The organism is Hymenobacter sp. YC55, from assembly GCF_029433095.1.
Classification (GTDB): Bacteria; Bacteroidota; Bacteroidia; order Cytophagales; family Hymenobacteraceae; genus Hymenobacter.
Genome location: NZ_JARNTX010000001.1, coordinates 2,535,330 through 2,592,588, shown reverse-complemented (window position 1 = coordinate 2,592,588; position 57,259 = coordinate 2,535,330). Strand labels below are relative to the sequence as shown.

Below are 57,259 nucleotides of genomic sequence, written 5' to 3'. Positions count from 1 at the left end.
TACGAGCACTCCCAAAGAGCGGGCCCGCTCGTGCAACGCTTTGTCGAAGCGGCCGCCCCCGCGCCGCGGCCGAATCTGCCAGAGCTGGTTGAGCGAGTGCTGAATCACGACGAAGAGCGTGGTAGCAATAAAGATTAGAAAGATAAAGCCGAGCCAGGTGACGAGGCGGCTGCGCTGCACGTTGGTTACGTTCTGCAGAATCTGGTCCACGAGCTCGGCGGCAGAAGAGCCGAGCAAGTTGGAGAGCTTGGAAAGCAGCATTGCCCGCACCGCCGAAGTGGAATAGACCGAGCCTAGTACCTGTACCAGAATAAGTACGATGGGCGGCAGAGCGAACGTGGTGAAAAAGGCCGTGGCAGCACCCAGGCGTAACGGGTCATTTGCAACTAGCTCGCGGGCAGCACGCCGGAGCAAAATTAGGATAGTTGTAAGATTCTGGCCCCGGGTAGGGTGCGGCCCGTGTACTTTTGTCATCAGCCTTGCGTACTAGTTGCGGCGTAACGGCCGACAGCGCAATGTGCGAAGATAACGCCGTTGCTCTGTTTCCTTCGCATCTTAGTTTTCTGCTTGTCTGTGTCTTCTTCCACTCCGCCCGTTTCGTTGCCCCCGCGGCCGCCTGCTCAGCCTAGCTGGTGGCGTCGGCGCGTGGTCGAGCCCGTACTTAACATTCTCAAGCAGGGTCTTACACCCAAGCAGTTGTCGCTGACGGTGGCGCTTGGCGTTGTTTTTGGGTTAGTGCCCGTGATGGGTATCACGACTCTCATGTGCACTGCAACTGCCGTGCGTCTCCGCCTGAACGTAGCGGCGCTGCTACTGGTCAGCCACTTGCTCAGTCCAGTGCAACTGCTGCTGATCATCCCCCTGATGCGCCTCGGTGCTCAGTTACTCGGCGACAGTACGAGCCCTGATTTAAGTTTAACGCAGTTAGAGCACCTGATTGCCAACAACTGGCGCGAGGCGGTGCACTTGCTCTGGCATGCGTGCGCCGGTGCCATGATTATCTGGGCGGTGGCCGCCGTACCGGTTGGGCTCTTATTGAATTTTGGCCTGAGGCCACTGTTTCGGTGGCTGCTAGCGAGGCAGGCCAAAAAGACGGAAGCTGTGGAGCTGTAAGCTATTTCACTAAAAGCAAGTTGTGCAGTCCACCCACAGTTTGAAAAGCAACCAGCCCTTGACGCACGTGCGTCAAGGGCTGGTTGCTTTCAGTGGGTTGAGCGCCGGGTACCTACGCACCAACAATGCGTTGCCTTACTACGCCACTTTATCTTTGATAGAAGGGCTCTTGCTGATTGAAGTACTGGTTGAGGGGCTCGTCGGCAGCTGGGTTCAGCACCATCATGTCCACAAACTGATAGCCTTCGATGCGGCCTTCCATCACGGGGCCTAGTTCCTGCAAGAAATCAGCTTGCTGGTCGTCGGTGAGGAAGGCAAGCAGGACGCGGGGTGGCTCCTCGCTATTTTCAATGCGGAGTTCGGCTAGGTAGGCTTGCTCGATGAATGGGCGCGTAGCGCAGTACTCACGCAGGGCATCGAGTAGGGCGGTTGGCGGCTCAGCGGGTGGACCTATCTGCACGGGTACCTGACCCGGACCATCGGCAGGCGGCGCCATCAAGTCGCTGGCGAGTAGGTCTTGCATTTCCTGAGTGGTAAGCAGCTTGCCAGACGCCGAGAATGGGTTTAGCACGCAGTCGGTGGCCTGTACCATCTGGAGTAGGTCTTGGCCCCGTACCCGGATGTAGGAGATGCCCTCGGGAGCTAGACCGCCTTCAAATATGCGCTCCACCGACGTGAACAGCGGAATCTTACCGTCATTTAGTACTTGCAGCTGAATTTCCATGCCGGGCGTGAGGGGCACCTCGCCACCCGCATCGCCTTCTTTGGGCAGGGTCACGGCCAGCACATCTTCGTGGAGCAGCGCCTGATAGAAGGCCGGGCGAATGTTGGGCTCGTTGGCGGCGCGCATCAACAGTTCCTCAAGCACGTTGGTTGGCGGGTAGGGGAAATTGGGTTGGGGCGGCTGCCCGTAAGCCGGCTCCGGAATGAGCGGCATAGGGGGTATAGGTGGGGCCTGCTGCTCGGGGGTAGGTAGCGTATAGTTGGCTCCCTTATAGCGAGGACCGGTAGGAGCGGGGGCAGGAGTAGTAGCATCAGGAGCCGCGGCCGGGGGAGTAGTTGGCGTTTCAGGCTTCTTTTTCAGGAAATCAAACAGACCCATATAAATTCGAAAAGTGAAGGTGCAAGCTACTTAAGATTGTGGGAAGATGCATAGCCGCAGCAGGCCCAAAGTGTGCTGAAAACAAGATGGAGTAGTAAACTTCTGACTACCAATCGGCTGCTGCCGAACCAGAACGCACACACCAACCAGCGAAATTGCCGCCCCATCACCTAGTAACGAGCGGCGGCAGTTCACGTTATGGATAAGCTTACCTCTTTGACTAGCAGTTTTTTAGAGGGTTAGTTGCTAGCGGATAATGCTGCCATGGCAGGGGCCCAACAGTTCCGTTACTTCCCGGATGGTATAGGGTTCGTTTTCATTGCCCCAGCTCTGCTGCACGAAGTTGAGCAGGTTGGTGATTTCCGCGTCGGTCAGGTCATTTTTGTGGCCCGGCATCACTTGGTTGTATTCGATGCCATTGACTACCACCGGCCCCCGCATGCCGTTGCGAAGCAGGCAGGGCAGGTAGGAGCGGTAGTTGGCTACGTAGTCGGAGGCGGCTACGGGCGGGATGAGCCGGCGCAGGCCCTGGCCTTGCTCGCCGTGGCAGCTAGAGCAGTGTGTTTGGTAGAGCTGAGCGCCCTCGTTTTGCTTGTTGGAAAAGCAGCCCGTGGTGCCCACCGCAAACAGTAGTCCGGTTGCCAGCACGGCACTCAGACGAAGCAACAAGGGCAATGGCTTGCTCATTTGGCCGCCGTTTGCCGGTTTTCGGCTTCTTCCTTCAGTAGGATCGGCAAGTCGTGGATGAGCTGATCAACCTGCGTTTTTTCCATGCCGTCGTACACGCCACGCACCCGGCGCTTGGAATCGACCAGGGCAAACGTGCCGCTGTGCGCATAGCCACCGGCTACGCCTTTATCTACTTCCGCCCCGGTCATGTAGGCGCGGGCCAGCGCAAAAATGGTGTCGTGCGCCGCGGTGGCGAAGTGCCAGCGCGAGGCGTCCTTGATGCCTAGGCGCTCGGCATAGTCGCGCAGCACTGGAATCGAGTCGTGGGCAGGGTCGATGGTGTGGCTCAGGAACAGCACGTTGGGGTTGTTCTTGTTGGCCTCGTATACGCGCAGCAACTCACTTTGCATCTTGGGGCAGATGCTCGGGCAAGTGGCAAAGAAGAAGTCGGTGATGTAGACCTTGCCGGCAAAGGTTTGGTTGGTAATCGTTTGCCCCTCTTGGTTGGTGAGCGTGAAATTGGGCACCAGATCGGGCAGCGTATCGGAGGGGCTGGTAGGAGCGGAGTGCTTGATGCCCAGCACGGGCAGGCGCTCCTCGTTGGCTGTGGTAGGGGTGTTGGAGCAGCTAAACAAGCCAAGGCTAAAAGCCGTCAGCAGAGTTAGTAAGGCAGCCTGCGTGCGCGAAAAAGAAAACAGCATTGCGTTATTGAGCGGAAGATGTGGGGGTTCCCGCGGTCTGTACTAATAACCGCGCCGAGTCGATACTAGTGCGAAACAGGCCCGCCACCGAATCGATTTTTTTCTGTTGGGATGCAAAGTAATCGAGGCGCCGAGTTAGGGCTACGGTGTCGGCGGGTTTGCGGTAGCGGTGCATCCAGTCCATCATGGCAGCATCGGCGGCGAGGAGGGCGCGGCGCTGGCGGCCGGCGGCTACTGTATCGGGGCCGGGCGTTTTTTGGAGTTGCTGCCGCAGGATGGTCAACTGGTCCATTTGGGCCATTAACTCGTCGTGCTTGGCCAGCATGGCTTTTTCGGCAGCCTCGGCTTTTTGCTCGTCGCTCTGCAACGAAAGGCAGGCGGGCAATCCGGCAAGCAACGGCAATAGGAGTAACAAACAAAGCTTTTTCACGCCGCAAAGGTAGCGCGTAGTTGCTTTACCCTCTGCCTGCTAGTCAAGCCTCTTCGCTTCGTCACGACAGGCCACATGTACGCTCTATCGACGGGCACAGTGTTGGCGGCCTAGTTAGTAAAGCAAACAGGCCTGCTAGTTTGGAAACTTGCTATAGAATGCAGGGCAAAAAGAAATCAATTTCGTTACACGTTTCAATTAACCCCAAAAGCTGAAACCGCGTTATGCCCACGATAAGCTTGGTTGCCTAGCAGTTATGAAACAGAACGAAATAGAACCTCGCCAGAACCGGGTTATGTATGTGCTAATGGCAGTTGTAGCTGGCGTTGGGTTAATTGTGGCACTCTGGTACCATGCCCATCAATAAGTAACATGCTATAGTTGAACTGCTTGCGTAGTTGCAGCTTGCACGGTACAATGCTATGTAGTTGCAGCGCTTGCTTTTCTAGCAAGCTGCGCTGTTACGTGTTCCACGAAGAAAGGTTGACTTTTTATGTGGTAATTATTTGATATAAAATTAGATAATAAGTATCTTCATTTAAAGATATTCTCCTGTGCACTCAAGCGCAACTGTAGCTGCGGTGCCTGCACTATTCCTGCCAACCACTAGCAGCGCATCTCTAGAGAATGCGCCGGGAAAGTGCGCGAAAAAGCTGTTGCTGGCTGTGATGATGGTTTTCTGCATACCTAATCGAGGATCTTATGGGTCTACTTTTCCTCTCTCCCTTATTTATTACGGGTGTTTTGTTCAGTAATACCTTGGCGTATTCGTTGAGGGCTCAGCACCGCACTACCTCTGTTACGCCCCGCTTACCGCTTCAGCAAGTAGCTGGCTACAAGACAACCAGCAATTCTGTAACTGCCAAGGGTACCGTGGAAGCCATTGCAACCTCGCCTTTGGTGGCGCCGGGGCACGGCTGGGTGAGGGAAGTGTTCTTTGCCGACGGCGACTACGTGCGGGGCAGGCAAATTCTGCTGAAATTCCTGGAAAGCAACTCGTATTCCACTGAGTTCAACCGCAATTACCTATTGGCTCCTCACGCCGGGTTCTTGGTAAAAAGAAACGTGGCGGTTGGCAATCGGGTGCGGGCAGGCATGCACGTGGCCATGCTGCAGGACGTGTCGCACGTGAAAGTACCCCTGGTGGTGTCGTCGCAGGTCGGGCGTTCCATCAAGGTCTGCGACCCGGTAGTGGTTCGCGTGGCGGAAATGCCCGGGCGCACCTTCACCGGCCTAGTGGAGCGCATCGACCGGCAGCTGCATCCGCAACCGAAAACGGTGGTGATAGTCACCGTGCGAAACGCTGTTGCTCCCTTAATCAGGCCCCTGATGCACGCCAGCGTTTCGTGGAGTGCCCGCCACCTGCCGGCGTCCGTGGCCAAACGGTGAAGCGGCGACCACTACGCTAGCTATTTTATGTAGCGAATCTGCTAGAGAGAATCATGCTTCCATTGTAAACCCTGCAACTGATGCGGACACTTTTACTTATCACTGTTCTCGGCGTTGAAACCATCTTCGCTGCCCACGCCCAAACTCCCGCCAGCTCTTCTCCCATTGCCACCACTGCCTTACCGGCGCCAGCTGCCAAGCCGAGCCCGCCGCCGTTCAAAGAGCAGGGGAGCGTGATGGTAAAAGCCAGTCAGCAGTATCAGGCGGGTAAGTTTAAAACCATGCTCCTGGGCCGCAATTATCGGCAGGAGTGGCAGAAGCAAGTTCGGGTGCCAGTGCTCAACCTTAGCACTTCGCAGGGAGGATTGCAGCCGCTCAAGCAGGGGGGAGGCAAGCAAACCAAGTCGTTGCGCATGCGGGCGGCAAATGGCCGCGAGTACGTGTTGCGCTCTATCGAGAAAAACACCGAGCAGGTATTAAGCGAAGAGCTTCGCAATACGCTGGCGGCCAAAGTGGTGCAGGACCAAGTGTCAGCGGCGCACCCCTATGCGGCGCTTACCATCCCCACCTTAGCCGAAGCTGCCGGAGTTGGACACACCAACCCCGAACTAGTGTATGTGCCCGATGACGAACGACTGGGCGAGTTTCGCTCCATATTCGCCAATACGCTGGCCATCTTAGAGGAGCGCGACCCGCAGGTGCCTGCCTCGTTTACGGGGAGTGCGCTGGAAAAAAACTACAGCACCGACAAAGTGCTGGAACTCCTGCGCACCGACTCGAAAAATCAAGTTGATCAGCGCGAACTGGTACGGGCCCGGCTATTCGATGTGATGGTGGCTGATTTCGACCGGCACGAAGACCAGTGGCGGTGGCTGGCCTACGCGCAGCCTACCGGCGGCATGCTGTTGCGCGCCGTGCCCCGCGACCGGGACCAGGCCTTCTTTGTCAACCAGGGTTTGCTGCCCAACCTTGCAAGCCGGGATTGGGCCGTGCCCGCGGTGCAAGGCTTCGATGGGACCATGCGCAACGTGAACACCTTCATGTTCAGCGCCCGGTATTTCGACCGTTCCTTCCTAACCAAAGCCACGCGAGAAGAGTGGGTAGCCGTAGCGCAGGAGCTGCAAACCCGCCTGACCGATGACGTGATTGAAAAAGCTCTCCGCCAGCTACCCGATTCCATCTACCAGCTATCCGGCCCGACTATCGTGGCCAACTTGAAAACCAATCGGGATGCCTTGCCGAACTACGCCGAGAAATACTACCGCTTTCTGGCTCGCGAGGTGGATGTGGCTGGCAGCAACCAACCCGAATACTTTCAAGTCGAGCGGCTAGACAACGAGCATACGCGCGTCAAGATCTATGCCCTGGCAAACGGGGGCGCACCAACGGGCGAGCCGGTGTATGAGCGTACTTTTCTGACCGACGAAACTCAAGAAATCCGGTTGTATGGATACGGCGGCCGCGACAAAATGGAAGTAAGCGGGGAGGTAGACAAAAGCCCTCTCATCCGCTTGGTGGGGGGCGAAGGCGAAGACGTGCTCATCGACCATTCCCGCGTTTCCGGCCTTGGCCGGCGCACCGTGTTGTACGACACGCCCACCGGCAACGACTTGCAGCTTGGCGCCGAAAGCCGCAACAGAACGTCCCCGGATTCGCTGGTCAACCACTACAACCGCGAAGCCTTCCGCTACAAGTACGTGGGGCCGCTTTTGCCATGGGCTTACAACCCCGACGACGGCCTATTTCTCGGCGCCGGGGTGGAAATACGCCAGCCGGGCTTCCGCAAAGCGCCGTGGGCGATGATACACCGCCTGCAAGCCAACGTGGCGCTCGGTACGGGTGCCTACAGTTTCCGCTACGCCGGCGACTTCAACCACATAACCGGAAAGCTCGATTTGTTGGTGCGGGCCGATTTGCAGGCCCCAAACTACGTGCGCAACTTCTTCGGCTTCGGCAACGAAACCAGCTTCAACAAGGGCGCTGGCATCCGCTACTACCGGGTGCGCTATAACAATGTGGCGTTGCAGGCCTTGTTGCGCCGTCGGGTAGGGCCGCAGCAGTTCTATGCCGGCCCAATTTATCAGCGGGTGCGGGTGGAGCGGACGCCGGGGCGGTTTATTGAACAAATGGCCGAGGCCAACGGGCTCCTGAACACTATGTTCGAGGCCAAGCACTACGCTGGCTTGAAGGCCGGCTACATTGTAGATACGCGCAACAACGATTGGCGCCCCACCAAAGGCTTGTTGTGGAGCACCGACTACACCAGCATGCGGGGCATGAACAGCCAAGCGCCCAACGTGTCGCAGCTCACGTCGGAGGCATCTGGGTTCTGGACGCCCTCCATTACGCCTGGCATCACCTTGGCAGCTCGCGTGGGCGGCACCCTCAACTTCAGCGACTACGAGTTCTACCAAGCCGCCACGCTCGGTGGTCTTTCCAACCTGCGCGGCTACCGCCGTACGCGTTTTGCCGGCGAGAACAGCTTCTACAACAACGTGGAATTCAGGGCCTACTTAGGGACACTGAACACGATACTGGTAACGGCCAAAATTGGCGTGCTCGGCTTCCACGACGTAGGCCGCGTGTGGATCGACAACGAGAATTCCGACACCTGGCACAACGGTTATGGTGGGGGTTTGTGGGTCGAGCCATTCCGCCGGGTTGTATTGGTGGGCACGTATGGCGTCTCGCGCAACGAGAACATGACCGTAGTTCGCCTAGGATTCCAGTTTTAAGGTGTGTAACTGCCTGTCAGGTAGTCGGCTATCTTCACGGCTAGGCGGCTTCCTGGCAGGCAGAGCTGATGGCACCAATTATCACCCCTCCCTTACAAAGAAGTTGCCTATTCTGTTGGCTTGTGGTAAGTTGGTTGACTTCCATAAGCGCGCACCACGGAAGGGTGCCGCGCCTGTTCTCAGCTACAGCCCCACCGACCGACTATGGATTACTTACAGCTAGAGCCCGCTGCTTGGCGCCTTCGTTTTCCTAAAGAAGTCGAAAAAGAGTATGCCAAATACTACTACGTCGCCAACCTAAATACCATCAAGATATCCTTGACGGCCGGCTTGTTTCTGTATGCCTCGTTTGGGCTGCTCGATAGGATTGCAATTCCTAGCGCCACTCATACGGCGTGGTTTTATCGGTTTTTGCTAGGCTGTCCTGCCATCCTGGCGGCCCTTATATCCTCGTATTCCGTTAAGCTGAAGGCGTATTTGCAACTGGTAATAAGCTGTGCCTGCATTATAGTGGCCGCTACCGTTATTCGGGTTATTCATAAGAGCCAGCCTACCGAGCTTGCCTACAATCATTACTATGTCGGCCTGATCATCATTATGATGTTTACGGGGTCGTGGGCAAGGCTTCGGTTTTGGTACGGCCTAACGGCCAATACCATGATCTTTCTGGTGCACCTTGTAGTGGCGCTGTTCGACCAGGATATGGTGCAAGACAGGCTCTTGATACTCAACAACCACGTATTTCTGTTGTCGGCGCACTTTGTGGCTTCCGCCACCTGCTATTTCTTTGAGGTGAACAGCCGGATTGATTTTCTGCAGCGCAAAACCATTGAAGCCGAGAAAAATACCTCGAACACGCAACGGGAGGTGCTTGAACAGCAAGCCGAGCAATTAGCACAAGTGATAAGCTCTCTGGAAACAACCCAGGCGCAACTCGTGCAACGAGAAAAGATGGCCTCCCTGGGAGAATTGACGGCGGGCATTGCGCACGAAATTCAAAACCCGTTGAATTTCGTGAACAACTTTGCGGAAGTAAGCGCCGAGCTAGCCACCGAACTGCAAGCGGAAGTGAACCGGCCGGAACCAGACCGGGCCCTTCTGCTCAGCACCGCCGACGACTTGCGCCAAAACCAAGAGCGGATCAAGCAGCACGGCCGGCGGGCCGCTACCATTGTGCGGGATATGCTTGCCCATGCCCGTACCAGCAAGGAGGAACCCACCCCCACCGATTTGAATGCGCTAGCCGAGGAAAGTCTTCGATTGGCGTACCACAGTCTGCGGGCCAAAGACCCGAACTTCAACGCCACAATGTCGGCGCAACTAGACCCCGCGTTGGGGTTGGTGGAGGTTGTACCTCAGGACATAGACCGGGTGTTCCTCAACTTGTTGACCAACGCCTTTTACGCCGTGCGGAAGAAAGCCGCCACCCAAGGCCCCGACTACAGACCTGATGTGCAAGTGAGTACGCGCCGCTGCAAAAAGCAGGTGGAAGTGCGGGTGCGCGACAACGGGATGGGCATTCCGGCCGCAATTCAAGAGAAAATATTTCAACCCTTCTTCACCACGAAACCCACTGGGGAGGGCACCGGCTTGGGGCTGTCGTTGAGCTACGACATCGTGACCAAAGGCCACCGCGGCTCTCTAGCCGTTCTCTCGCAAGAAGGGCAATTCACCGAGTTTATTGTTACCCTTCCGCAAGTACAAAAGCCTTTGGTAGGAGTACAGGAAATCAGCACTGTGCCGCCATATTCAAGCCCCAAAGCAAACCAATAGAAGCGCTTAAAACAGGTGCTGTGCTTGGTGGTACAGCCATGTAACTAACTCAACGCCACCCCATACGACGCCGCCTGCCAACAGCAGAAACACGATAGCCACCACCGCAAACAGCCCTTTGCCGCTGCCCTGGTACTTGCCCTCGGCATAGTGGGCACGTAGCAGGCGCACATTTTTGTCGTTGGCTTTATAGGCGAAATCGAAGATGTTGCCGATGATGGGAATGGCGCCGAAGATGGTGTCGAGCAGCACGTTGAGGGCCATGCGCACCACCAAGTTGCCGCTGGCGCCGTGGCGCATCATGGTCAGAATCAGAACGCCTGAGACGGCCAAGGAAGGAATGCCGCCCACCACGGGTATCAAACTCATGATGGGGTCGAGGCCGAAACGCCAGGTAGTGCCGGGCACCCGAAATTGGCTGTCGAGGAGGCGGGAAATGCTTTCCACCCAGCGCAGGCGGGCATCGGTATCGAAAGAAGTGGGCTTGGGCGTTGACATGGTGCGGGAGTGGGTTTCGGGTAGCATACGGTGGCTTCCTATGGCTTCACGCACAGAAACGTAGCGCTGGCGTGGAGGTTCGCGGTGCATGTTCTATAACTATAAACGTAACCGGAGCGCTAGCCAACCTCTGCGCCGGCGCTACGTTTCTGAACGGGAAACTCTAACTCATGTAACCAATGCAAACCCGCACGCTTGGCCGTTCTGGCCTTACGGTTTCTGCCCTCGGCCTCGGCTGTATGGGTATGTCGGACTTCTACGGGCAGCCCGACGACACAGAAAGCATCCGCACCCTGCACCGGGCCACCGACTTAGGCGTTACCTTCTTCGACACGGCCGATATGTACGGTCCCTTCAAAAACGAGGAACTAGTAGGCAAAGCCTTCCGTGACCGGCGCAACCAAGTAATTATTGCCACCAAATTCGGCATCGTTCGCGACCCAGCTAACCCGTCGGTACGCGGCATCAACGGCACGCCCGCCTACGTGCGGCAGGCCTGCGAGGCGAGCCTCAAGCGCCTCGGCACCGACCACATCGACCTGTACTACCAGCACCGTGTCGACCCCAATACGCCCATCGAGGAAACGGTAGGGGCTATGGCGGAGTTAGTGAAGGAAGGCAAAGTGCGGTATCTGGGCCTCTCCGAAGCAGCCGCGGGCACATTGCGTCGCGCTGCTGCCGTGCATCCTATTGCCGCCTTGCAAAGCGAGTATTCGCTTTGGAGCCGTGACCCCGAAGATGGCGTGCTGCAAACTTGCCGCGAACTAGGTATTGGCTTTGTGCCGTATTCGCCGCTAGGTCGTGGCTTTCTTACCGGGCAGATCCAGCGATTCGAAGACCTAGCCCCCGACGACTACCGCCGCCACACGCCCCGCTTCCAGGGTGAAAACTTCCAAAAGAACCTTGACCTCGTGGCCCGCATCAAGGAACTGGCCGCCCAAAAGAACTGTACTCCCGGCCAGCTAGCCTTGGCGTGGGTGCTAGCCCAGGGCAATGACATCGTGCCTATTCCCGGCACCAAGCGCGTGTCTTACCTCGAAGAAAACCTAGGCGCCCTCGACGTGCAACTAAGTGCCGATGAACTCCAGCAGCTAGATGAAATAGCCCCTAAGAATATAGCCGCCGGCCAACGCTACCCCGAACAGATGATGGGCAGCGTAAATGGTTAAGGGGTTGTGAAGTAAGAAGAATACTATACGACAGCACAAGGACCTTTTCCCTTTGAGACAACGACCGTTCCCACGGTTTGTCTCAAAGAGGAAAGGTCCTTGTGCTGTCTAGTTAGCAGACTAGTACTTATTACAACTATAAATGCATGTCTTAGGCTACTCTAGCTAAGGTTTTGAAATCAGTAACTTACCTCCTTATTGGGGGGAGTAAATCGATTAGGCCATCCTCGCTCACCACCACGGCTAAGCAAGCATAGCGGCTGCTTTCCACGTAGCGCAGGGCAGAATTGTAACGCGAACCACGAGAGGAGTCGCCTTTTTCCGTGGCGAGACCGTCGAGAATGGCGCCGATGGCGTAACAGTCGCCGTGAGGCTCTATGAGCACGGCACCGTCGATGTTGGTAACCAGCCGCAAAACCGAAGGCGTCATCAGGCGGGGAACCACCCGAAAGCACTGGCGGGTGAGTCGGGCCGCTTCCTGGGCTGCCCCCTCAGACACCACCAAAATAGTGCCGTTGGGCTGCGAAGTAGCCCGTTGGGTAAGCTCCCAGAGGTAACCAATAGCAGGCTCATCGAGGTAGGGAAATACGCGCTGTACGGCCTGCGCAAAATTGCTGGCATCAACGCGGCCCTGCGGGAGGCGGGGCGTGTTCGAAACCACCTTCATCATGAGCTGCGCGTCGTGGGTGAGTTCCCAACTGTAGTGGCGAGTGAAATGCACCGTGAAAATCGGCTCGTAGGCTTGGTCGTCGGGGGCCACGAGGTAGCCAAGCCCGAACACGTCGGTGGCGTCGGAAACAAGGGCGGTTCGGTCTTCGCTGAGTTCCAACAGCTTCCGCACGCGGCGGTGGTCGCGCAGCGGAATTGGGCTTTCCAGCGTGAGCACCGACACGATAGCCGGGTGATGCCGCCGGGCCACCAGCATAGTGCCCACTCCTTCGTCGCCCTCATGGCGGAGGGCCGCCACCCCGTTGCAGGCATCGTACAAACCATGCGTGCCGGCGGCCACACGCAGCATAAAGCTGCGGCCCGCGGCGCGCAGCACCTCGTTGTAGTCGCGGTCAAGCACGGGCCGGTCGTCGTCGGTATCCGATTCGCGAAGGGCGCGGCTGCAATCTTGCAGAAATTCCTGCACGGTGGCATTGACCAGCGAGGTAGGGCGGTTGCTGGTGCTGAGTACTGGCAGGGTGTAATACGCCTCGTAGGTTTCGCGCGATAGTTGCAGCACAATCACTACCAGATACCCATAGAGGCTGATGGGCACCGAACAGAAACTAATCCGGTTTTCGCCCTGCGCCGCGCATAGCTCCGTTAGCGTCTGCTCCGTAGCCTGTTGCAACAAAGCATACCAGCGCAGTTTCTCGTACCGGTCGTGGTCGTCGGGGTGCAGGTGATACACTACGTCGCGCGGGCCATCGGGCTCCAGCGCAGCGGCCAGGGACTTGACGCCCGCAAAGTCGGCGGGAGAGTAGCGCAAGGTGGCGGGTTCCACTACCACGGCCTGCGGCTCGTCGGTTTCGCGGGCAGAGGCTAGCCCTAGCAAGAACACCTCGGGCTTCAGATTACGGTCGAGCAGATTGAAAATACCATCGGCAAACAACTGGGCCGATACGCGGAATAAACTTTGGTGGTCCCACATAGAGGGGAGCTGGAAAACAGGCAAGGGCGGGGCGGAAAGAGTCGATGCGAGAGACTATGCCGACAAGTACGAAAAAATGCGCACGAAGATTAACTTTTTAGGCTAGTAAGATTCCAGCCGTTCCCGTCAACTTTCCTCGCTTTTTCAGGTTTACAATAGACATATAATCTTGGCTCAGCTTGCAATAGGCAGCCAGAAAACCTACCTTAGAACGTATAGTTGCTGCTGCCATGCCTGTCTACCTACTCGTATCCGGATTTGGTTTTCTGTGCGCCTATTCGGTGCTACCCTTGCTTACGGGCTACTGCGCAGCTAGCTACGGCCGCTCGTATTGGTTTTGGTTTGCCTTGAGCTGGGTGTTGCCTATCCTTTCGTTTCTGGTGCTCTTCGCCTTGATTGCGCGCCAGCACCTCGACCGGGGTGAGCGGCTGCTGGCAGAAGCCAAAGAAATTTTGGCCGCTGCCGAAGCTGCTGAAGTCAAACGCTGAGTTAAGCAAGGCAGCACACCTTGGCACTAGATGCCGTAGCGCCGCAAATCAGCACCGCATACCAGCCGAACAGAATTTCCGCGCGAATAGCGGCAATTAAGCTGTTCAAGCTGGTACGGGAAAAGTAAAGTGCAATAGCCGCTGGCTTATTACGCCTTGTGCAGCGACGAAGCCCGAACAATCAACTCGGGCTTGAGCACCAATGGCGGCGGGGAATAGCTTGGTCCGCGCTTAAGCAACTGCAACAGCAGCTGAACCGCCGTTTCGCCCATCTGCTCGGCCCGCTGGTCTACTACCGTTAGGCGGGGCTGCGTCATGTTGGTGAACGGCTCATTGCTGAAGCAGGCCACCGCCAAGTCTTGCGGCACGCGCACGCCGCGCTCCTGGAGCAATTCGAGCGCACCAACCGTAGGAATGGCATAAGCCGCGAAAAAGGCATCGATGGAGTTATCCATCGCCAGCAAATGCTCGATGGCTAGCCGGCCGGCGTCGTGCGTGAGGGCCGGCAGGTCGTACACCCACTCTTCCTTAAGCGGAAGACCATGCGCACGCAAGGCCTCGGCGTAGCCCAAGTAGCGGTTGCGGCTGGTGTTGAGGTGCTGCGGCCCGGCCAAGTGGGCAATACGTGTGCAGCCTTGCTCAATCAAGTGAGTTACGGCGCGGTAGGCGCCCTGAAAATCGTCGAGGATAACGGCGGAGCTGCCGGGCAAGTCGGCCATGCGGTCAAAAAACACCAGCGGCGTGCCTTGTTGCCGGACCTGCTCGAAGTGCTGCACTTCGTCGTGGGTGGTAGCGGAAAGAGAAACCAAAATGCCCTCTACCTGCGCGGCCAACAAGGTGTCGACGTTCTGCTGTTCGCGCCGCAACTCTTCGTTGGACTGGCACATCATCACGTTGAAGCCGGCCCGGCTCGCAATTTTCTCGATGCCGTTCATGACGGCGGGGAAGAAGTAGCCCCGAATGTGAGGTACAATCACGCCGAGCGTTTTGCTGTGGCCTTTGCGTAGGGCCGCCGCTAATTGATTGGGTCGGTAGTGCAGCTCCTGAGCAAGTTTGCGGACCCGGTCTTTGGTTGCTTCGCTGATGCCCTCATGATCGGCAAGAGCCCGCGATACGGTGGAAGGAGATATATTTAATTGCCGAGCCAAGTCGGCAATAGAAGTTCGTTTTGAATTGGCCATGTGGCAGACAAATGAATCAGTACGTGGGGTGCTTGGGTTGCCCCGAAGGAGCGTTATTTCCGGCTTAGCAGCTTTATTGAGCAGCGAAGTTCAACTCCTTGGCTAAAATGTGCGTCCTTTTAACTCAGCTTTTTGAATTTTCATGGGGGTAGTATCCGGAGCTTAGGTGTAGAGGTCATCCGTTCCGCTTGCAACTGTACAAGCTAATGGAAGTTTCAACTTTTCGGAGAAGTGCAGCACATGCTATCCAAAGACTTTCTAAACTACACCCAAAGCGCCAACCAAACCAGCATTTCTATTGCAATCAGTGCTATGTAGCACGCCGAAGAATGTAAACAACTCCAACAACAGCACAAGAAGTTAAGGTGATTGAAAAGTGGACAAATTGCCTACTGCACTTCTCGTAATATCAGCAAATACGTTTTTCTGAACACAATTAGCAACTTCAATTCCCACCTCCTTTGCTGAAACCTATCCTATTTTCAAGCTTTTTAGCGACCCTAAGTTTGTCCTTGAGTGCTCAACAGTTGACGGAGAGCATCAAACTCAATCAGATAGGCTTTTACCCGGCTGCACCCAAGGTAGCTATGATAGTGGGGGCGCCCGCCGGTAAGTTTTCCATTACCACCCCCGACCGAACCACCACGGTTTTCACTGGCGAGCTAGGCGCGCAGCGGCACAACGAGTTTTCCAATCAGGACGTGCGGACGGCCGACTTTTCCAGTTTCACAACCCCGGGAACGTATGTGCTAGCTGTGCCAACGCTTGGCTATTCTTACACTTTCCAAATTCAGCCGCGGGTTCACGCGCCATTGGCCGCAGCGGCCCTGAAGAGCTACTATTATCAGCGGGCTTCTACGGCTCTGCCCGTTACGTACGCGGGGGTGTGGAACCGCCCCATGGGCCACCCCGACAACCAGGTGCTCGTACACGCCTCGGCGGCCAGCAAGGAGCGCCCGGCCGGTACCGTTATTTCCTCGTCCCGCGGGTGGTACGATGCCGGCGACTACAACAAATACATCGTCAACTCCGGCATCACGCTCAGCACGCTGCTTTCGCTCTACGAAGACTTTCCAGCGTACGGCGCGCAGCTAAAAGCGCAGATTCCGGAAAGCAGCAACGCCATTCCCGATATTCTCGACGAGTCGTTGTGGAACCTGCGGTGGATGCTCTCGATGCAGGACCCCCACGACGGCGGGGTGTACCACAAGCTCACCAATGCTAAATTCGATGGTATGGTGATGCCCACCGAATGCCAGACGCCCCGCTACGTGGTACAGAAAAGCACCGCGGCCGCCCTCGATTTTGCCGCGGTGTTGGCGCAGTCCAGCCGCGTCTTCCGCCAGTTTGAGCGCCAGCTGCCGGGCCTGGCCGATTCGTGTTTGCGGGCTTCCACGCGCGCTTGGGAGTGGGCCAGCGCGCATCCGGCGGTGTATTACGAGCAAGACGCGCTAAACAAGCAGTTCCAGCCCGCCATAGCCACCGGCACCTACGGCGACCGTGACGTGCAAGATGAGTGGAGCTGGGCTGCTACCGAGTTGTACGCTACCACCAAGCAAGACAAGTACTATCAAGCCATCAAGCTGCTGCCCGAGGGTCAGCTGCCCTTACCGAGCTGGAACCAAGTGCGGGCGCTCGGCTACTACACCCTGGTGCGGCTTGGTGCCAAGCTCCCTGCTAAAGCCGAGAAGGACGTAGTGAAAGCGAAAAAGGAAATCCAAACCCTGGCCGACGCCTTAGCGGCGGGCACTGATACCCGCGCCTACCAAACGGTGATGGGCAAAACCGCCCGCGACTTTTCGTGGGGCAGCAATTCCAATGCGGGCAATCAAGGCATCGCGCTGATTCAGGCGTATCAAATCAGCGGCAACCCCAAGTACTTGCACTATGCCCTCACCAACCTGGACTACATGCTGGGCCGCAATGCCTTGGGCATTTCTTTCGTGACGGGTTACGGCGCCAAGACTCCGCAGCATCCGCATCATCGACTCTCCGAGGGCGACAAAGTGCAGGCGCCCTTGCCGGGCTTCTTGGTTGGGGGCCCCAACCCCGGCCAGCAGGACAAGTGCCAGTACCCGTTCACCACGGCGGATATGGCGTACGCCGACGATGTTTGCTCGTACGCTTCCAACGAAATAGCCATCAACTGGAATGCGCCGTTGGTGTACCTGGCTGGCGCTATGGAGGCTTTGCAGGGAAAACTGTGAGTTAAAAAATATCCTCCTTGATCTGGCCGCGGCCAGATCAAGGAGGACAACATGTAGTAGCCAGGAAAACGGGAGAGTGGGTCTTCGTGTCTCGTTATCTGATGAAGCAGACTATTTGTTGATAACCCGGATGCTGATGCGCCGATTTAAAGCGCGGCCTTCCAGCGTCGTATTGTCAGCAACGAAATACTTGGAGCCATATCCCTTGTATTGCAGCCGGCTAAAGGATATGCCTTCCTTAACCAGCGCCAACGCGGCGGTTTTAGCCCGCTGCTCGCTGATTTGTAAGTTATTAGCGGCGTCGCCGGTGTTGTCAGTGTAGCCGCCGAGTTTCACCGTGGCGTTCGGGAACGACTTCAGCATTTGTGCTACGTTGTGCAATTGCAGCTGCGACTCGGGCGTGAGCGTGGCTTTGCCTGCTTCGAAATACACTCGGTCGAAATTGATCCAGCCTTTGGTCCGATTAACGGAATCAACCTGGAAGGCAGGATCCGATAAGAAAGTGTACAAGCGGTTCTCGGTGGAGTTGGCTCCTACTTTTTGCGTAGTGCCATTGGCCAAGGTCAAAATGATGGGCTGACCTGTATCGTAGATATACGTGTCCCGGTCTTTGTCGTAAACTCCTTTGGCAGAAGCCGCAACAGCGGGCGTTGCTTCCGGCGCGGTAGGGGCAGTAGGCGCGGTGGCGAAAGCAGCCGCGGTGCCGGGAATAGTGGTTAGCTGGTCGTGGCCAAAGTAATAGCCCAAGCACACGGCCATCAAGAGCAGCACCGCCCATTGCCAACGAAAGCCAGCAGCGGGGCTAGGGGCCGGGGCAGGCGTTTCGGGGTGGGGAGTGTACGTGGCGCCCCCGCCAATAGGGTTCCAGATTCCTTGTTCAGCAGGACCAACCCGCCGGGCCATAGCTGCTGGCCGGGAAGTAATGGAGGCATTGAGCTGCGTGTCCGGACGGTCGTTGAAGTCCACTGGCCGGCGGTTCATGTCCGGGAACAACGCCATGGCAATTTCTGCCTTTTGGGTTCTAAACCAGTTCATAAGCTCGGCTTGCGAGAGTTCGTTCTCGGCCGCATACTTTCCGAGCACGCTCAGCACGGCTGCTGCTGCAATAAGCAGCAACGACTGGCCTGCCGACGGCCGAATGCTGGATACAATGGAAATTCGGTTGATTAAGCCTTCGTACCCATCACCCGCTAAATTCTGCATCAAGCTGGCGCCTTTGGCGTACCAAGCCGTGGTTTCCAGGTGAGGCAAGTGAGGAAACAGGTTGGCAGTATAGGCTTCACGGGCCAGATCGAGCAACATTTCCGGGCCACCTGTTCTCTCGGCCCGCAGCATGAGGCTTTCTAGTACCAGAGGAATAGCTTTTTCCAAAGCCTTTTCCACCCCTTTCTCGCTTTCGTCAACCGCCAGGCTTATATGATTGATGACTTTACTGGTAAAACAAAATTTTACTGCTTCTACAACATTAGTTTTCATTACTCGAAAGTTTTAAACTTTGGGGCGGGCTTTTGACTGGTGCAGTTGACTTAGCTGATCCAAGCCGTTGCAGCAGCAGCGCAACAGTCAGCAGTAGATAGCGGTTGGTGACTAAAGCCCACAGCGGCATAAAGGCACAAACGAGAAGCACTTCGGGGGAAGAAGGAGCACGTAGTTGTGGGCATAGGCAGGGTTGGGCTAACTAGTACAAAAAATGGTTTAGAAAAATAATAATAATTAATTGCATTATACTAGATAGGTGCTTGTTTTTGTTGGTGTGTTCGGCTTGATTATTTCTTGCGACAGTTGAGTGTTATAGGAATTATTATAATCTATAATTTACTATACACACGCGCTTTGCTTAGCTGCCTTGAATAATGGGGTAAAAAGGATGCTGAGGTAGCAACATCAATAAGCTACTATCAACGCGGCAGAACAGAAAAACCCTGTTTTTCGGAGGCAGTAGGAGACTTTTTGATGAACGAAGTGGGGTGATTGCACAGGCTTGGTGCGTATCTACTTTGCTGCCTACTTAGCTTAACCAACGTACGACGCCGTGAGCAGCCCAGGCTCCGGTGCTAAAGCATCCCTGCAACAGATAGCCGCCGGTGGGAGCTTCCCAGTCCAGCATTTCGCCCGCCAGAAAAGTGCCCGGCCGGCCGCGTAGCATTAGCTCATCGGTTAGTTCCGTCCAGGCCACGCCCCCCGCACTGCTAATGGCCTCATCGAGGGGGCGCAGAGCTTGCACCGGCAAGGGTACATTGCGGAGCAAACCTGCTAAGGCCTCGGGCGTGGTAGTAAGCGCATGGGGGGCTACCTCGCGTAGCAACGTATAGACTGGCGGCCCCAGGCGTAGCGTCTGGCGCAGAAAGTCAGGAAGGGAGCGGCTAGAGGTCAGCTTTTGCAGTTTTGCTGTTAATTGCTCGTCGCTAAGGTCCGGTTTTAGGTCGAGGTGGAGCAGGGCGGGCGCACCACTTACCAGGGCGGCGCGCAAGCAGGCCGAAAGAGCGTACACGGGCGTGCCCTCCAAGCCGTACTCGGTGAGTAGCAGTTCCCCTCGGACTCGTTGCGGGCCGCAGCGCAAGGCAATATTCTTGAGCGGCGCCCGCCCGACTTTGGTTTGGAAAAAAGGCGACCAAGCCACTTCCGCTCCGCAATTGCTCGGCGCAAACGGCACGCACTGCACCCCAATTTGCTCGAATGCAGCAACCCAACGACCGTCTGAACCGGTTTTGCTCCAGCTTGCGCCGCCTAAGGCTAGCACAGTGGCATCGGGAAATAAGTCGAATTCGTGGCCAGTGGTTTCGTCGCGCAGGCGCAGGCCCTTGCTGCCTACAAAGCCCAACCACCGATGGCGTGTATGCATAGTAACGCCGAGGTCGTGCAGGTGGCTAACCCAGGCCCGCAGCACGTCGGCGGGCTTATGAACTTTGAGGGGAAATATGCGGCCGCTGGTACCAACAAACGTGTCGATGCCGAGGCTGCTGGCCCACTGGCGCAAATCGGTAGGGGAGAAGTGGCGAAGGAAACCACCAAATTCCAACTGTTTTTGGCCGTAACGGCTTTCGAAGGTAGCCGTGTCCTCGGCATTGGTAAGATTGAAACCACCGTGACCGGCCACCAGAAACTTGCGCCCTACGGTGGCCTGCGCCTCATACACGGCCACCCGATGGCCAGCTTCTGCCAAGCGCTGCGCTGCCAAGAGTCCCGCCGGACCGCCACCAATAACCGCAACAACAGAAGACAACGCCATCAATTCAATTACTCAACCCCCGGTCTAGAAAGGGTGCAAAATACGGTAAAGCAACTGGTTGCTTCGATATTTCAATGCTGTTGCTTGCCTGCAAACAGAATAACCTTCAGCTAGAAAGCTCGCTATATGAATTGCTAAAGCACAGACGCCTTGCTAGTTGCTGCGATAATACGGCGCAGCTGGGGTTATAGCCGTACAAAGGACTGTTCATCAAGCCGGCAAAATGCTGGTTGCTCTGCAGTATGGGTTCCTACTCTATCCTAATTGGCCTAAGTATAGCCGTCATTCTTTCCTACTTGTTTGATGTGGTAGCACGCGCTACGCGGGTGCCCTCGGTGCTGATGTTGCTGCTCACCGGTATTGCCCTGCGCCAAGCCGCCGACTACTTCAACTTCACGCCCAATATCCCGACGGTGGTGCTGGAAATCTTTGGCATCATCGGCTTGATTATGATCGTGCTGGAAGGAGCCCTCGATCTGAAGCTCAGCCGAGACAAAGCGCCCCTTATTCGGCGATCCTTTCTGGCTGCGGCTTTTATTTTAGTGGTGCAGGCAGTGGCCATTGCGCTGCTACTGCAGGCGTATATAGGGGCTTCTTTTCAGAGCTGCCTCGTTAATGCTGTGCCGCTGTCTGTCATTAGCTCGGCCATCGCCATTCCGAGCGTAGCCAATCTGATGGGCGAAAAGCAGGAGTTTATTGTGTACGAAAGCACGTTCTCGGACATTCTGGGCATCATGCTCTTCAACTTTGCTTTGCAAGAGAATTTTGCCCAGGGCATATCCATCGTCACGTTTTCACTTGATGTGGTGGCGGTAGTGGTAGTGGCTATTCTGAGCACCGCGGCCCTGGCGTTTCTGCTAGGGCGCATTCGGCTACACGTCAAGTTCTTCCTGATTCTGGCCTTCCTGATTCTGCTCTATAGCTTGGCTAAGCAGCTGCACCTTTCGTCGTTAGTGCTGGTGCTGGTATTTGGGTTAGCCGTCAACAACGCCGATTTGATTTTGCGCGGCCCGCGTCTGCACCGCTGGCTGCATCCCGAGCAGCTGGCCGCCGAACTGCATCCTCTCAAAAGCATCACCGCCGAGTCGGCCTTTCTGATTCGGACGTTTTTCTTTCTGCTGTTCGGATTCAGCATCACCCTAAGCAGCCTACTAAGTGGCGCCTTGCTATTGCAGGGCATCCTCATAGTGGCCGTACTCACGGCCATTCGCTATGTGTACCTGCGCTATATCGCCCGTACTGACTTAGTGCCGGAACTGTTTATTGCGCCCAAAGGGCTTATTACGGTGCTGCTTTATTACAGCATTCCTACCAAGCACCACATCGGCGAAGTAGGCGAGAACATTCTCTTCGTTGTGATTCTACTCACTGGTCTGCTCATGATGATCGGCCTGCAACTCACGAAGCGGGAACCAGAAATAGGAGAATTCTAGATGAGCCACTGCATTTAGTGCTCTTAACCTAACTATAGGTTCAGCATGACAGCTTTTGGCTTTGCTGACCCCTTTGCACTATTCTGTTTCCTTTAACAGCTGCTTGCGGTAGCCAGCCAGGATGGTGGATTTTAGCAGGAAGCCCACGTAATGCCCATGGTCGACGACGGGCAGCGCCGGAACGCCGAGCTGCTCCATGCACCGCAGTGTATCGAGCAGCGAATCGTCGGGGTTGACGGTGGCGGGCGGATCGGTCATCAGGTCGCGCACGCGGGTGGTGCTGTAATGAGCGTCGTCGAAAAGGGCATCGCGCACCGTGTCGAGCGTGACAACACCTACGAGCTGGTTGTCTTGGTCAACCACCGGAAAGATATTGCGGCTGGCGTGGCGGAAGGTTTTCACCAGGTCACCCAGCGTGTCTTCGGGGTGTACGGCTACAAAGTCGGTTTGCGTGAGGTGCGGCACGTCCATTTGCGCTAGCAGCCCCCGGTCACGGTCTTTATGAACGTATACGCCGCGCTGCACCAGCTTGCGCGTGTACACTGAGTAGGGCTCGAAGTAGCGAGTAATGACATACGAACTGCTCGTAACCACCATCAGCGGCACAAACAGCGCGTATCCCCCCGTGATTTCCGCAATGAGGAAGATGGCAGTTAGGGGGGCGTGCACCACGCCGGCTAGCACCCCTGCCATGCCCAACACAATGAAGTGCACTTCCGACACCGTCGTCAGGCCGCTCATATTGATGATGCGGGAAAACACAAACCCAAGCAACGCCCCCGCAAACAGAGAGGAACCGAACATGCCCCCGTTGCCGCCAGCTCCCACCGTAATGGTGGTGGCAAATACTTTGAGCAGCATGCTCGCAGTGGCTACGGCCAGCAGTATCCACACGTTTTCATCACGGTACACCGCGAAAATGGAGCCGTTAACCAATTCTTGCCCCCGCCCGGCCAACAACTGCTGTACAATGTTGTACCCCTCGCCATAAAGCGGCGGAAACAAAAAAACCAGAATTCCAAGGGCAAGGCCACCAAGCAGCACCTTGCGGAAAGCGCCAGGCCACCGCTCGAAAAACCTGTCGGCCGCAAAGTAGACCCGAATCATATACACCGAAAGCATGGCCGTGCACAGTCCCATCATGATGTAAAACGGGATGGCATCGACGGGCCAACTCGTGGTGATAAGCACGAACGGCTGCCCGGCAAACAAGGCCTTGGACACCACCGTAGCAGTGGCCGCCGAAATCAGCAGGGGAATAAAGAACGGGGCCGACAACTCGCCGAGTACCACTTCTACGGCAAAAAGCACCCCCGCAATAGGCGAGTTGAAAATGGCCGCCACGCCAGCCGCCGCGCCGCAGCCCACGAGCAGGCGTCGTTCCCGGGGTCCAACCCGCAGCAGCCGGGCCAGGTTAGAACCCTGCGCTGCGCCCGTAACGGAAATAGGAGCCTCCAAACCTGCCGAACCTCCAAATGAAACGGTGATAAATGAAGTAACGACCTGCGAATACAGCTTGCTGCGCGGCACAATACTGCCTTGCCGGGCAATATTGTAAATAATGGGGCCTAGGCCCCGGCTCAGGTTGCCGCCAAGAAAATAGCGCGTAAACAAAACCGACAGCGAAATCCCGATGATGGGATACAAGAAAAACGCGAATACTCGCTTTTCTTCGGGCACCCACGAGTACAGAAGTTCTTGGGAGCGGTGGACCGAGCCCTTTAGAATAACTGCCGTCAGGCCGGCCATTAATCCTACCAGTACGCTCACCAGGATTAGGTATACCCGGTTGTTGATGTGGCGTAAGCGCCAGAGTAGCAACGGACTGAGAAGCCGGTGAACGAGATTTTTGCGCATAGCCGCGAGGCAATAATGAAGACGGCCGGGCAAAGCCGTAGGGCGAGTCTAAGCTCTCTTACTGCATGTTACTAAAAAACGCCCTGAAGTGACGGGTTCAGGGCGCAAAAATCTTGCCTGCTTACTGCGCTAGGGTGGGCGGGGCGTAGCCTTTGTCGAGCAATAGGTTTTTTACCTTTTGCATTACCTCGCTCTTTGTTTCGAGGGCACCGCGGCGGTATTCCTCGGAAGACGACCAGAAGTATAAGCGCACATCGGCCGTGGTATCGGTCGATTTTTCGAGTACCAGATAAGGTGCCCGCGGACTGTCGTGGTGCAGATCGGGGAGGGTGTTCAGGAAACTCAGTATCAGGTCCCGCACCTGCTCGTAGGTACCCTCCGGGCCGTAATTAACGGTGATAAGGAAGTCCTGCCGCAGGTCGCCATTGCGGGTGAAGTTGATGAGGGGCTCCTTGAGCACGATGGAGTTGGGCAGGAATACGTGCTTGCCATCGAAGGTGCGAATAACGGTGGTGCGCAGGTTAAGCGCTTCCACGTGGCCGGTTTGGTCGCGGATCTGCACCGTGTCGTTGAGGTGGAAGGGGCGGTTGAAGGCCAGGATCATCCCAGCCAGGAAGTTCTCGGCAATGTCTTTAAAAGCAAAGCCCACCACAAAGGCCGATAGTCCGGCGGCGCTTAGCATGCCGGTTACCACCCCCGAAAGCCCAATAACCTGCATAGCCAGCAGCAACCCGAGCAACCACAGGGCCCAGCGGCTGATGCCAGTAAGGAAATCGGCGAGGAGTGGGTCGTGGGCGCGGCTGCGCAGGCGGGTGCCCAGTACGCGGCTGAGACGGTTGGCAATGGTAATGGCAACAACAAGTAAAACCAGTGCCAGCAACAGTTTGGGAAGAATAAATAAAAACTGCTGCCAATACGTGGTCAGTACGCGGTGCAAATCGTGAAGCATGAAAACAGAGTACGGTAAAACCAAGAGCCCCGCGGCAGGTAGCCAGCGGGGCAGGAATGCGTTTTACGCTGAAAACAAGTCAATAGGTTCAGGTTGACTGACTGCCACGCTCACCGGGGTGCCCCCAAAAGACAACGTGAGAGGTGCCGAGCTTAGGCGGGCTGGTTCAGCCAGCGCCAGAAGATGAGACCTCCCACCGCGTAAGCCACCACATCGAGCGGGTCGCCGGTGGCAGTGCGAGAAAAGTAAGGCAGGATGCCTTCAAACCAAACGGAAATCGTCAGCCACGTAGCTACCACCCAGGAAGTGGGTAGCACAAAAACTGGCGTCTGGAAGTAGAAGCGGCGCATAATCCAGCGCAGCAAAGTGAGTTCCAGCGGAAGGGTTAGCACATCGGCCAAGTAGGAGCCAAGTACAGGGGGCCAGTAGGGCAGAGGACCCACGCCCCGCTTGTGTAGAATGGCCAAAAAGTACAACACGGCCCCAAGCAAGAACAGGGGCTGGCGCAACTCATAAGGGCCTCGTCTCATCCGGCTAGGAGCGCAATCAGCCACAGCAGGAAAGAAACCATGGCTCCGAAAGCCAACTGCCCACCCCGAATAATGTGCTTGAAAAAGCGCAACGTTGGGCCATCGTCGGGCTTGATTGCGATGCGCATAAAGGACGGCAATGGCTCATTGGCCAATTCCTCGCGCTCCTTTTCACTCCGCATGCGGGGGGCATCCAGATACAGTCCGCACCGCTCGCATCGGTCATCGGCCCGCTGCTGCCAACGACTCCAGAACCCACAATGCGGGCATTTTTTGGAGGCAGTAAGCGGCTGTTGTTCCATAAAGCAAAAATAAGGCGTACGGCGGTGTGCCAGGCGGAAAAGTTATGGTTGAGTAGTTGCCAGAGAGTTCAGGATGCAACTTCCCCGCAGATGGTGCTAATTTGCTACCAGCTTGGAATTCGGCAGGCCGCCGGATGTTTAGAAGTCATGTCGCAAAACCACTTCTTACTCAGGTCGTTTCGCCGCAACAGTCGTTATAGCAACAAATAAATTATGGGAACTCGTCGGGCATCTATCACGGATTTGGCCAAACAGCTAAACTTATCCCCCTCCACTATTTCCCGCGCCCTCTCCGATCATGAAGACGTTAGCCAAGCAACCAAAGACCGGGTGCGACAACTAGCTACTGCCCTCAACTACCAGCCCAACCAACTAGCGGCGGGCTTGCGCAAAGGCCGCAGCAAGATGCTCGGCGTGCTGGTGCCGCACATCACCGGCAACTTTTTCCCGCAGGTGGTCCACGGCATTGCTACCGAGGCTAATCTGTCGGGCTACAACGTGATGATCTTTCAATCAAACGAAGACGAGCAGCAGGAAAGAAAGAACATTGAGTTGTTGATGAATGCGCAGGTGGAGGGGATACTGGTGTCGTTGGCCAACAGTACCCATAACTTCGAGCACTTCGAAATGGTGCAAGACAACACCCTGCCCCTGGTTTTTTTCGACCGGATAGTGGAAGGCATTGCAGGGGCCAGCGTAGGTGCGGTGGTCATTGACGATTACCAGGGCGCCTACGAGGTGGTCACGCACCTAGTGTCGCAGGGGTGCACCCGCATCGCGCACTTCACCGGGCCGTTGCACTTGAATATCTACCGCAACCGCCACCAAGGCTACCTCGATGCGTTGCAGGCGCATGGATTACCTGTTCGAGAAGAGCTAACTGTGTTCGGGGAAATGAGTTTGGCGGGTGGCACCGAGGGCATGCGGCAACTGCTGGCGCTGCCCCAGCGGCCGGACGCCGTGTTTTTTTCTATTGATGTGGCCGCGGTAGGCGCCATGCAGGTTCTCAAGAAAGCCGGTATTCGAATACCGCAGGATATTGCCCTAGCTGGTTTCAGCAACGAGCAATTCACCGCCTTCACCGACCCTAGCATCACGAGCGTCGACCAAAATTGCGAACTGATGGGGCGCACGGCCGTGCAGATGCTGCTCGATATGGTAACCGACAACCCGGAGCGGCCCGCCTCCCCGCACAACATCGTGCTCAAGCCCAAGCTGCTGATTCGCGAATCGTCATTGCGTAAGCCCGGCGTGGCTGTTTCCTGAGTTGCTTGTTGAAGAGACAATCACGCTTACCGGCTTTGGGTGTAGCGGAGGCTTCCGTTGGCGCCGGGTTTGCAGCCTGCTTGGGCCAACCAAATCCCGGCGCCAGCGGAAGCGGGTGCTACAACTCCATAATATCCTCGTTCCAAAGCGTGGGCTCGGCGTCGATGAATTCCTGCATCATGTCCACGCACTCGTCTAGGTCAAGAATAACGACTTCGACGCCGTGGCTTTCCAGAAACTCTTTGGATTCGCCGAAGGTGCGGGCCTCACCAACTACCACCTTCGGGATTTTGAACTGCACGATGGTGCCGGCGCACATAAAGCAAGGCATGAGCGTGGTGTAAAGCACCGTGTCGCGGTAGGTGCGCTGCCGGCCGGCGTTGCGGAGGGCGTCCATTTCGCCGTGGGCAATGGGGTCGAGTTCCTGCACCCGCTTGTTGTGCCCCCGGCTCACAATTTCGCCGTTACGCATCAGCACCGAGCCAATCGGAATACCGCCTTCTTTACGTCCTTGCCGCGCCTCATCGATGGCGGCCTGCATGAATTCGTCCATGAATTGCTTGTTGATTGTTGAATGGTTGATTGTTAGTTGCTGATTGGTAAGTGGTTGTATGATTAGCAATCAGCCATCATCTGGCACATATGCCCTGATACGGGCAATATTGACACTTTTCTAGGTCGTCGGTTTTGCGAATAGCCTCGGCGGGGTCAAGGATGCGGTTGACCAGCTGGCTCAGCAACTCCTCGCTCCGTGCCATAAACGACTGGCCATCAGCCGTCAGAAACGACATATCCGCCGACATGGGGCCGGCGGGTATGTTGCGCAACGAGATGATAGCCGCATCGGCCGCGGGCCGACCGCCTTGCTCCAGCATAAACCGGTAGAGCCAGAGCTGCCGCACTTTATCCGCCGCCGACGTGTCTTCCCGGATCAGGCGCTCGGCAGCCTCGGCGGGTGTCTCGTTGCGCTTTTGCAGCTTCAGCTCGTGGGCGTGCACCAGGCCGGTTTTGTAATCAACTACCCGCAGGCGACCGTCGGGTAGTTGGTCGACCCGGTCGGCAAAACCGATAAGGCTGACGGGCAACTTCTCGCCACTCGGCAGCGCCACGTAGATGGTGGCCTGTAAGCCCTCTTCAATGCTTTGAATCTGGAGGGGCAGAGCGTTGGGTTGCGTGAGCAGGCTCTCGAAATAGCGCCGCACAAGTTGGGTAGCAACTTGGCCCAGCACGTGGTTAAGGCCCTCATCGGCGCGGGCGTGGCGGTCTTCTTCTTCCTTGCGCAACGCCTTGGCCACCAACGTTGGAGCCGACTTTATCAGGTCTGGAATGGCAGCAGCAGTCAGGGGTTTGCCGCTGCGTTGGAACGGGGCAAGCAACTCTTCTAGCACCTCGTGCACTATTGTTCCGAACCCATCCACGCCCAAGGCTTCCTCCACTTCGTCGGCCTCCCGGAAACGGGCAATGCGGTTGAAATAGAATTTCAGCGAGCAGTTCAGGTACTCGTTTAAGCCAGTCGGCGAAAGGCCTTTTATCAAGACCTCCCGCAGTGCGTCTAGCATCCCAAGGTCTTTTTGCAAGACCAAGTCGTTCATGACTTCATGCCCCGAGGTCAGTATATTGTCTGGCTCGTTTTCCAGGGAAGGAGGGTTCACTCTGGACCCGAAATCAAATTCCGGCGCTCGATTAGCGGCTATTCCCTGCTTCGGTGTGGCAGCCGGAATAGGGGGAGAGGTAACCGCCGTCAGGTCCTCCAACACCATTCCGAGGTTTTGCGGTAGCAAGTCGTTGGCTAGTTGCAGCAAAAACCGGCTCCGCTCGCCGGTGCGAGTGCCTTCGGCGCCGGGTAGCACGTGCACCAAATCGACGCGGCGGGTGCGCTGGAGCAAGCGCCAAAACTGGTAGGAGGTGGCGGCTTCGTGGTCGGCGTAGGTGGGCATGCGGAACTCGGTCAGCACGTCGTAGGGAAATAGCGAGGTGTGACGCTTAGGGGCTGGCAGTACGTTTTCGTTGCAGCTCAGCAGGATAATATGATCGAAATCGAGGGCGCGGGTTTCCAGCAAGCCCATGACTTGCACATCGGCAATGGGCTCGCCCGAGAAAGGCAAGCGGGTGCGAGTCATCTGCTCGTAGAGAAACCGCCGGAACGAGCGCACCGACAACCGCTGCTCCCGGCAGTCGAACACCGAATCGAGGCGCTTGATCAGCGTATAAAACAGGTACAAGTATTCGGCCTCAATGGCCGAGTGCTGCTCGGTGTAGACTTGTTTCAGCAAGTCGATGAGCGTGTAACAAGCCGCAATAATATCGTCGCAGGTGTCCCAGGTCTTAAATAGGGCCTCGATAATCGGATGGCTCTTGCCGATTTCCAGCAGCTCGGCGGCAGGCAGCAGCACCGCGTTGCGCTTCACTATTTCGCGGCACACGCCATCGAGCAGGCCGTGGTATTTCTTGTTGGGCTGCCGGTCGAGCCACTGCTGGTAGCGGCGCAAAAACGGGTGGCTCAGCAGCTTGTTTACGGCCAAGTGGTGGTAGCGGGGCACGCCATAGCCGGTTTCGGCAGTGCCCTCCCTGATGCCGGTTAGGTGCACCTCAAACAGCAAATCCACGAGGTTGAACAGGGGCGTGCTCTGGAAGCTCAAGCCCATGGTCACGTTGTAGTCGGGCACCGCATCGGGTGGGAGGCCGTGCAGCACGGGCAGCAGCAGGGTTTCGTCGGGCAGCACTACGGCTACCGTGCTGTTGGGGAACTGTAGGCGCGCTTCCGCCAGCAGCTGGCCAGCCACTTTGCCTTGCATACTGGCATTGGCCACGCCCACGAAGCGGACGTGCCGGGGTAAGGTGCGCAGCAAATCGGTAGGGGCACCAAAGTCGCCGAATTCTGGTGGGGCCCAGCGCTTCAGGTAGTTTTTGAGGTGCTGCCCGGCACGGTTGGGGGAGTCGAAGTCGAGGTAGAACAGGTCGGCGTCGAAGCGCACTTCAGCGCGGCCAGCGCGGTGCAGCACGTCAATCAGCGTAAACTCCGCTTTCGAGAGGTAGCCTAAACCTAAAAAGACGTGTTTAGCGGGCATAGCACCGCTCTTGACCTGGTCGGTTACCCGCTCGGTGGCCAAGCGGTAAGCTAGGCCGGGGTAGGCAACGCGTTGCTCCAGCATCCGGCGGCGCAGGCGGTGGTATACCTTCGTGAGGTCGTCCCAGAACTTGAAGTACGCCCCCGTTATCGACTGTGGCGAGGGCGCTTCGCTTAGTTCCCAACGCTCTAGCGCCTTGGCCTGCGAAAGGTACTCGAACACCTTGTTGGCGGGCGCCAGATTCTGGTCGAGGTTAGAGAAGTCCTGCAGCAGCAGCCCCGACCAGCCCACAAACCGGTCGAAATCCAGGTCGGCGTCAATGTCCTTTAAGATGTCGAAGAGCAGCAGTTGCAGCGCAATGGGCTCTTCCACCTGCACGCCGGCCAGCTCCACCATGTAGTCTTCCATGGCCGCCACGCGGGGGCTCCACAGCGCCTCGCCCGCGCTGGTAGCCATGGCCAACTCGTTCTTCAAATACACCACCGCCCGCCGCGTCGGCACCACCACCACCAAATCCGACAGCTCCTCGGGCGCATAACGGCCCACCAAGTCGTGCGCGGCTTGCGAGAGGAAAGAGTCGGTAGCGGTGGTAGGGGTGGGCAGGAGAGATACGGCGGGCTGATTCATAGCAAAAGATGTGAGCGGCGAAAGATACGCTCCTGGCGGCGGTAGGCTTATCTTATGGCCGACTTTACGCTAACCATTCAATCTGCACCATGATTCCAGAATTCCTGCAGCCCTTTGCCGATCAATTAGAACATTATAAGCTAGAGAGTATTAAAATAAAGGCTACGCCGCTAGACGCCGACCAACCCGCTTCCGCCGCTAGCAAATTTCGGGGGCTCCCGCACCTGCCAGCATCCGTACCCTATCCGCTTGATAATGCTAGGAAGCCCATGCTGCTACTGGCGCAGATCAACTTGCAGGAGCTGCCAAGCAATACATTCTTGCCGGCGGCAGGGCTGCTCCAGTTCTACGTAGCCACTCACGACTGGTACGATATGGACCAAAGCGCTGTGCTGTACCTCAGCCCCGAGCAACTTCAGGAGGAAGCTCGGCAAGACTATAGTTTCTTACCCGCAGACCACTATGACGATAGCCCAATCGATTGTGAACACCAATTAACCTTTGCGCGTGCTGTTGAATACGGCTCAGCTCATGACCACCGATTTGGGCTAGAATTCAATGGGTTGGATAGCTATGAGTATGCCGAAACATTGCCCGAAGCTGAGCAAAAGATATTTCAGCAGTTCCTAGATGGCGACGGACACAAACTTGGTGGCTACGCGGCCTTCACACAAGGCGACCCCCGTGAGAACGATTCTACTTCCAACCAAGACGTGCAGCTACTACAAATCGACGCCGATGAAAAAATTATGTTTGGAGACTCGGGGGTAGCGCACTTCTTCATTGCCGAGCAAGCACTGAAAGAAGGTCGATTCGAAGAAGCCTATTTCTATTGGGACTGTTACTAGTATCCAGCTAGTCCCGAATACTAAGTCAATAGCAATACAGTTAAAAGCACAGGTTCAATGAAAGCCAAGCATGCACTCATACTCTTTGTACTAGGAGTCTGTATTAATCTGGTCGGTGCCTTGTTCAAGATTCAGCACTGGTCCGGTGCTGATGCCCTATGGATTACCGGCAGCCTACTAGAGGTTGGGGGTATAGTGCTGTTCAGTTACAAGCTAATACAACACCCAAAAGTGAAGGAATTTCTGAATCGCTAGCCGGTTCCTATTCTCAAGCTCCTCCTGAACTCAACCCCAGCCGTTGCCGTACCCTTTTGTAGTCCTCCACCGCAAAACCGGCCTCGATGAATCCTACCGAACTTAGCTACGAACTCCGCAACGGCCAAAGCGCCGACCTTACTCGCCGCCGCTGGATAATCGGCCTTTCCATCCTTGGAGTGGCCGCCGGCCAGATAGTAAGCCTCTACCAAACCGGCATCATCAAGCACCTGCCTGACCCGCCCATCGGCCCCTTCGACTCCGACAAAGTAGACGCCTCCGACTACGCCTACAAGCGCGCCGACACACCCGATGCATTGCCCATGATGGTTACGTATGGCCTCACGGCCTGCCTGGCTGGCGCGGGTGGCTTGCACCGCGCTACTCAGCAGCCAGCCATACCGGTGGCTATGGGCCTCAAAACGCTGTTCGATACCCTCACCACCGTGAAACTTGGTCAGGAAGAGTGGCAGGAAAACAAGGCATTGTGTTTCTACTGCCAAGTAGCTACAGTAGCCTCCGTAACCTCTCTTGCCTTGGCAGTGCCGGAAGCGGTGAAAGGCTTTAAGAAGCTGCTAGGCAAAGAGTAACGAGAATGTTCCTTAGAAATGAAAGCCAGTTTCCCTGCTTAGATGAGCAGGGAAACTGGCTTTTCAGCTTTAGACACTAGCTAAGTTTAATCACGCCAATAGCTTCTCCGGCCGGATGGGTAGCTGGCGGATGCGTTTGCCGCAGGCGTGAAATACAGCGTTGGCAATAGCGGCGGCGGCGGGGCCTTGCGCGGCTTCGCCAGCACCTAGGGGCGGCTCGGTGGGGCGGTCCAGCACGGCCACTTCCACGAGCGGCACTTCATCGAAGCGGTAGATGGGGTATTGCTCCCACTGTCGGGTTGTGACTTGGTATGCGTTGAAGTAAACTTCCTCGTTGAGCGTCCAGCTGGCTGCTTGGATAAGGCCGCCTTCCGTCTGATTTTTCAATCCATCGGGGTTGATTACTTCGCCTGCATCGATAGCTGCCCACATCTTAGCCACGCGTATAGTGGAGCCGTCGGCTTCGGGAGCTACTGTTACTTTGGCTACCACAGCACAATAGGCCGCTTGGTTTTTATAGCGGGCGAAGGCTACGCCGAGTCCTTCGCGTGAAGCCAACTTCTGGTTTTGAACCATGTCCTGCACTTTACGGAGCACGGCTTTGGCCCGCTCGTCTTTTAGGTGGCGCAGGCGAAACGCATACGGGTCTTGCCCGGCTTTTACAGCTAGCTCCTCCATGAAAGATTCAAGAGCAAACACATTACCGAAAGCGCCTAAGCTCCGCAGTGCCGACACCCGCAACGGCCCCTGCACGTAATGCGTGTCTACGCGTACGGCCGGGAAATCGTAGTAGGGTTCGGAGTTGCGGTAGATGCCGCCACTCACATCGTCTTCGGGCTTGGGTAAAAGTGGCTGGGCGAGGTACTGCGCGGCTAGTAGCTTCTCGGGCGAACCACCGGGCCGGGAACTGTGCGTATCCGACCACAACTCGTGCTTCCAATGCGTGACGCGTCCAGTTTTGGGGTCGAGGTGCGCTTCCAGGTCCAGTAGCATGGCGCTGCCGTAGGGCTCCCAGGCGTGTTCGTCTTCCCGGCTCCACTGCACCCGTACGTGGCGGCCGGGTACAGCGCGGGCTAGCAGGGCGGCATCGGCGGCTACGTCGTCGGCGCCGTTGTGGCCGTAGCAGCCCGAGCCCGGTACGCCTTTCACGTGAACGTTCTCTGGGTTGATTTTCAAAAGCTTGGCCAATGCGTCGCGCAGCGGGTATACGCCTTGGCTGTGGGTCCAGACGTGCAAGGTATTTTGCTCGAACAGCGCTACGGCACAGCTCGGCCCGATGGAGCCGTGCATGAGGTAGGGCTTGAAGTAGCTGGCGCGCAACGTAGGCGTGGTGGGCGCACCGTTGAAGTTGCCTTTGTCGGTGGTGCGCTTGTCGATGGCTGGTAGTTGGCGCAAGTGGTCTGCCAGGGGCTGCCCCGCCGGTAAGGCTCGGCCGCCCGACCAACGCGCATGCAGCCGCCCGAAGTCCTGGGCAAGCTTGGCGTCGTATTCCCGCTCGGCCAGCAGCCCCACAAAGCTCCCGTCTACCACCACTTGCAGCACACCAGGCACAGCTTTTTTCAACGCTTTACTATCGAAGCTTTCGAGCTTTGCTTCGTAAGTAGGAGGGCGCAAGATGCGGGCGTGTACCATACCCGGGAAGCGCAGGTCCTGCACATAGTACTCCTCGGCCCGTACCATCCGCTCGATGTCGTCGCGGGGGATGGAGCGGCCTACATAGCGGTAGTCGGCTTTGGGCTTAAGGCGAATGGGCAGGCGCACTTCGTCTTGGAGTTGCTGCCCGCCTAGGAGTTGCGCGAAGCCGAGTTGGCGGCCATCGGTAGTGCGCACGCTACCGTTGCGTAGCTCCAACTGGCTGGGCATGGCTTTAAACTGCGCGGCGGCGAGTATCAGTAGCTTCTGCCGGGCTGCCGCCGCCGCGTAGCGCACCGACATGGCACTTTGCTCGATGGAGGCGCTGCCAGCAGTATAGCGCTCATCGGGGGTGCGGTTTGTTTCGGCCAGCACCACTTCCACGCGCTCCAGTGGCATATCAAGCTCCTCGGCTGCTATTTGTGCCACGGCCGTTCGGATGCCCTGCCCAATTTCGATTTTGCCCGTTAGCACCCGCACCCGGCCATCGGCCAACACTTCCAGCCACGCATTAATGCGCGGATTGTCTTGTAAGCTACCAGGAAGCTCGGGGCCTTTCGGCGTTTCGGCTGCCGCTGCACCAACCCCAAACAAGACGAACCCAATAGTTAAGCAGCCCGCCCCTTTCAGAAAGTTACGCCGTGAAGTAGAAGGAGTGAAGTGAGGCATAGACGATAAACTGCTAAATGCTGGCTTGGTTACTAGCTGCCGTTATAAAAGTAAATAGCTAACAAATAGATGGTTGCAGAGATGTTTATGCCACCCTTAAAAGAGTTATAGCATGTAGCGTCACACCCCGGCGGCCCGTTGCACAGCCCGAATGGCGCGGGCCTGCACGCTGCACCGACACAGCACCCGAAACAAGCCGTTGCGAATGGCGGCCTCATCGGGCTTTGGGTATTGCTTCAACAACGACACTGCCGAAATCACCATGCCGTTGAGGCAGTAGCCACACTGCGCGGCCTGCTCTTGCACGAAGGCGGCTTGCACCGGGTGCAGCGTGCCATCGGGTTTGGTTAAGCCTTCGAGGGTGGTGATGGCCACGCCGCCCGTCACCTGATGAACGGGCAGTTGGCAGCTAGGCCACGCAATATCATTGAGTAGTACCATGCAGGCGCCACACTGTTGCAGGCCACAGCCAAACTTAGGGCCATTGAGCGCCAAGTCGTTGCGCAATACATACAGCAGTGGTGTGGCTGGGTCAACGCGCAACGTGTGCTGTTTCCCGTTTACCAGTAAAGTCAGGTTGGCATCCATACAGGCAATACTACCAGTCGAGATAAAAGGATGCAATGCAGCCGCAGTAATACTTAGCTACGTGGCTGTTAGGCAACGCCTTGACTTTGCTTTAGCATAGCATTACGCGACAAAAAATCGGTGCCTACGCTTCAACTTACAACACAAGGTTTATTCGCTGACCGAAACCTCGCCCGAGCTTACCTGCTCAGTTGTTGCGGCAGTTGTTGGTGCCTCGTAGGTGCTCAATGAGCGCATGGCCAGTAGCAGGCTACCCACCGTAAGCACCGCGCCGGTCAGGAAAGGGGCACCGGGGAAGTGAACAGGCGCCTGTGAACCAGAGAAATAAGAAAATAAGTTGGTCATCAGCGGTGGCCCCACGATAGCCGTGAGGCTAACCAGGCTGGTAAGGGCTCCTTGCAACTCGCCTTGCTCGTTGGGCGGTACTTGCCCCGACATAATGCCTTGCAACGCAGGCCCGGCAATACCCCCCAGACAGTACGGCACTAGAAAGGCAAACATAAACCAGCCTGAGGGCGCAAACGCAAACAACAGGAAGCCTAGCGCATAAAAGCCTAGCCCAAAAAACACGGAACGAGTTGCGCCTAGCTTCGGGTTGAGGTAGCGTATCAAGACGCCCTGCACCAGTGCCGTCAGGGTTCCAATCACGCCTAGCGAGTAGCCTACCCACGCCTCATTCCAATGGAATTTGTACATCGTGTAATACGACCAAGTGCTCTGCGTAGCGTGCGCTGCCACGTACACTAGCGTTAGGGAGCCCACCAACCCCAAAATCACTGGGTAGCGACGCAGTAGCTTCAGCGAGCCAATAGGGTTGGCGCGCCGCAATTCAAATGGCCGCCGGTTTTCCTTGGCCAAGGACTCCGGCAACACAAAGAAGCCGTACAACCAGTTAAGCAACGTCAGGCCAGCGGCAACCAGAAACGGCACATTCGGCCCAAACTGCCCCAGCGTTCCGCCGATTACCGGCCCAATAATGAAGCCCAAACCAAACGCAGCGCCAATCAAGCCGAAGTTCTTGGCCCGGTTTTCGGGCGTGCTGATATCGGCAATGTAGGCACCGGCCGTGGTGAAGCTAGCCCCCGTGATGCCGGCAATCATGCGGCCCACAAACAGCCACTCAACGCTGGGCGCAAAGGCCAGAAATAGGTAGTCGAGGCCAAAACCGAATAGGGCCACTAGTAGCACCGGTCGCCGTCCGTACTTATCGGAGAGGTTGCCGAGCACCGGCGAAAACAGAAACTGCATGCCCGCAAATGCAAACCCCATCCAGCCCCCGTAGCGCGCCGCTGTACTGAGTGGTTCGCCAGTTAGGTGGGTTATCAGCTTGGGCAGCACCGGAATGATGATGCCGAAGCCTATAACGTCGAGCAACAGCGTAATAAAGATGAAAGCTAATGCAGGCTTACGGGGGGAAGTAGCAAACATATCATCAGTATAAGTGGGCCGGGCGAAAGTAATGAGTTTTCGGCTAGGGTTATACCTGATATGCTAAAAAAAATAGTCTATTTACTATTATTGCTAACACGATTGTCTTTTGGCTGCATTGATGGCACTCAAAACACCATCACCTCCTCAGTGCCAAAGTAATACAACACGCATTCTACTTGCTCATAGCCAAGCTGCCGAAACAGCTGTGCATACTGTTGCAATGGCCGCCGGTGGTAAGGTTGCGGCGGCGGTACCTTGAAATCTACTAGCGTTACGCGGGTGCCAGCCCGGCCGGAGCTCAAGGCCGCTACGCCGAAAACTACCCGGTCGGGCTTGTAGTCGCGCCGCTTCACACCACCCACCAAAATTTCACGCTCGGTTTCCACCGATACCTGCGTGCTGAAGTAATGCGCCAGTTGCGGATGCTCCACTACTTTGTGGAGGCGGTCTTCCAAGGCGGGCCGCTCTCGGCTGCTGATCAGGCCTTCTGCTACCAACTGCCGGGCTACGCGCTCCACATCGGTAGCAAGTACCAAGCGCCGTAGTCCATAGTGCAGCTTGCGGTTCCACTCACCAAGCCGCTCCTGCTCGTCGAAGTCGAAGACTGTATTGGCGTGCCGCCGTAGCTGCAGCCGCTCTTCCCAAGGCGCCGTTTCCAGGTTCGACAAAAGGAAGTTGTTGGTGGTTTCTTGCCGGTCGTTTCTTGCCGGCGGAGCAAAGCTGCCTTCTGAAAGCACAAACGACACTTGCTCGTCCTGCCAACGATTTTGCTTTCGTAAGTAACTGTAAAGCAACTCGGCCACATTGCGGGCGGGGCTGCTGGCCGCTTCTGAAGCAGAATCGGAGTCAGTGCTGGCTTTGCGGCCCGTTTCCGTGCGTTTACTGATAATGTAGAGGCGGTGCCGGGGCCGGGTAAAGGCCACGTACAGCATGTTCAGGCTCTCCAGGAATGTCTTTTCTCGCTCCTCGGTGTACTGATCGGAAAGAGCTGTGCGCGTAAGTGCCTTGGTAAGCGGCACTACGGCCACTGCCGGCATTTCAGCCACCGGCTTCGTCTCGTCCGACAAACGACCCCATAGCAACGTGGCCCGGAACGGCTCCAGGCTCCAATCGGCAAAGGGTACAATCACCACACCGTAGGCCAAGCCTTTGGCCTTGTGCACCGTCGTGATGGTAATTGCGTCGCGGCCGGCGGGGGCATTGATACTGAGGGCGCTCTTGCGCTGGTCCCAGTAAGCTAAGAAGTTGTTGAGGTTGTTGCCGAAGCGTAAGCTGTATTCGAGGGTCAAATCCAGAAAGCGGAACAGATACTCACCTTCGCCATTGCGGCCCAGCAATCCGAAGAGCCCAATAAGCCGCTCTGTTAGCTCATAGAGGCCCAAATTGCCGGTTTCGTGCTCATGCAGGTCGTAGCCAAGCGTCCGAAATTCCTCGTAAAAATCAGCGGCGTGCTCGGCATTGGCCAGCGTGGCAATATGCCGGGCCCGGTCGGGGGTAGGGGCTACTCGCAGCACCACTTTGTCGAGCAGCAGCAACGCCTCGGCGCGCGCCAGCGTGTCGGCTGGTTGGTTGAACACCCGAAAAATTGCCACCAGCAGGTTCACCACCTCCGCAAACTCCAACGACAGCGAATCGGCGGAGATAATATCGTAGCCACGCTCCTTCAGAAATTTCGCCACCAACCGGCTACCCCGCCGCCGCCGGCTAAGCACGGCAATATCGCGCAGCTGAAATCCGTCGCGCAGGGCTTGTTCCACTAGCGCCAGCGTCAGATAAAGCGTGCTTTCGTCGTAGTCGAGGCTGGTGCTGGCAGGGTATCCGGGTAATAGGTCGTCTTTGTACGCGCGGTGGTCGGCGTCGTAAAGCCGGGCCGGCGCGTCGTCTTGCGTGAAAAGGATTTCCACATGGCCAGCGGCCTCTGCGCTTGGTTTACGCTGCTTAGGAGGAAAAGGAAGAGGAGCCTGCGTCGATTCCAGATCAGAGGGCGTTGAAAGAATATAGTCGAGGCTAGAACCCGGTGCACTGAAGTCGAATTCTTCCTGCTCTTCCTCGGTAGCGGCAGTTGTAGTTGTCTGCAGGTGAACCAGTTCCTGGCTTGCCGACTGAGGTACGGTCTGTTGAAACTCTTCGCCAAACAAGTCCTGCACCAACGGGAAGGCTGCGTGCATCTGCCGAATGTGGCTGAAGAAGTCGTTGTTGAACCCTACGATTTCGGGCGCCGACCGGTAGTTCACGTTCAACGAAGCAGGTTCCAGCGTTTGATCGAGGGTGACGTACCGCTCGCGCAACAGGTCCTGCATTTCGGGGTTGGTGGCGCGGTTCACCAGCGCTTCGGTCTGACCCTGGTGCAGGCGCAGAATCTGCTCCATCTCGCCACCCCGCCACCGGTATATAGCCTGTTTAGCGTCGCCCACAGCCAAGCTCAGGTTGTCGGTAGCCACGGCGTTTTCCACTAGCGGCAAGAGGTTGTTCCATTGCAGCACCGACGTATCTTGAAACTCGTCGATCAGCAGGTGGTTGTACCGCTCGCCGAGACGCTCGTACAAGAACGGCACGGGCTCGGTGAGTACTATGCTGGCAATGCGGCGGTTGAACTCGCTGATTAGCACAATATTCCGCTCCCGGCTCACCTGATCCACAATCTTGTTCATCTCGCTGAGTAGCGAGGCGTGAAACAAATAAGGCTGCATGGCTGCTAGCAGCAGATAGTCGGATAGTACGCTGGCGCGTAGCCGCTCAAACTGCTCGTACGCCGTAAGCAGGGCCGCTTTTGCACTGTCCACTCGTTGGCGGTCGGCTTCGGTTTTCACTTTACCGCTGTACCACTTGTCTTGTTCCACGGTGGCCCGCACGTAGCTATTGGCTTCCTTTTCGGGCAGCAGGCGCTCTTCCCATTTCGTAACGTAGCCGAAAATACCGCTGCGGCCCTGGTACAAGTCGGTTTCCGTGACGCCGGCCGCGGCCAGGGCCCCTGTAGCTTGCTCGCCTATCGCCCGAAATTCGCCTTCAATCTGTTCCTGCCGCTTGCGGAGCGTTTCGTGCAGCCGCCGAAAATCTTGTAGCGTCAGTGTTTGGAGCTGCGCCACCGCTTCGTGCACGGTTTCGTTGAAAAGGAAGCCACCGAATTCCACTAGCTCGCCCGCCAAGTTGTTCCAGCTTTTGCCTTCCTCGGCCCGGCTCAGTGCATATTCGCTCAGAGTACGCGCCAGCAGCTTGGAATTCGGGTCACGGTTCACTTTCTCCAACAAGGCCGCCACCGCTGTTTGCAGCACGGCCTCGGTATCTAGTTCCACCTCAAATGTGGCCGGCAAGCCCAATTCCCGTGTGAATGCCGTCACGATGCGCTGCACAAACGAGTCAATAGTGCTCACCGCAAAATCGGCGTAGTGGTACAGCACCAACCGAAACGTTGCCTGCGCCCGCCGCCGCACTTCCTGTTGCTGCTCCTCGTTGGTAGTGGCAAAGCGCGGCATCTTGCCTTCCTCGGCTAGCTCCGCCGCCACTTCTGCTAGCAGCGTATCCTTCTCACCCTCCTGCGGATACGCAAACTGCCGGAGCGCCCCAATAATGCGCGCCTTCATCTCCCCCGCCGCATCGTTGGTAAAAGTAATGGCCAGTATCCGCTTGAAATACCCCGGGTCCTCGTCGCCCAAGGCCAGCTTCAGGTATTCCTTGGTCAGCTGGTAGGTTTTGCCGGAGCCGGCAGAAGAAGAGTAAATGCGAAAAGTGGCGGGCATTGAAAGTTGTTTATTGCTTTTGAAAGCTATACTATTAGTATATAAGAAGATCTGTGAATCTATCTAGGAAATATAAACATGAAATACATATTCTTCTTTTGTGTGCTTTGCCTCACAGTGTCTTTCCGTGAAAATAAGTTAGTGAACACTGTTCATAACACAGATAAAATTAATATTGGAAGAAGTAGTGAAAAATGCCTGACTAATTTTGTTGTTAATAGCCATATAATTAACTCTGTAACTAATATATCAAATGATGTAAATACTTATAATGATGTGTTAAATGATTTAATATATAATCATTTCTATAGCCGTTTCCTTGGTAGCTCAGCTCGTAAAGTATATGAGGGAATGTCTCCAAGCAAATTTGATACAGCTATAATGCATAGAAGGCAGCGAAATATGACCCAAGATTTATTAAAAAATAAAGCTAGGCTTTGTGTGATTTATTTAAATAAAGATACGCTTAATAAAAACTTTACTATAAAATTGGATGGCGATGAAAGGTTCGCATCAATATTGAAGAATATAATTGCTAAATATGATAATGACATATCCAAGGTGTTAGATAAATTGTCTGCCAGAGAGCAACGCTATAAGCCGAGCGATTTTCATGTTCAAATAGCTAAAGTTTCTGCTGTTTATGGTGTTAATAAAATATACGATAAATATGGTGAATCAACTAATAGAAACGATGATTGTATAGTTGGAGTTGTTTCTATGTCTAAAATCGTGTTTAATAAGGAAAAAGACAAGGGGCTGTTGTACTACGATTTTTTCTGTGGTAATAAATGTGCAAAAGGAGAAATTATTGAAATTTTAAAAATTAATAATAGATGGAAAATTATTAACGCAGTTCAGCTTTGGGTTTCATAAAGAAGTAGATATACTACACTGGCCCCCACAACCGCTCCACTAAGTCTGGTGTCACCCGCACCGGGCGTTTGGTTTGCGGGTCCAGAAATGCCCACTGCGTTTCGGCTTCGCAGAGCAGCTTGTTGTCGGCGGCGCGCTCGATGCGCACGAAGCGCTGACTTTGCGCGCCGCGCACTTCACCTATCCACGTGGTACAACGCAACTCGTCGCCGAGCAGGGCGGGATGATGGTAGCGGATGCGGTGCTCCAGCACCACCCATATATAGGTGTGGCCTTCGCTCGGTGGATAGGCCGTGCGCCAGTGCGCTGCGGCCGTGTCTTGCACCCACTGCACGTACTGTACATTGTTGGCGTGGTTTAGCTCGTCAATGTCCTGTGGCTGTACCGTGATGAGGCGCGAGAAGCGGAAGGCAGGAGTTTCCATACAAGAGGGGATAGGCGGCAACAGATAGGGCAAAGGAACACAGAAACGCCCGTCTGGTACAGTTTAGCCTTACGCTCTATTCACGATATAATATTGTGAGATTAAAGCACGAAGTTGGAAACTTCTTCTATCTTTGAGGCAGTTTAAGAAAAAGTGGTTTACGCAGTCCAGTTGAGTACTTTCGTAAGGAGGGGAAAGCGGAGTTGAGTGCTGCTTTCTTAAAAATCATCCATCACAAAAGTACCATGCAGACAGGAACTGTAAAATTTTTCAATGAGACCAAAGGTTTTGGTTTCATCAAAGTGGACGAGACCGGCGAAGATATCTTCGTTCACGTTACCGAGTTGATCGACGAAATCCGCGACAACGACAAGGTTCAGTTCGAAATTGCTCAAGGCCGTAAGGGTCTGAACGCCGTAAAAGTAAAGTTGGCTTAGTCCATCTCCTTTTCGGATACGATTGAAAAGCAGGCTCCAAAGAGCCTGCTTTTTTTGTGCCTTCTCAGAGTAGCATGCTGTACCAGAGCTACAATGAAAGACTAGCTTGCTAGCGTACTAACCTTAGTTTTTGAAATAGTACTGTGGAGTTCAAAAAGCCTTTTTCCACTAAAACAATAACTGTAGTATAGCTATTGCGTAGAATTATCGCTACCTTTGCAGCCGCATTTGAGAACGGCCTCGTTCCGCGCAGCTTGTAGCTGCCTAAGTAAAATTTGTTGGCCGGCTTTGTCTTCCGTCCGTTGCTTCCGTCACTTGTCGTTGTGAGAGAGTGGGAGAAGAGCGTCGCTGAATTTGCTGTTTTCAGAGCGTAGTGTCTCCACTCCATCAAACACAAAAATGGAAAAAGTAAGATTTGAAGAGCTTTCGCTCTCAGAAGAAATGCAGCGTGCTATTTCGGAAGTAGGCTATGAAGAAGCCTCCCCGATTCAGTCTGCTGCCATTCCCGTGCTGCTCGAAGGCCGCGATGTAATCGGCCAAGCGCAGACGGGTACCGGCAAAACTGCCGCCTTCAGTATCCCCGCTATTGAAAACATTGATACCAACTCCCGCGAGGTGCAGGTATTGGTATTATGCCCTACTCGCGAACTAGCAGTTCAGGTTTCCGGTGAAATCCAGAAGCTAGGCAAATACAAGCGTGGCTTGGCCGTGGTGCCCATCTACGGTGGTAGCTCCTACGACCGGCAGTTCCGCGCCTTGGAGCGCGGCGTACAGATCGTAATTGGCACGCCTGGCCGCGTAATGGACCACATCGAGCGTGGTACCTTGAAGCTTGAGCATTGCAAGATGATCATCCTCGACGAGGCTGACGAAATGCTGGACATGGGCTTCCGCGACGACATCGAGACGGTGTTGAAGCAGATGCCTGAGCAGCGCCAAACAGTGTTCTTCTCGGCTACCATGAGCAAGCCCATCATGGACTTGACCAAGCGCTACCAGACGGACCCGCAAATCGTGAAGGTGAACCATCAGGAAATGACGGTTACCAACATCGAGCAGAGCTACTTCGAAGTGCGCGGTCCGCAGAAAAAAGACGTGCTGACCCGCCTCATCGACATGTACAACATCAAGTCGGGCATCGTCTTTGCCAACACGAAGCGCATGGTCGACGAGATTGTAGGTGATTTGCAGGCCAAAGGCTACTTCGCCGAAGGCTTGCACGGCGACATGGGCCAGCAGCAGCGCCAGAATACGCTCGACAAATTCCGCAAAGGCACCCTAGAAATCCTGGTAGCCACCGACGTAGCCGCCCGCGGCATCGACGTGGAGAACGTGGAAGTAGTAGTGAACTACGACTTGCCTGCCGACGAGGAATACTACGTGCACCGCATCGGCCGTACGGGCCGGGCCGGTAAAACCGGTAAAGCCTTCACCTTCGTGAGTGGCCGCGACATCTATAAGTTGCGCGACATCATGCGCTTCACCAAGGCTACTATCAAGCAGGAGCGGGTGCCGTCGTTCGAGGATGTGTCGGAGGTGAAAACCACGCTCATGCTCAACTCTATCAAGGACGTCATCACCAAAGGCAACCTCGATAAATATGTAGCTCGCGTGCAACGCCTGCTCGACCAAGACCAGGAAGATGGCATCACGTCGTTGGATGTGGCTGCTGCGCTGCTGAAAATGACAATGAAGGAAGACAAGCGCGCTCAGGAAAGCCTGGACGCTAGCCGCACGCAGGGCGCTGCCCGCCCCGGCTACACTCGTCTCTTCGTTACGATGGGCAAGAAAGACCAGATTCATCCCCGCGACATCGTGGATCTGATTGCCGAGAACACTAGTCTGACGGCCGCCAAAGTGGGTGACATTTCGCTCTACGACAAATTCAGTTTTGTAGAAGTCCCCTCGGAGTTTACGGATGAAGTCGTTACGCAACTCGGCCGCACCAGCATCAACGGCCGGCCAGTATCCTTCAACGTGGCCACGCCACGCCAGGAAGGCGACGCGCAGCAGCAGGGTGGTAGCTTCGGCGACCGTCCTCGTCGTGGCCCCGGCGGATTCGGTGGCGGCGAGCGGCGCGAGGGTGGCTTCGGCGGCAACCGCGGCGGTAGCTACGGTGGTGGCTACAAAGGCGGCAACCGCGAAGGCGGAAGCGGCTACGGTAGCCGCGAAGGTGGCTTTGGGGGCAACCGGGGCGGTGGCAGCTATGGCGGCAACCGCGGTGGTGGTAGCTATGGTGGCGGTAGCCGCGGTGGCAGCAGCACATACGGCGGTGGCTACAAAGGCAAGCGCGACAACCAGGGTGACTAGTTTTCTGTCTTCAGCTAACTCATTTTAGATCAAACACAAAAGCCCCCTCATTGAGGGGGCTTTTGTGTTTTAGCAGTGCTTAGCACGATTATAGACTTTGTCTTGAGCAGAGTAATTAGTCTCATTATGCTTGGCGCAGAGTGTAACAACTGTCGTGCAATGTCTTAAGGATTAGAAGGGTAGTCAGTGTATTGTAGGACCGACTGGAAAGTAAAAAAGCTACCTCATTGAGGTGGCTTTTTTATTAACCCAAAAATCCGGAGAATCGAAGGTTACTTGGATGCGTTGCGCAGGGCTTTGATTTCGTCGTGGCCTTGCTGAATGCCTTGGTATTGCTTTTCAATGATAGACTTGAGCTGACCTGGCAGTTCGGCTTTCAAAGCCGTCTGGTAGGCTTTTACAGCGTAGTCTTCGCCACGCTCGCACTCGTTAAGAATGCTTTCACGGCTCTTGCTGGTCACAGCAGCTTTCAGGTTGATGAAAGCGCGGTGAATAGTACCCGTGATAGAGCTGTCTTCTTCAGCCTTTAGGTTAAGCTGGTGCATTTGGTCTTCTAGTTCTGTGAGGTAACCGTCGCGCTGCACGGCGTATCTCTTGAACACCTCTTTCAAATCTTGGTCCTCTACATCGGTGAGGGCTTCAGAATAGCCTTTTTCGCCATCTTTCAGGGTTTCGAGTAGTTCGTTGAGGACGGCTTGAGTTGCTTTAGCTTCCATGAGAAGTAGTGTTAGGTAAGGTGGTTGTGCCTTACTTTACTGCGAAAGCCAATGTAGGGTTACGAGAGCTTCTGTTCTAAACCACTAGTGAGCCCTGTAGCGCCTTATGGCAGTTCCTCAACTTACAGCCTCACTTTTCACTTCGGCCATAGCTCGACCGGCTAGGAATCCGGTAGTCCAGGCAGCTTGGAAGTTGAAGCCACCGGTGATACCATCAATATCGAGCACTTCGCCGGCGAAGTAGAGGCCGGGTACGCGCCGGCTTTCCATCGTTTTCATGTTGATTTCGCCGAGTATCACGCCGCCACACGTTACAAACTCGTCTTTGTAGGTGGTTTTGCCGCGTACCGGAAGTGCCGTATTAAGAAGAGCCTCAATGAGTCGATTTTGCGGCTTGGCGGGCAACTCGTTCCACCGTACTTCGTCGGTGACTCCGGCTTGTTCGGTGAGAGTGCGCCACAGGCGTTGGGGCAAGCCAAACAGGGGATTAGAAGCTACTACTTTCTTGCCGTGCTGCTCCCGGAACTCCCGCAAATAGTGCCGCAACGAATCTTCGTTGTGCTCTGGTATCCAATTAATAAGGGCAGTGCTTTGGTAGCCAAGCTCGTGCAAGCGGCGGGCTCCCCAAGCCGACAGTTTAAGTACTGCAGGCCCGCTCACTCCCCAGTGCGTCACCAGCACCGGGCCTTCATATTCCAGCTTTTCGCCGGCTACCCGCACCCGCACATGGGGCACGCTCACTCCTGGTAGCTCCCGCAGCGGCGACTCCGGTACGTTGAATGTAAACAAACTAGGTACCGGCTCTTGAATGCTGTGCCCTAAGGCTCGTAACCACGCATACTGCTCCGACTTGGGCGCGCCACCAGTGGCAATCAACAGCTTGTCGACAATCATTTTGCCGGCATGGGCTCCGGTCAGGTGCAGCCGAAATCTGCCTTCTGGCAGCGGCTCAATTGTGGAGGGAGACGTTTGAGTGAGGATGCGCACGCCAGCTTTGCGGGCCGCATCAAGCAGGCACTGCGCCACGGTTTCCGACGAATCCGTGACGGGAAACATGCGGCCGTCGGGCTCGGTCTTGAGGCGCACGCCACGGCTTTCAAACCAGCGGACAGTAGCTTGCGCATCGAACTGCCGAAACGGCTCTTTGAGTTGCTTGGCGCCGCGCGGATAATGCAGCACGAGCTGCGCAGGCGTATCGGCGGCGTGGGTCACGTTGCAACGTCCGCCGCCCGAAATTCGCACTTTGCTGAGCAGCTTGTTGGTTTTCTCGATTAAGTAAACAGTTTGATGCGGATTGGCCTCGGCACAGGTAATGGCCCCGAAAAAGCCCGCCGCTCCACCGCCAAGTACGGCTACCGAAGAATTCATTTCTTTCACAAACACAAAGATACGACCGATGCAGCGCAAGCTTCTGCTAGCTCACAAAGCGTCTTCATTAGGCCAGATGCAATAACACAGCTTACACGGGTGCATACCCGCCTCACATAAGCATAGAACACTATTCTGCTACGCTTTGTGCCAATGGCAATGCGCTTCGTTGGTTTGTGACTTGGAAAGCACGAACTGTTGGGTACAGGCCGAAACGGGTGCAGCGTGGTTAGCAGTAAGCTAATGCGGCCACCAAGTCGTCGTGGCGGAAACGGTAGTCGGTGGTGTTGCGCAACAGGCTGGTATCGATAGTTTTGCCGCTGGCGGCTTCGTCGCAGAAGGTAGGCGCTTCGAGGCCCAAATGGGCAGCGGCAGCAGGGTAAAAGTCGCGGCGGGTGGGGTGATGAGCGGCGCAGGCATTGAAGGTGTACCCCCATACCTTCTCTTGGATGATGTGCCGCAACAAGCCCACGCAGTCGTCGAGGTGAATCAGATTGACGGGGGCGCTGCCTTGCTTCAGCTCGTGCCGGCCGGCCAGGAAGCGGCCGGGTGGCCGTTCGGGGCCAATCAGCCCGCCGAGGCGCACGACTGTGGTGAGCCACTGCCCACGCCGGGGCGTGAATTGACCTTCGGCGCGGAGTAAGTCAGAAGAGGCGTCGGGCGAGGAAAGGGCGTCGGCTTCGCGCATGGTTCGGGGCTCGTTGGGATACACGCCCGTAGAACTTACGAATAGCACGTGGCGCACCCCAGCTGCCGCTACGGCGGCTCCTACAGGCCGCAGCAACGCCGGATAGGCGCCAGCGGCGGCGGTGCGGGGTGGCACGTTCAGCACCAGTACGTCGGCATCATGCAGCATAGCGTGCAAAGAGTCGGCGTCGGTTTGACTGAACTCGGAACCCAAGCGCAGCAGGTATGGCCGGATACCAGCATCACGGAGCGTGAGCAGTTGTGCGGGCGTAGTAGTAGAACCATTTACGGTGTACCCATCGGCTACGAGGGCTTGCGCCAAGGGCAGGCCTAGCCAGCCACAGCCCAGGATGGCAATGGTTGAAGTCGGAGAAGAAGAGGCGGAAGAGTTTGTCGTCATGCGAGGTAAAGGTGAGGAAATTTCTTTCGCGTCCTAAAAGCCAGCATTGCCAACCACCAAGCCGCACCGTCACGAACGGCTATGATAGGAGTTTTTTTGAACTTGCCCGGCCTCTAATATCCTGAAAACCAAATTATAGAAAGAAGGCCGTAAGTAAAGTGCATTTTCTTTGCTACAACCAGCTGTAGCTCAGCCCTGAGTTGAAAAGCGGCCTTGCAGATCCAAGGAGAAGCGCAGACATGGTTGCTGCAAAGACTAGCGCATAGCTACAACAGAAACCGCTATTACTGGAATAAGCAGTTTATTTGAGCTACCGTATCAGTCCCAACTTTTAAAGGCCAAGACTATTCGGTCCTAGACTTTCACTTTCTATTCCCACCCCTGCTTTATGGCTGCTCCCTACGCCCAACCCATGCTCCGCGACAACGCACTCCAAGGTAAAACCATCGTCGTAACGGGCGGCGGCACTGGCCTTGGGCGCGCCATGACCACTTATTTTATGCAGCTCGGTGCCAATGTGGTCATCAGCAGCCGCAAGCTCGATGTACTGGAAAAAACCGCCGAAGAACTACGCCAGCAAACCGGCGGGAGCATCCTGGCCGTGCAATGCGACGTGCGCAAGTACGACGAAGTAGAAGCCTTGCTGCAGAAAACCATCGATACCTTTGGGGGGGTGGATGTGCTGCTTAACAACGCAGCCGGCAACTTCATCAGCCCCACGGAGCGGCTTTCGCACAAAGCGTTTGATGTGATTGTCGACATTGTGCTGCGGGGTTCTTATAACTGCACACTGGCCTTCGGGAAGCGCTGGATAGCAGACCAGAAGCCGGGTACCATCCTCAACATTGTGACGACGTATGCCTCCGTCGGCTCGGCGTACGTGGTGCCTTCGGCGGCGGCCAAAGCGGGCGTGCTGGCCATGACCCGGTCGTTGGCCGTGGAGTGGGCCAAGTATGGCATCCGCTCGAACGCCATTGCCCCCGGCCCTTTCCCAACCGAAGGCGCCTGGAGCCGGCTGTTTCCTGATCCCCTCGCCAAAAAGCTGGACCCCGCGGCCAGTGTACCCCTCAAGCGCGTCGGCGACCACCAGGAACTCGCGAACCTAGCGGCCTACATGGTGTCGGATTTTGCGGCCTATATGAATGGCGAAGTCGTGACCCTGGATGGGGGCGAGTGGCTCAACGGTGCTGGCGAGTTCAACAAGCTCGAAGCCATTCCGGCCCCGATGTGGGATGAAATTGAGAAGACAATGAGGAGATAGTAACACGGTCAAAACAAAAGAACGTCCTGCTGCGCTAGTCGAAGCAGGACGTTCTTTATTATGCGGTCTGTTAATGCCCTAAAACTTATACTCCGAAAAGTCCTTGGTGAATTCTGCCGCTGGAATGGGTTCGTTGGCAACGATATTGCTGAACTCGAACTGTTCGAACAAGCCTTTTTCGTCGTGAACCCGCACCAGAACGGGTAGGATCAGTTTCTGGTCGACGCAGACCAGGGTTCGGCGGCCGTAGCTATTGGGTACTTGCAGCGTTTTGCCAACGGGTATGGCAGAGCCCGGGCTGATGCCGTTGCGCTCCATGACGCGGTATTCGCCGCAGCCGAATTTGTCGGCAATGCGGGCGGGCGTGTCGCCGGCTACGGCTGTGTAGGATACATAGCGGAACTGCGGATACTCGGACCGCAGTACATAGCACGGCCGCCCAGCGATGGTGGAGTCGCCAACGTAGCGGAAGCTGCGCTCATAGCTATGGTCGCGGCGCTGATTGGAACCATGAATAAGGCCAGCAATGGTACCGAAACCGGCGTCGAGGACGCTGTGGTGCTGGTTGCGGCGCATAATCGTGCCGTTGGGGTCGAGGCTGAGTGTCACGTAGGGGAAGCTATTGGGATACACCCAGGCGTCGCCGTCGTTCTGGCCTTCCACCCACAGCACTTCCACGCCCTTAATCGTATTCTTGAGGTACACGCGCTGCGGATTGAAGGCCATCTTCATATTCGTGCGGGCCGGCTGGTATTTGCCGTTGCTAAGGCGCTCCTGGGCACGCACGTTGCAGCGTAGCGTCTTCAAATTGGTGATGGAAGTGGTAAGGCGAGTCATCAATTGCTCGGTGGTTATGCGGTCGGCATCGGGAGCTGCGGTCTGCACCAAAGCAGCTCCTAGAGTCACCGTTGCCAAAGGAAAAAAGAGCAAAAGCCCCAAAAAACGCGTCATAGAAAGATGATCGTAAACAAAGCTAGCCCGATGGCAATGGCCCGCCTTATGCACAAACCGGGCCGGAGAAAAAGGAGTGATGAGGTAGTGAACGTATGAAACGCTGGGTTCAACAAGGTGTTGGCGCCGTTGAATGGTAATCCACTGTCTCACAGGTTCACTTAATTCAAGCTGATAGGCGGAAAGCGCGAGCTGACACTATCGAAGATGAATAACTCATTGATTTGCACATCGGTGAAGAAAGGATAAAGCGGAAACTTCTGCACTACCTGCCGAATGGCCTCGGTGTCTTGGCCGTTCATTGTTATCCAGCCTTGGGTGCGGTCGGCACTGATGGCGTAGGCTTCCACAACGTTTTCCTCGATGAGCCGGTTGATGACCATGCGGTGCCGAGGAATAAGGGCTACAAAGTCATCAGTGAAAACCACGGGCAACTGGAGCGTAACCATGAACTTGGCCATATAGAAGGGCTTAAGAGCCAACTAACGCCCGTCGGACACACAAAGTTGACCGGTGGCCACACAGCAGGGCAACTTTTTCCATTATCTAACAGAATAAGAGGGGCAGCTCCGCAGTGAAGTACTTCACAAACCAGCACGTAGGCTGCTATTTACTTCTTGTTCTCGTACTATGCACTTCACGGTCATCACGCCGACTCATAACCGCCGCCAATTTCTGCCCGAAGCCGTGGCCAGCGTCAACGCCACCGTTACCGCCCCGCTCGATATTCAATTCGAGCACTTCATCCTGGAAAATGCCAGTACCGATGATACTGCCGACTGGCTGCGCACTGCCGAGCAAGACGGCGGACCGCTCCGGGTTATCAGCCAAGCCAAGAAGCTCCAGCCTGGGCCAGCGCGTAACATCCTCATCCGCGAAACACCTGCTGAATCCTGGCTTGTTCCCCTCGACGACGACGATATTCTCCTTCAGCGCTGCCTCTTTCACTACGGTGACCTAATTGAGCGCCATCCTGGCCAGCCGTGGTTTGTGGCCGACTTCCTGCGCGTAGACGAAGAACGCCGCTACTTACCGAACGAAGACTATTACGCCTGGCGCTTCGACTCGGCTCCGGACATGCTCAAGGCTATTTTCAAAGCCGAGCACTTCATCCAGGGCAACGTCTGCTACGCCCGCAGCTTGTTTGATGAAGTAGGTGGGTACGACGAAGAAATCGAAATGGCCGAAGACCTCGACCTGTACGTGCGTTTCCTACTGGCGGGGCACCTGCCTGTCTTGTCGCCCCACATCAGCCACCTGCACCGCTTTCACACCAGCAACGTCAGCATCGGAGTTGATGCCGACAAACACGGCGCCGACCTACGCGTGATTTACGACAAGTACGCCGACCAACTCAAGGCGCTAGGAGTAGAGCGGCCGGGGTAGGAACTACCAGATTTTCCACCAAGGTCTAGCATTAACTTTAGCCTGTTTGGGACCAATATCTGCAAGTATCTGTGGATTGCTAATCTCTAGATCCTCTGGTTGACTACCTGAAATGAGTGCAGAATTTACGGCTTGTGTTTCGGCACTCCAAAGTGCTATGGCAACATGTAAATGTTCCGTCCAAGTCTGATTGGTAACGGCTTGCTCAGCGCAAAGTAGGGCTGCTTGATATACCGGCTCCTCGCTTAATAAATAATCATGGGGCCTTTTGTTATTAGTGTGCAGTGTATAATGCTTCGAAAAACTCACTGGAAGGTTTTGCATCAGCACACGACCAAAGGCTAAAGGCACGAAGGAAATTATCTGATTTGCTAAGTGAGCATCGACTCCAGTGCTAGTTAACTGATTGTAAATAGTTTCCTCTGTTGCTTCTGCTTCCACGAAATATGGAAGCGTTGCCTCAATTAAATTTTTGGTTTCTTCCTGTTGCATAGCGCGAATTAATTATTTGACTTCCACGCCGCCTTTCAGCACTAGCTTCACTTGCCGGAGGGCTCCTACGTCCTGCGTTGGGTCGCCGGCTACGGCTACCAGGTCGGCGAGCAGGCCGGTTTGGATGCGGCCCCGGTCGGGGAGTTGGAAGATGCGGGCATTGCCGCTGGTGAAGCCACGTAGCACTTCCAGCGGCGTGAAGCCGTATTCGCGAGCAAGCAGTTCGGCCTCGCGCACATTATCACCGTGGGTGAACACGCCTACGTCGCCACCAACGGCTAGGGCTACGCCGCTCTGGCGGGCCAGCTTCACGCTCTCTTTCTTCTGACGGATGCGTTCGGGCTCCGGGTCTTGGCCTTTGCGGTAGCCCCGATACTGCGAAATAGCATCGCCGGCAGCTACGGTGGGGCAGAGGGCGACGCCGCGCTGCTTCATTAGCTTGAATACTTCGGCGGTGCCGCCATCGCCGTGCTCGATGGTTTGTACGCCGGCTAAGGTGGCGCGGCGCATGCCTTCGGGCGTACTGGCGTGAGCTACCACGGGCCGACCAGCGCTATTGGCGGTTTTCACGATAAGGTTGAGCTCGTCCTGCGTGAATGTGGGACGGCTCGGCTCGTTGGCACCCCACCGGTAGTCGGCGTATACTTTGATGATGTCGGCACCTTTGCCGATTTGCTCGCGCACTGCCCGAATGATACCATCAACTCCGTCGGCTTCTTGAGCACCTTGCGGCACTTCCACATCCACGGAAAGCTTGGGGCCGTAGCTACCCGTGGCCACTAAGGCACGCGTAGCTACTAGCAGGCGCGGGCCAGGAACAATACCTTGCTCAATGGCTTGCTTGAGGCCTACATCGGCGTAGCCAGCACCTTCCGTTCCCAGGTCACGGGCCGTCGTGATGCCGGCAGCCAGCGTGGCGCGTGCGTGAGCCGTGGCGCGCGCCACCCGCAGCGCTTCCGATTCGAGCAGCACTTGGTCGTTCCAAGGCGTTTCGTTGTAGGGGTGTAGCAGCAGGTGAGAGTGGCCTTCAATTAGCCCGGGCAGCAAGGTGAGGCCGGGCAGGTCAAGGGTGCGAGCACCCGCTGGCGCAGTTACTTGCGCGGCAGGCCCTACAGCCCGGATTCGGTCATTCTCTACCAGTACCGCCCAACCCGCATGCAGCGTTTCCCCATCGAAAACGGCAGCAGGGCGGAGCAGGAGTAGCACGGTAGCCGCAGTGGGGGGATGGGCTGCCAGGGGTAAAGTGACCAATAGCAGGAATAGCACCGCCGTGCAGTTCAATCGTATGGTATCAGCGAATCTTATCATGCAGTAGTCTGTGGTAAAAATGAGCCAGTTGGCGACCAGCTTTCTTGAACCTGATGGTTGTAGTAGCCTCTGTTGTATCGCGCACACCAGTTAAGTGGTGTAACACGGTGACCAGCTGTCGAGCAGCAGCGTGATTTGGAAGTTGAGCGAGAAGCAGCCAAGTATCGGCTGGAGTAAGTTGAACTTCCACTAAACCGTACACCGGATCATCTTCTCCGCCATTTGAGACAGTGCGCGTTCTTATAGCTCGAATATCGGCTAGCAACAATTCACTGCCAACTTGTAACGCACTGCCATTTGGATAATCGAAATGAAAATAATTATCGCCAGCTGCATACGTCAGTACAGCACTTCCTCCATGCTCCAATCGAATAATATGTTTACGGAACAGTTGGAGCACGGCTGCAAGCGCAAAAGCTATGCACAGAGCTTTAATCAATAAAGAAGAAAGCGGCCATAACTGAGGAAGCAAAACGACTGAGGCTGCAAACGGCCCCCAACGATAGATAAAGCCCACTGAGGTTAATTGTTCAGCGTGATAAGGATACTTCAACTCCAAAGCAGAGTATGAGTACCGTAGCTGAGTATCATCGTGATTTGCTAAAGTGGCTAGGTCGCGGAGTTGATAAAATAAGGTGCGGTTAAATGTCATACTTTAACCTACACAAAAAGCGTGGTCCTTTATGCAGACGAAGCTATTGCAAGCAGATGCTGAGTAGTTACCCAGCTTTGGCCGTGCTTGGCTGGCGCTTTACTTTCACCTTCTTTATTTTCTTATCCGGTTCTGGCTTGGCGTCGGTCGGGTTGTTTACCAAGGTCATTTCGTTTACTAAGTGCTTGGCGCCGGCAAACTTATCTATCACGAACAGCAGGTAGCGCACGTCGAGCGTGATGTTACGGACCCGATCGGGGTCGAACATGATGTCGGACATGGTGCCTTCCCAATTACGGTCGAAGTTGATGCCGATTAGCTCGCCGCGGCCGTTGATGACTGGTGAGCCGGAATTGCCGCCCGTGGTGTGGTTGGTGGCAATGAAAGCAACGGGCACGCTGCCTTTGTAGGCATAGGGGCCATAATTTTTAGTTTGGTACAGCTCGGCGAGGCGGGCAGGTACCTCGAACTCCGGGTTGGTCGGGTCGGCTTTTTCTATGATGCCGTCGAGCGTGGTGTAGAAGTCGTACTGAGTGCCGTCGGCGGGGGTGTAGGGCTGCACTTGCCCGTAGGCGACGCGCAGGGTGGAGTTGGCATCAGGGTAGAACTTACGCTCGGGCTGCTGCTGGCGCAAGCCGGCCATGTAGGTGCGCTGGAGCAGCGCAATGTTGTCGGTGGCGGCGGTATAGGTGGGCAGGATGGCCGTGCGGTAGTTGCCGACGATGGCCGCCGCCAGTTGCGCGGCCGGGTCGTCGAGCAGGGCACGCGCGTCGCCTTTGGCTACTTCGTTGACTACAGCTTGGGCATTTTCATTGGAAGTCAGGCGCGACTTGGTGTAAAGCTGCGCCACGTAGGCGCTCCAGCCGTTGGTGCCGGGATGCTGCTTGGATAGGTTTTTGACGTAGGCTGGCAGCAGGGCCGCGGGCGTACCGTTGGCGTAGAGGGGCAGCAGCGCGGTAGCTACTTTCTGGTCAGTCGAGGCGCTGTAGTTGCGAAAGAAGTTGGTGGTACCGGTCCGGGCTTTGGCGGCGGCCGTAGCAAGTTCAGCAGCCGGTACTTTTTTCTCGGCCAAGTCAGCCAGGGAAAGCAGGCTATTGGCGTAGGCTATCAGCTCGATACCTAGCGCGGCCTCCGTCACGTAGTCGCGGGCCAGGGTGTAGTCGCGCGCGGCGGTGTAGCTACGCTGCATTTGGGGCAGTAGGGTGCCGTAGGCGGCTTTGCGGGCTTCGTCGCCGCTGTTGGCCCACTGCTGGAAGGCTACTTCCTGCTGCTGCTTGCGGGATACGGCGTCCAGCTTTTTCAGCCCCCGGTTCTCGCCCATCCACTTTTTCCAATAGTTGGCAATACTAGCATACTTGGCCGCATACTGGATTCGTACCTTGTCGGAGGCCTGCATGTCGGCGGCCAATATCTTCAGCTTCGCGTCGCGCACCTTGATTTTGGCGGGGTTCGATACCGAGTAAGTTTCTTCTACGCCCCAACTGGTGAGGTATTCGTTGGTGCGGCCCGGAAAACCGAAAACCAGCGTGAAGTCGCCGGGCTGCACGCCAGCCAGCGAGATGGGCAAGTGGTGACGGGGCTTGAAAGGGACGTTGTCTTTGGAATAGGGCGCGGGCTTGTTATCGGGGCCGGCGTAAATGCGGAACACGCTGAAGTCGCCGGTGTGGCGGGGCCAGGCCCAGTTGTCGGTGTCGCCGCCAAACTTGCCGATGCTGCTCGGCGGCGCACCCACCAGTCGAATGTCCTCAAACACCTCCGTTACGAACAGGTAGTACTCGTTGCCGTTGTAGAAGGGCCGGATAAATGCTTCGTAATGCGTGCCTTGCACTGCAGCCTGCCCCACGCGCTGGATATTGGCCTGCGCCATCTTCTCCCGGTCGGCTTCCTGAATGTTGGTGGTTGGAACGCCGGCCAGTACCTGGCTGGTCACGTCTTCCATCCTGATAATGAATGTAGCCGTAAGGCCCGGATTAGGTAGTTCTTGCTCCCGGTTCATAGCCCAGTACCCCTTGGTGAGGTAGTCGTGCTCCAAAGAAGAGTGCTGCTGAATCTGGCTGTAGCCGCAGTGGTGATTAGTAAGCAGCAAGCCTTCGTTACTTACGATTTCGCCGGTGCAGCCACCCCCAAACTGAACCACGGCATCCTTCAAGCTACCTTGGTTGATGCTGTAAATTTGGTCGGCGGTGAGCTTGAGGCCCTTTTTCTGCATGTCGGCCTCGTTGAGTTGCTTGAGTAGCAGCGGCAACCACAGGCCCTCGTCGGCGCGAGCATCTAGCAGAAAAGAAACAAGCACCAGAGCCAGCAATGCCAGCCGCAAACGTAAAATCATAAGTAAGTGGATGCGTAGAGGAAGAACACAAAAATAGCGGACAAGCGGCTAGCCGGTATGGTTCCGATGGGAGTTGCGCAACACTAAATCAAACTAAAACGCCCAACCTTAAAAGATTGGGCGTTTTTAGGTTGTGGAAACTATCCACTTGAAACGGAAGAAGCTAGCTGTTTAGGAGTGACCCATTTCCGCTACGGCTGGTAGATTTTCCGCGTTGGTATTGGAAGCGGCGTACACTGGCGCAACACTTGCGGCCGGAACATCATCGGTTTCGTCGGTGGGGTTAGCGGCTTCCCACTCACGGAAGCGGCGGATTTCGTCCTGGAATTTCTCGACAAACCAGCTAATCAGTGCCAAATCATCTAAAAAGCCCACAACGGGTATAAAGTCGGGCACGAGGTCGATGGGCGAGAGAGTGTAGAGTAGCACGGCCAGCCCAGCGATGATGGTGGTAGTATCGATTTGCCGGTAGCTGCCGCTGATGTAGTTGCGCACCAGCCGCACTAGCGTGCGAGCTACATCGAACACTTGCTTGAATTTGTTGTCGCCGCTTTCCTTGCTGGCGAGCTTGTTGGCTACCTCATTGAGTACTAGCACGGCCCGGAAGGGGCGGCCCAGGAGTTTGCCAGCACGGTTGAGAAATACGCTAAATAGTGCGTTTTTGGAAATAGAAAGCCCTTTTTCGACGAGAGAAGACATATGATGAAGTTTTCTCCGGGCTTACGCGGGGAAGGCAGGGGAGGTTATTAGGTGGGTAGAAGAAGGGGTTGGGAGTAACGTTGGCGGCTCGTTACTGTAGGAGGATTCAAGGTTCGGTTAACACAAGCCAATTAGTTAACTATTACCTGCTGACTCTTGTCACTTCTAGTGCGTGAAATGTTCCTTGTAAAGTCGGTCTGCTCGTTTCCAGTTGTCTTGTTCTTCACCATCCGCCTCACCTTCTTGCTGCACCCTTAATGTACAATTGTGGTAAAACTTTATTGGGCTATCTTTTACGCACTGCAAAGTCCGGCAATAATGTAGCGCCTGTTTGATTTGCTGAAGCGTAATGCCATAATCCTCTGCTGCTACATGAATACTATCATTCATGTCAACTTGGCTAACAATGTCACCAACAGCAAGCCTTCTACCATCTAATCTTGGTTGTCCCCACAAAATCTTCTCAGTGAGAACTATTTCAGGAAATTGATTATGGTTAGATAAAAGCCAAAGCTGTTCGAATTCTTCCTTCTTAATCTGAAAAAGCTCAAATTCTTCCTCAAGCGGTACCTCCGCAAGTCCGCCAAGATTATCTTCTAAGTATTCAGTATTATATTTTAATACCTGTCCTTTTTCAAATAGCTGTAGTTGTCGTACAACATTTAATTGGTCATTAGTCTCAAAATAATAATAAGATGCTCCCCAACTATCTGTCAGGTCATTCCCAGTTGTCTCGTTCCAATATCGTTTGAAGTATTTCAAAGTATTAAAGCGCCAATCAGTTGCAACTTTTTCTACTCGAAAAAGCACACCGAGCCACCAACCCAGTCCTTGTTCTTATTGAAGTCCACGCCTATC

At 55.7% G+C, this 57,259-nt stretch carries 48 protein-coding genes and 1 pseudogene (2 of these 49 only partly in view); 16 read left to right on the top strand and 33 right to left on the bottom strand.

Annotated features, from left to right (window positions below; all coding sequences use genetic code 11):
- Positions 1-474, bottom strand: partial view of a YihY/virulence factor BrkB family protein gene (locus P1X16_RS10965; protein ID WP_277228725.1) — the 5' portion only. It extends 462 nt beyond the left edge of the window; 474 of the gene's 936 nt are visible here — the first part of the coding sequence; the start codon lies at positions 472-474; its stop codon lies beyond the left edge, outside the window.
- Positions 475-573: 99 nt separating this feature from the next.
- Between P1X16_RS10965 and P1X16_RS10960 the strand changes: the two genes are divergently transcribed.
- Positions 574-1,113 carry a DUF2062 domain-containing protein gene (locus P1X16_RS10960; RefSeq protein ID WP_277228723.1) on the top strand — a complete coding sequence of 180 codons (540 nt, stop codon included), beginning with the start codon at positions 574-576 and terminating at the stop codon, positions 1,111-1,113.
- Between the two features lie 148 nt (positions 1,114-1,261).
- On the opposite strand, the gene P1X16_RS10955 is transcribed toward P1X16_RS10960, so the two are convergent.
- The 4 genes from P1X16_RS10955 to P1X16_RS10940 all read right to left on the bottom strand — a co-directional run bounded on the left by P1X16_RS10955 (position 1,262) and on the right by P1X16_RS10940 (position 4,015).
- A complete protein-coding gene (locus tag P1X16_RS10955; protein WP_277228721.1) occupies positions 1,262-2,215 on the bottom strand; it encodes an enhanced serine sensitivity protein SseB C-terminal domain-containing protein in 954 nt (317 codons plus the stop codon).
- A 246-nt stretch (positions 2,216-2,461) separates the two neighbouring features.
- Positions 2,462-2,902, bottom strand: a complete 441-nt coding sequence (locus P1X16_RS10950; protein ID WP_277228720.1) for a cytochrome c — start codon at positions 2,900-2,902, stop codon at positions 2,462-2,464.
- A complete protein-coding gene (locus P1X16_RS10945) occupies positions 2,899-3,585 on the bottom strand; it encodes an SCO family protein (protein ID WP_277228718.1) in 687 nt (228 codons plus the stop codon). The genes P1X16_RS10950 and P1X16_RS10945 overlap by 4 nt, the downstream gene beginning before the upstream one ends.
- A gap of 4 nt (positions 3,586-3,589) precedes the next feature.
- Positions 3,590-4,015, bottom strand: a complete 426-nt coding sequence (locus P1X16_RS10940) for a hypothetical protein (protein WP_277228716.1) — start codon at positions 4,013-4,015, stop codon at positions 3,590-3,592.
- A 702-nt stretch (positions 4,016-4,717) separates the two neighbouring features.
- Between P1X16_RS10940 and P1X16_RS10935 the strand changes: the two genes are divergently transcribed.
- The 3 genes from P1X16_RS10935 (at position 4,718) to P1X16_RS10925 (ending at position 9,912) form a co-directional block, all read left to right on the top strand.
- Complete coding sequence (locus tag P1X16_RS10935) at positions 4,718-5,404, top strand: efflux RND transporter periplasmic adaptor subunit (RefSeq protein WP_277228714.1); 687 nt, start codon at positions 4,718-4,720, stop codon at positions 5,402-5,404.
- Positions 5,405-5,484: 80 nt separating this feature from the next.
- Complete coding sequence (locus P1X16_RS10930) at positions 5,485-8,139, top strand: BamA/TamA family outer membrane protein (protein ID WP_277228712.1); 2,655 nt, start codon at positions 5,485-5,487, stop codon at positions 8,137-8,139.
- 204 nt (positions 8,140-8,343) lie between these two features.
- Positions 8,344-9,912 carry an ATP-binding protein gene (locus P1X16_RS10925; RefSeq protein ID WP_277228710.1) on the top strand — a complete coding sequence of 523 codons (1,569 nt, stop codon included), beginning with the start codon at positions 8,344-8,346 and terminating at the stop codon, positions 9,910-9,912.
- Between the two features lie 6 nt (positions 9,913-9,918).
- Here the strand turns inward: P1X16_RS10925 and P1X16_RS10920 are convergent, their stop codons facing one another.
- Positions 9,919-10,500 carry a DUF4112 domain-containing protein gene (locus P1X16_RS10920; RefSeq protein WP_277228707.1) on the bottom strand — a complete coding sequence of 194 codons (582 nt, stop codon included), beginning with the start codon at positions 10,498-10,500 and terminating at the stop codon, positions 9,919-9,921.
- 89 nt (positions 10,501-10,589) lie between these two features.
- On the opposite strand from P1X16_RS10920, the gene P1X16_RS10915 reads away from it, so the two are divergent.
- Complete coding sequence (locus tag P1X16_RS10915; protein ID WP_277228706.1) at positions 10,590-11,579, top strand: aldo/keto reductase; 990 nt, start codon at positions 10,590-10,592, stop codon at positions 11,577-11,579.
- Positions 11,580-11,766: 187 nt separating this feature from the next.
- Here P1X16_RS10915 and P1X16_RS10910 read toward each other — a convergent pair whose 3' ends face one another.
- Complete coding sequence (locus P1X16_RS10910; protein WP_277228704.1) at positions 11,767-13,218, bottom strand: diadenylate cyclase; 1,452 nt, start codon at positions 13,216-13,218, stop codon at positions 11,767-11,769.
- A 230-nt stretch (positions 13,219-13,448) separates the two neighbouring features.
- Between P1X16_RS10910 and P1X16_RS10905 the strand changes: the two genes are divergently transcribed.
- The gene (locus tag P1X16_RS10905) at positions 13,449-13,706 is read left to right on the top strand and encodes a hypothetical protein (RefSeq protein ID WP_277228702.1); all 258 of its coding nucleotides are present in this window, start codon (positions 13,449-13,451) and stop codon (positions 13,704-13,706) included.
- A 149-nt stretch (positions 13,707-13,855) separates the two neighbouring features.
- Here P1X16_RS10905 and P1X16_RS10900 read toward each other — a convergent pair whose 3' ends face one another.
- On the bottom strand, positions 13,856-14,887 hold the full coding sequence (locus P1X16_RS10900; RefSeq protein ID WP_277228700.1) for a LacI family DNA-binding transcriptional regulator: 1,032 nt from the start codon (positions 14,885-14,887) through the stop codon (positions 13,856-13,858).
- A 512-nt stretch (positions 14,888-15,399) separates the two neighbouring features.
- Here P1X16_RS10900 and P1X16_RS10895 point away from each other — a divergent pair.
- A complete protein-coding gene (locus P1X16_RS10895) occupies positions 15,400-17,094 on the top strand; it encodes a glycoside hydrolase family 9 protein (protein WP_277228699.1) in 1,695 nt (564 codons plus the stop codon).
- A 111-nt stretch (positions 17,095-17,205) separates the two neighbouring features.
- Here P1X16_RS10895 and P1X16_RS10890 read toward each other — a convergent pair whose 3' ends face one another.
- Both P1X16_RS10890 and P1X16_RS10885 read right to left on the bottom strand, forming a co-directional pair.
- Positions 17,206-18,570: an OmpA family protein gene (locus P1X16_RS10890; RefSeq protein ID WP_277228697.1), complete on the bottom strand. Its 1,365-nt coding sequence runs from the start codon at positions 18,568-18,570 to the stop codon at positions 17,206-17,208.
- 532 nt (positions 18,571-19,102) lie between these two features.
- Positions 19,103-20,323 (bottom strand): TIGR03862 family flavoprotein, encoded by a 1,221-nt coding sequence (locus P1X16_RS10885; protein ID WP_277228696.1) that lies wholly within the window; start codon positions 20,321-20,323, stop codon positions 19,103-19,105.
- Between the two features lie 242 nt (positions 20,324-20,565).
- Here P1X16_RS10885 and P1X16_RS10880 point away from each other — a divergent pair, with 242 nt between their 5' ends.
- Complete coding sequence (locus tag P1X16_RS10880; protein ID WP_277228694.1) at positions 20,566-21,756, top strand: cation:proton antiporter; 1,191 nt, start codon at positions 20,566-20,568, stop codon at positions 21,754-21,756.
- A 78-nt stretch (positions 21,757-21,834) separates the two neighbouring features.
- Here the strand turns inward: P1X16_RS10880 and P1X16_RS10875 are convergent, their stop codons facing one another.
- The 4 genes from P1X16_RS10875 to P1X16_RS10860 form a co-directional block, all read right to left on the bottom strand.
- Positions 21,835-23,613: a chloride channel protein gene (locus tag P1X16_RS10875; protein ID WP_277228692.1), complete on the bottom strand. Its 1,779-nt coding sequence runs from the start codon at positions 23,611-23,613 to the stop codon at positions 21,835-21,837.
- 121 nt (positions 23,614-23,734) lie between these two features.
- Entirely contained in the window at positions 23,735-24,562 is an 828-nt protein-coding gene (locus P1X16_RS10870) for a mechanosensitive ion channel family protein (RefSeq protein WP_277228690.1), read from the bottom strand.
- 152 nt (positions 24,563-24,714) lie between these two features.
- Positions 24,715-25,092 (bottom strand): hypothetical protein, encoded by a 378-nt coding sequence (locus tag P1X16_RS10865; protein ID WP_277228689.1) that lies wholly within the window; start codon positions 25,090-25,092, stop codon positions 24,715-24,717.
- Positions 25,089-25,394, bottom strand: coding sequence for a hypothetical protein (locus P1X16_RS10860; RefSeq protein ID WP_277228687.1), 306 nt, complete (start codon positions 25,392-25,394; stop codon positions 25,089-25,091). The genes P1X16_RS10865 and P1X16_RS10860 overlap by 4 nt, the downstream gene beginning before the upstream one ends.
- A 213-nt stretch (positions 25,395-25,607) precedes the next feature.
- Here P1X16_RS10860 and P1X16_RS10855 point away from each other — a divergent pair, with 213 nt between their 5' ends.
- Positions 25,608-26,660 carry a LacI family DNA-binding transcriptional regulator gene (locus P1X16_RS10855; protein WP_277228685.1) on the top strand — a complete coding sequence of 351 codons (1,053 nt, stop codon included), beginning with the start codon at positions 25,608-25,610 and terminating at the stop codon, positions 26,658-26,660.
- Positions 26,661-26,778: 118 nt separating this feature from the next.
- Here the strand turns inward: P1X16_RS10855 and P1X16_RS10850 are convergent, their stop codons facing one another.
- The gene (locus P1X16_RS10850; RefSeq protein WP_277228683.1) at positions 26,779-27,213 is read right to left on the bottom strand and encodes a nucleoside deaminase; all 435 of its coding nucleotides are present in this window, start codon (positions 27,211-27,213) and stop codon (positions 26,779-26,781) included.
- 76 nt (positions 27,214-27,289) lie between these two features.
- A complete protein-coding gene (locus P1X16_RS10845; RefSeq protein WP_277228681.1) occupies positions 27,290-30,355 on the bottom strand; it encodes a PD-(D/E)XK nuclease family protein in 3,066 nt (1,021 codons plus the stop codon).
- Positions 30,356-30,444: 89 nt separating this feature from the next.
- On the opposite strand from P1X16_RS10845, the gene P1X16_RS10840 reads away from it, so the two are divergent.
- Together P1X16_RS10840 and P1X16_RS10835 are read left to right on the top strand one after the other, a co-directional pair.
- Positions 30,445-31,203, top strand: a complete 759-nt coding sequence (locus P1X16_RS10840) for a YwqG family protein (RefSeq protein ID WP_277228678.1) — start codon at positions 30,445-30,447, stop codon at positions 31,201-31,203.
- A gap of 341 nt (positions 31,204-31,544) precedes the next feature.
- Positions 31,545-32,048 carry a vitamin K epoxide reductase family protein gene (locus P1X16_RS10835; protein ID WP_277228676.1) on the top strand — a complete coding sequence of 168 codons (504 nt, stop codon included), beginning with the start codon at positions 31,545-31,547 and terminating at the stop codon, positions 32,046-32,048.
- Between the two features lie 90 nt (positions 32,049-32,138).
- Here the strand turns inward: P1X16_RS10835 and P1X16_RS10830 are convergent, their stop codons facing one another.
- The 4 genes from P1X16_RS10830 to P1X16_RS10815 form a co-directional block, all read right to left on the bottom strand.
- Positions 32,139-34,349, bottom strand: a complete 2,211-nt coding sequence (locus P1X16_RS10830; protein ID WP_277228675.1) for a molybdopterin cofactor-binding domain-containing protein — start codon at positions 34,347-34,349, stop codon at positions 32,139-32,141.
- Between the two features lie 120 nt (positions 34,350-34,469).
- Positions 34,470-34,973: a (2Fe-2S)-binding protein gene (locus tag P1X16_RS10825; RefSeq protein ID WP_277228673.1), complete on the bottom strand. Its 504-nt coding sequence runs from the start codon at positions 34,971-34,973 to the stop codon at positions 34,470-34,472.
- Between the two features lie 114 nt (positions 34,974-35,087).
- Positions 35,088-36,365, bottom strand: coding sequence for a TCR/Tet family MFS transporter (locus P1X16_RS10820; protein WP_277228671.1), 1,278 nt, complete (start codon positions 36,363-36,365; stop codon positions 35,088-35,090).
- Between the two features lie 128 nt (positions 36,366-36,493).
- Positions 36,494-40,105: a UvrD-helicase domain-containing protein gene (locus P1X16_RS10815; protein ID WP_277228669.1), complete on the bottom strand. Its 3,612-nt coding sequence runs from the start codon at positions 40,103-40,105 to the stop codon at positions 36,494-36,496.
- Positions 40,106-40,183: 78 nt separating this feature from the next.
- Here P1X16_RS10815 and P1X16_RS10810 point away from each other — a divergent pair, with 78 nt between their 5' ends.
- Positions 40,184-40,981, top strand: coding sequence for a hypothetical protein (locus P1X16_RS10810; RefSeq protein WP_277228667.1), 798 nt, complete (start codon positions 40,184-40,186; stop codon positions 40,979-40,981).
- A gap of 13 nt (positions 40,982-40,994) precedes the next feature.
- Here P1X16_RS10810 and P1X16_RS10805 read toward each other — a convergent pair whose 3' ends face one another.
- The gene (locus tag P1X16_RS10805) at positions 40,995-41,405 is read right to left on the bottom strand and encodes a thioesterase family protein (protein WP_277228664.1); all 411 of its coding nucleotides are present in this window, start codon (positions 41,403-41,405) and stop codon (positions 40,995-40,997) included.
- Positions 41,406-41,650: 245 nt separating this feature from the next.
- Between P1X16_RS10805 and P1X16_RS10800 the strand changes: the two genes are divergently transcribed.
- A complete protein-coding gene (locus tag P1X16_RS10800) occupies positions 41,651-41,842 on the top strand; it encodes a cold shock domain-containing protein (protein ID WP_022824769.1) in 192 nt (63 codons plus the stop codon).
- Positions 41,843-42,241: 399 nt separating this feature from the next.
- A complete protein-coding gene (locus tag P1X16_RS10795) occupies positions 42,242-44,152 on the top strand; it encodes a DEAD/DEAH box helicase (RefSeq protein ID WP_277228660.1) in 1,911 nt (636 codons plus the stop codon).
- A 272-nt stretch (positions 44,153-44,424) separates the two neighbouring features.
- Here the strand turns inward: P1X16_RS10795 and P1X16_RS10790 are convergent, their stop codons facing one another.
- The 3 genes from P1X16_RS10790 to P1X16_RS10780 all read right to left on the bottom strand — a co-directional run bounded on the left by P1X16_RS10790 (position 44,425) and on the right by P1X16_RS10780 (position 47,323).
- Positions 44,425-44,868 (bottom strand): PA2169 family four-helix-bundle protein, encoded by a 444-nt coding sequence (locus tag P1X16_RS10790; RefSeq protein ID WP_277228657.1) that lies wholly within the window; start codon positions 44,866-44,868, stop codon positions 44,425-44,427.
- A gap of 117 nt (positions 44,869-44,985) precedes the next feature.
- Positions 44,986-46,236 (bottom strand): NAD(P)/FAD-dependent oxidoreductase, encoded by a 1,251-nt coding sequence (locus P1X16_RS10785; RefSeq protein ID WP_277228654.1) that lies wholly within the window; start codon positions 46,234-46,236, stop codon positions 44,986-44,988.
- Positions 46,237-46,465: 229 nt separating this feature from the next.
- Positions 46,466-47,323, bottom strand: a complete 858-nt coding sequence (locus tag P1X16_RS10780) for an NAD(P)H-binding protein (protein ID WP_277228652.1) — start codon at positions 47,321-47,323, stop codon at positions 46,466-46,468.
- A 388-nt stretch (positions 47,324-47,711) separates the two neighbouring features.
- On the opposite strand from P1X16_RS10780, the gene P1X16_RS10775 reads away from it, so the two are divergent.
- A complete protein-coding gene (locus P1X16_RS10775) occupies positions 47,712-48,584 on the top strand; it encodes an SDR family oxidoreductase (RefSeq protein ID WP_277228649.1) in 873 nt (290 codons plus the stop codon).
- 78 nt (positions 48,585-48,662) lie between these two features.
- On the opposite strand, the gene P1X16_RS10770 is transcribed toward P1X16_RS10775, so the two are convergent.
- Together P1X16_RS10770 and P1X16_RS10765 are read right to left on the bottom strand one after the other, a co-directional pair.
- Positions 48,663-49,490, bottom strand: a complete 828-nt coding sequence (locus tag P1X16_RS10770) for a DUF1571 domain-containing protein (RefSeq protein ID WP_277229538.1) — start codon at positions 49,488-49,490, stop codon at positions 48,663-48,665.
- A 206-nt stretch (positions 49,491-49,696) separates the two neighbouring features.
- A complete protein-coding gene (locus P1X16_RS10765) occupies positions 49,697-49,996 on the bottom strand; it encodes a hypothetical protein (protein ID WP_277228646.1) in 300 nt (99 codons plus the stop codon).
- Between the two features lie 169 nt (positions 49,997-50,165).
- Between P1X16_RS10765 and P1X16_RS10760 the strand changes: the two genes are divergently transcribed.
- Positions 50,166-50,921, top strand: coding sequence for a glycosyltransferase (locus P1X16_RS10760; protein WP_277228643.1), 756 nt, complete (start codon positions 50,166-50,168; stop codon positions 50,919-50,921).
- A 3-nt stretch (positions 50,922-50,924) separates the two neighbouring features.
- On the opposite strand, the gene P1X16_RS10755 is transcribed toward P1X16_RS10760, so the two are convergent.
- The 7 genes and pseudogenes from P1X16_RS10755 to P1X16_RS10725 all read right to left on the bottom strand — a co-directional run.
- A complete protein-coding gene (locus P1X16_RS10755; RefSeq protein WP_277228641.1) occupies positions 50,925-51,413 on the bottom strand; it encodes a hypothetical protein in 489 nt (162 codons plus the stop codon).
- Between the two features lie 12 nt (positions 51,414-51,425).
- Complete coding sequence (locus P1X16_RS10750) at positions 51,426-52,721, bottom strand: amidohydrolase family protein (RefSeq protein WP_277228638.1); 1,296 nt, start codon at positions 52,719-52,721, stop codon at positions 51,426-51,428.
- Positions 52,705-53,373: a hypothetical protein gene (locus P1X16_RS10745; RefSeq protein ID WP_277228635.1), complete on the bottom strand. Its 669-nt coding sequence runs from the start codon at positions 53,371-53,373 to the stop codon at positions 52,705-52,707. Before P1X16_RS10745 ends, P1X16_RS10750 begins: the two co-directional genes overlap by 17 nt.
- 67 nt (positions 53,374-53,440) lie before the next feature.
- Positions 53,441-55,702, bottom strand: a complete 2,262-nt coding sequence (locus tag P1X16_RS10740) for a S46 family peptidase (protein ID WP_277228631.1) — start codon at positions 55,700-55,702, stop codon at positions 53,441-53,443.
- A gap of 345 nt (positions 55,703-56,047) precedes the next feature.
- Positions 56,048-56,137, bottom strand: a pseudogene (locus P1X16_RS10735) (DUF1232 domain-containing protein); the annotation flags it as partial.
- 429 nt (positions 56,138-56,566) lie between these two features.
- A complete protein-coding gene (locus P1X16_RS10730) occupies positions 56,567-57,163 on the bottom strand; it encodes a DUF433 domain-containing protein (protein WP_277228629.1) in 597 nt (198 codons plus the stop codon).
- A gap of 32 nt (positions 57,164-57,195) precedes the next feature.
- On the bottom strand, positions 57,196-57,259 hold the 3' end of the coding sequence (locus P1X16_RS10725) for a hypothetical protein (protein WP_277228627.1). 1,124 nt of this gene lie beyond the right edge of the window; 64 of the gene's 1,188 nt are visible here — the last part of the coding sequence; its start codon lies beyond the right edge, outside the window; it ends in the stop codon at positions 57,196-57,198.

What these genes read in the sequence shown, in the direction of transcription:
- P1X16_RS10955 (WP_277228721.1), bottom strand. Translation starts at nt 2,215, where the DNA reads ATGGGTCTGTTTGATTTCCTGAAAAAGAAGCCTGAAACGCCAACTACT.
- P1X16_RS10950 (WP_277228720.1), bottom strand. Translation starts at nt 2,902, where the DNA reads ATGAGCAAGCCATTGCCCTTGTTGCTTCGTCTGAGTGCCGTGCTGGCA.
- P1X16_RS10945 (WP_277228718.1), bottom strand. Translation starts at nt 3,585, where the DNA reads ATGCTGTTTTCTTTTTCGCGCACGCAGGCTGCCTTACTAACTCTGCTG.
- P1X16_RS10935 (WP_277228714.1), top strand. Translation starts at nt 4,718, where the DNA reads ATGGGTCTACTTTTCCTCTCTCCCTTATTTATTACGGGTGTTTTGTTC.
- P1X16_RS10930 (WP_277228712.1), top strand. Translation starts at nt 5,485, where the DNA reads ATGCGGACACTTTTACTTATCACTGTTCTCGGCGTTGAAACCATCTTC.
- P1X16_RS10925 (WP_277228710.1), top strand. Translation starts at nt 8,344, where the DNA reads ATGGATTACTTACAGCTAGAGCCCGCTGCTTGGCGCCTTCGTTTTCCT.
- P1X16_RS10920 (WP_277228707.1), bottom strand. Translation starts at nt 10,500, where the DNA reads ATGCACCGCGAACCTCCACGCCAGCGCTACGTTTCTGTGCGTGAAGCC.
- P1X16_RS10915 (WP_277228706.1), top strand. Translation starts at nt 10,590, where the DNA reads ATGCAAACCCGCACGCTTGGCCGTTCTGGCCTTACGGTTTCTGCCCTC.
- P1X16_RS10910 (WP_277228704.1), bottom strand. Translation starts at nt 13,218, where the DNA reads ATGTGGGACCACCAAAGTTTATTCCGCGTATCGGCCCAGTTGTTTGCC.
- P1X16_RS10905 (WP_277228702.1), top strand. Translation starts at nt 13,449, where the DNA reads ATGCCTGTCTACCTACTCGTATCCGGATTTGGTTTTCTGTGCGCCTAT.
- P1X16_RS10900 (WP_277228700.1), bottom strand. Translation starts at nt 14,887, where the DNA reads ATGGCCAATTCAAAACGAACTTCTATTGCCGACTTGGCTCGGCAATTA.
- P1X16_RS10890 (WP_277228697.1), bottom strand. Translation starts at nt 18,570, where the DNA reads ATGAAAACTAATGTTGTAGAAGCAGTAAAATTTTGTTTTACCAGTAAA.
- P1X16_RS10885 (WP_277228696.1), bottom strand. Translation starts at nt 20,323, where the DNA reads ATGGCGTTGTCTTCTGTTGTTGCGGTTATTGGTGGCGGTCCGGCGGGA.
- P1X16_RS10880 (WP_277228694.1), top strand. Translation starts at nt 20,566, where the DNA reads ATGGGTTCCTACTCTATCCTAATTGGCCTAAGTATAGCCGTCATTCTT.
- P1X16_RS10875 (WP_277228692.1), bottom strand. Translation starts at nt 23,613, where the DNA reads ATGCGCAAAAATCTCGTTCACCGGCTTCTCAGTCCGTTGCTACTCTGG.
- P1X16_RS10870 (WP_277228690.1), bottom strand. Translation starts at nt 24,562, where the DNA reads ATGCTTCACGATTTGCACCGCGTACTGACCACGTATTGGCAGCAGTTT.
- P1X16_RS10865 (WP_277228689.1), bottom strand. Translation starts at nt 25,092, where the DNA reads ATGAGACGAGGCCCTTATGAGTTGCGCCAGCCCCTGTTCTTGCTTGGG.
- P1X16_RS10860 (WP_277228687.1), bottom strand. Translation starts at nt 25,394, where the DNA reads ATGGAACAACAGCCGCTTACTGCCTCCAAAAAATGCCCGCATTGTGGG.
- P1X16_RS10855 (WP_277228685.1), top strand. Translation starts at nt 25,608, where the DNA reads ATGGGAACTCGTCGGGCATCTATCACGGATTTGGCCAAACAGCTAAAC.
- P1X16_RS10850 (WP_277228683.1), bottom strand. Translation starts at nt 27,213, where the DNA reads ATGGACGAATTCATGCAGGCCGCCATCGATGAGGCGCGGCAAGGACGT.
- P1X16_RS10845 (WP_277228681.1), bottom strand. Translation starts at nt 30,355, where the DNA reads ATGAATCAGCCCGCCGTATCTCTCCTGCCCACCCCTACCACCGCTACC.
- P1X16_RS10840 (WP_277228678.1), top strand. Translation starts at nt 30,445, where the DNA reads ATGATTCCAGAATTCCTGCAGCCCTTTGCCGATCAATTAGAACATTAT.
- P1X16_RS10835 (WP_277228676.1), top strand. Translation starts at nt 31,545, where the DNA reads ATGAATCCTACCGAACTTAGCTACGAACTCCGCAACGGCCAAAGCGCC.
- P1X16_RS10830 (WP_277228675.1), bottom strand. Translation starts at nt 34,349, where the DNA reads ATGCCTCACTTCACTCCTTCTACTTCACGGCGTAACTTTCTGAAAGGG.
- P1X16_RS10820 (WP_277228671.1), bottom strand. Translation starts at nt 36,365, where the DNA reads ATGTTTGCTACTTCCCCCCGTAAGCCTGCATTAGCTTTCATCTTTATT.
- P1X16_RS10815 (WP_277228669.1), bottom strand. Translation starts at nt 40,105, where the DNA reads ATGCCCGCCACTTTTCGCATTTACTCTTCTTCTGCCGGCTCCGGCAAA.
- P1X16_RS10810 (WP_277228667.1), top strand. Translation starts at nt 40,184, where the DNA reads ATGAAATACATATTCTTCTTTTGTGTGCTTTGCCTCACAGTGTCTTTC.
- P1X16_RS10805 (WP_277228664.1), bottom strand. Translation starts at nt 41,405, where the DNA reads ATGGAAACTCCTGCCTTCCGCTTCTCGCGCCTCATCACGGTACAGCCA.
- P1X16_RS10800 (WP_022824769.1), top strand. Translation starts at nt 41,651, where the DNA reads ATGCAGACAGGAACTGTAAAATTTTTCAATGAGACCAAAGGTTTTGGT.
- P1X16_RS10795 (WP_277228660.1), top strand. Translation starts at nt 42,242, where the DNA reads ATGGAAAAAGTAAGATTTGAAGAGCTTTCGCTCTCAGAAGAAATGCAG.
- P1X16_RS10790 (WP_277228657.1), bottom strand. Translation starts at nt 44,868, where the DNA reads ATGGAAGCTAAAGCAACTCAAGCCGTCCTCAACGAACTACTCGAAACC.
- P1X16_RS10785 (WP_277228654.1), bottom strand. Translation starts at nt 46,236, where the DNA reads ATGAATTCTTCGGTAGCCGTACTTGGCGGTGGAGCGGCGGGCTTTTTC.
- P1X16_RS10780 (WP_277228652.1), bottom strand. Translation starts at nt 47,323, where the DNA reads ATGACGACAAACTCTTCCGCCTCTTCTTCTCCGACTTCAACCATTGCC.
- P1X16_RS10775 (WP_277228649.1), top strand. Translation starts at nt 47,712, where the DNA reads ATGGCTGCTCCCTACGCCCAACCCATGCTCCGCGACAACGCACTCCAA.
- P1X16_RS10765 (WP_277228646.1), bottom strand. Translation starts at nt 49,996, where the DNA reads ATGGCCAAGTTCATGGTTACGCTCCAGTTGCCCGTGGTTTTCACTGAT.
- P1X16_RS10760 (WP_277228643.1), top strand. Translation starts at nt 50,166, where the DNA reads ATGCACTTCACGGTCATCACGCCGACTCATAACCGCCGCCAATTTCTG.
- P1X16_RS10755 (WP_277228641.1), bottom strand. Translation starts at nt 51,413, where the DNA reads ATGCAACAGGAAGAAACCAAAAATTTAATTGAGGCAACGCTTCCATAT.
- P1X16_RS10750 (WP_277228638.1), bottom strand. Translation starts at nt 52,721, where the DNA reads ATGATAAGATTCGCTGATACCATACGATTGAACTGCACGGCGGTGCTA.
- P1X16_RS10745 (WP_277228635.1), bottom strand. Translation starts at nt 53,373, where the DNA reads ATGACATTTAACCGCACCTTATTTTATCAACTCCGCGACCTAGCCACT.
- P1X16_RS10740 (WP_277228631.1), bottom strand. Translation starts at nt 55,702, where the DNA reads ATGATTTTACGTTTGCGGCTGGCATTGCTGGCTCTGGTGCTTGTTTCT.